Below are 51,805 nucleotides of genomic sequence, written 5' to 3' on the forward strand. Positions count from 1 at the left end.
CGGTTCAACGTTATCCCCACGTCGTTGTTTAAGTTCCAACTTCAGGTTACCTTGCATAGTATCTCGGCAAATCAAATTTAATCCCTGTTCCGTCGGAGCTAGTAGAGGTGTACCAGGATAGTCAGTTGTACCAGTTAACTCTACTTCATACTCACCATTGCGCCCTTGCATCTGCCAATTTCCCCAAGGCTCAATCTGCCAGCTTACTTCTGAATTCCAGGGCACGAATTCAGAAAATTTACCTTCGTAGTGAATGCCAATCAAAGCAGCAGCTTCTGCCAACCCCACTACTTCCCGTCTACCACCACCAGCAGTCAGAGCCAGGTCTGGTTGATCGGTAAAACTGTTGCAATTGAGCCAAAACCACTTCTTAGGAAAAGCACGACCCCAATTTTTTTCCCCATAGGCCGGGACATTGGTAAAGTCATATAGCCTACCATTCCAATCAATCCAGCCAGTGGCTAAACCGTGGGCCATCAAGATTTGCCATCCTGGTTCAAATATCTGTAAAAACGAAAGCCAGCCAGCGGTTGATTGCTGGGGTTTTCCCAGATCTCCCCAGCCATAAATCGGTTTAATTTCATAGCGCCAATCACAATAGCGTCCGTTGGCTGGGTCCCGAATAAACCCTTGATTCAAGGTAGCTGTAGCCTGATATCCTTCCTTGATTTGATACTCAAATTTATCAGGATCAAGGTATTGAGGAGTAATTTGTAATTTCGTTTTACCCCAATGTCCTAGACCTAAGGATTCCGATGACCCCCAAAACTGTTCCGGATGGGGAAAGGTACGACACAGATACTGATCATCAGGGCCTAGAATTTGGGCTGAACCACCACTATAGGGTTGACCACCAATGGGGTCTTCAATGGAATACATAAACGCAAACGTCTGACCACAACTGGGTAAGGTCACCCGATAGTACCAACCTTCAAAAAAGCGACCGCTCTTACCGTCCCAGTGATATCCGCTGTGGGGTGTTTGAAAAGGATGTGTCATAGACTAGGGTTTTGGTAGCTTGGGGGATTTTGCCATTAATTATTATAAATTCCAGCATCAACTCTTACCCTAGAAGGGTTGAAAGTTAGCAGGTTACATGTTCCATCTTGGGCAAATAACCTACCCCACGGGAACGCCAAAGGCGAACAACCACATAACCTTCTATGGTGGGCAGATGGTGGGCAGTGCCGAGTAACCCTATAACCAGCTTGGTGAATCTGTTTGATGCACTGCCCACCCTACATCAACTACATCAACTCTGTTCCCTGTTCCCTGTTCCCTGTTCCCTGTTCCCTCTTACCCCTACTCCCTACTTCCTAATGCCCGATAAAAAGGTATTCACACCGGAAATGACTGCTGATGGCTCATTCACCTTCTTTTGTTCAGAAATTGGTGAATCCTATCACAGCCGACAAGGTGCGATAGAAGAAGCCCAGCTGAAGTTTGTTAAACCTTGCCAACTAGCCCAAAAAGCCCAACAGCCAGTGCTACGGTTATTGGATATCTGTTATGGTTTAGGTTACAACACAGCTGCTGCCCTAGCGGAAATTTGGACACACAATCCCCACTGCCATGTCCAACTAGTTGCCCTAGAATTAGACTCTACCGTACCACAAGCTGCGATCGCTCAGGGTTGGCTGAATCTCTTTCCCAATCCTATCCCCCAACTATTGGAGGATCTGGCAACTACTGGACTGCTTGAAACCCAGCAATTGCAAGCTCAACTCTATCTCGGTGATGCCAGAGAGACTATCCAACAGGTGCAACAAGCTAACTTCCAAGCCGATGCTATCTTTCTTGACCCCTTTTCCCCACCTAACTGTCCCCAATTATGGACTCTAGAATTTATTCAACACTTAGCCCAATGTTGCTCAGACACCGGTAGACTAGCCACCTACTCTTGTGCTGCAGCCGTTAGAATTGCCCTGATCACAGCTGGGTTTACGATTGGCTCTACCATTGAAGTGGGAAATCGGCAACCCGGTACTGTTGCTAGCTTTACTGAAACTGATTTACCTAGCTTATCAATCCGAGAGCAAGAACATTTGCAAACTCGTGCCGCTGTACCTTACCGAGACCCGAATTTATCAGACTCAGCCTCGGACATTTTACACCGACGTCGCCTAGAGCAGCAAAACTCTTTACTTGAACCAACCTCCCATTGGAAAAAGCGTTGGTTGAGAGAGCAAAGGGAATAGGGAATAGGGAACAGGGAGTAGGGAGTAGGGAGTAGGGAGTAGGGAGTAGGGAGTAGGGAGTAGGGAGTAGGGTGCGTTAGGGGCGCGCCTTGCCATCATATTCAACTTCGTAGCCAGTAGCCCCGTAACGCACCACTTTTTAAGACAAAAGGCAAAAGGCAAAAGGCAAAAGGCAAAAGGCAAGACAGGTTTAAGCGATGCAGTCCCAATTCCCGATTCCCGATTCCCTACTCCCCTCCTATAGTTCAGAATACGGTAATTTTTTACTTAATTAGGAATTAATAACAGTTTAATCCGGAATAATACTATTTATCCTTAGGAGCAATTCATCTCCCGCTAACCCTACGGGTATAACGGGAGACGGGGCGTATAAAGTGCGGACGCAGGTTCCGCACACAGCCCCTCATGAATTGCTAGGTGCGCTTTCCGTTCTCCTACGGAGACGCGGGGCGCGTTTCTCCTACGGAGACGCGGGGCGCGTTCGGCGAATTAAATTCGCCACGGGTCGCACCTCCCCTTGACATCTTACACATAACATCTTAAAATGTAAATATATGTCAAAGAGTTAATATGGTCGAAAAAGCTTACCGTTACCGTTTCTATCCAACCCCTGAACAGGAAACTCTGTTGAGGAGGACTTTAGGCTGTGTAAGACTTGTTTACAACAAGGCTTTAGATGCTAGAACAAAAGGTTGGTATGAACGTCAAGAACGTATAAGCTACAAGGAAACTTCTTTGATGTTGACAGGATGGAAAAAACAGGATGACTTATTCTTTTTGGGCGACGTCAGTTCTGTGCCCCTTCAACAAGGATTAAGACATCTCCAAACTGCCTTCACTAATTTCTTTGCAGGTCGGGCTAAGTATCCCAACTTCAAAAAGAAGCGTAATGGTGGTAGCGCAGAGTTCACTAAATCAGCATTTAAATGGAAAGATGATCAAATCTATCTTGCCAAATGCAAAGAACCTTTAGCAATTCGTTGGAGTCGTCATTTACCTGAAAGCTGTAATCCAAGTACCGTTACGATCAGCTTAGATCCATCCGATCGGTGGCATATCTCAATTAGGTTTAATGACCACAGAGATTTAAGTTTGCCCTCAACGGATCAACAGGTTGGCTTTGACCTAGGAATTTCGAGTTTGATGACAACTAGTAATGGAGATAAAATCCCTAATCCTAAACACTTTAAAAAACTCAAGAAAATATTAGCTAAATATCAAAAAGCTTTATCGCGAAAACAAAAAGGATCTAACAATCGTTACAAGGCAAGATTGAAAGTTGCCAGGATACACGCAAAGATCAAGGACGCTAGACGAGATTTTACTCACAAGCTAACTACTCAACTGGTCAGAGAAAACCAATTGATTGCGTTTGAGGATTTAGCTGTGAAAAACATGGTCAAAAATCACAAACTAGCTCAAGTAATCAGTGATGCTAATTGGGCAGAAATAATTCGTCAGATTAAGTACAAGTCAGATTGGTACAATCGGAAAGCTGTTTCCATTGATAGATGGTTTCCTAGTAGCAAGTTATGCTCTGTTTGTCTAAATCGTGTTGCTTCCTTGCCCTTAAAGATTCGGGAATGGGATTGTCCATCCTGTAATACTCACCACGATCGCGATATCAACGCATCAATTAACATTTTGGCGGCAGGGCTTGCCGTGTCAGTCTGTGGAGCGACCGTAAGACCCGAAGAGAGTAAGTCTCGGAAGGCTGGTGCGAAAAACTCCCCTAAGGGGAGAAAGAAACAGAAACCTAAGTCGTGAGTCTTAGGAATCCCCCGCTAGAATTTATAATTTAGCGGTGGGAGGATGTCAATCTCCCAATAGATTCATCATTCTTATCCTGAATTCTGAATTCTCTCTCCTGCATCTTTAACAAAACTGCCAATTTATGACATTGAACTCAGCTCAAGTCTTAGTATGATAGGGATGCAAAGATGGAAGCAAAAAGCTAATCTATGGTTGCAGTAGCAATTCTAGCGGCAGGACGGGGAACTCGCATGAAATCTGACCTGCCCAAAGTCTGTCATCGTTTGGGTTCACAAACTCTAGTGGAGCGAGTGATCAACAGTTGTGTTTCTATTAACCCCTCCAGAGTGATAGTGATTTGTGGCTATCAGAGTGAACGGGTAAAAGAAAGTCTGAGCGCCTACACCGATGTAGAATTCGTTGAACAGAAAGAGCAATTGGGTACTGGTCATGCCGTCCAGCAACTCTTGCCCTACTTGGCAGACGATACCGGAGACTTACTGGTCTTAAATGGTGATGTTCCCTTGTTGCGTCCCGATACCATTAAACGACTATTAGAAAGCCATCAAGCCCATAACAATGGCGCTACGATCCTAACTGCCCATTTGCCCAATCCCACCGGCTATGGACGGGTTTTCTGTGATAGTAACAATCAGCTGCAACAGATTGTGGAACACCGGGATTGTACTGATGCTCAAAAGCAAAATAACCGCATCAATGCTGGTGTCTATTGCTTCAACTGGTCTCAATTGGCTTTGGTCCTACCAAAACTGTCTGCGGATAATGACCAAAATGAGTATTACCTAACGGATGCGGTTACCATGGTTAATCCAGTAATGGCAGTGGATGTGGAAGTAACCCACGAAATTCTCGGGATTAATGACCGTAAACAGCTGGCCATGGCTGAGCAGATTTTGCAAGAGCGGGTTAAGGATAGCTGGATGAAGGCAGGGGTGACATTAATTAACCCAAACAGTATCACCATTGATGACACTGTCCAATTGCAACCTGATGTCATCATTGAGCCCCAAACTCATTTGCGGGGTAAGACGGTGATTGGTGCTGGTAGCAGGATTGGCCCAGGGAGTCTGATTGAAAATAGCCAGTTGGGTGACAAGGTGACCGTGCTATATTCAGTGGTAAGTGATTCTGTGGTTCAAGATGGCACCCGTATTGGTCCGTATTCCCATCTTCGGGGTAATGCCCAAGTAGGAGAATCCTGCCGTATCGGAAATTTTGTGGAACTGAAAAATACTCAGATAGGCGATCGCACTAATGCCTCTCATCTATCTTATTTGGGAGATGCTACCCTAGGGTCAAGAGTGAATATTGGCGCAGGTACCATTACAGCCAATTACGATGGTGTTAAAAAGCATAAAACCCAGATAGGCGATCGCACTAAGACTGGTTCCAATAGTGTGCTGGTGGCACCACTAACTTTAGGAGAGGATGTCACTGTGGCAGCTGGTTCTGTGGTTACCAAGGATGTGCCAAACGATAGCTTGGTGATTGCTCGTAGTAGAAATCAGGTCGTTAAACCCGGTTGGCGATTAAAGACCACTGAAGATGCCAACAGCTGAGCAAGGATAAGGGATGGCCGTGAGTTGATCAGGTTGTTCGCAAATGACCTAAATTGGGTGTTTCAAGAGGGGCAATAGGGGTAACAGAAGTAAGAAGGAGAAGCAAATGACTAAAGACTGCGATAATAATTGTTGAGGGAAAATTGAGCTTGCCCTATGACCTGGGAAATTGCTTCTGTTGTTGCTAAATCTGTTGCCCCTATTTTAGGGATAAAAATTCAAACTAGGCTAACTCCTGCCGACATTAACAAAGCAGTAGAGCAAGGACTCAAAGCTGCCCTAATGCGAGAAGAACCTTTGGCACCAGAGCAGCGCCTTTTCTATTACTCTGCTCCTGATGCGATCGCGTTTTTTCTGGAAGACTTTTTCCAAGATAGGGAAGTACAGGAGGAATTACACAAACCCCTCCAAGAGGAGCACAAAGCACCATTAACCTCTTTGCTTGTGGAGAAATTTAAGCAGGTAGCCTCAAACTATGCCCCCACTCAACCACAAGATAGTTTTATCCTTCCCTGGATGGAAACCTTTGTCAAGACTTATACTGATAAAACCAGCACTTATTTACAATTTCAACTAACTAAGGAAAACTATTTCCAGCAAATTTCCCACAGGATTGATCATGTTAAGTTTGCTGGGATGTTGGTAGCGACCCAGCATGGAAACCATTCCCTTAAGCTTGACCAAATTTTTGTCATGCCTGAGGTGGAAGTGTTACATCCTCCCAGTAGTCAGCGACCGGTAGAGTCGCGGGTTTTTCACCCTCAGGTAGCATTACCCGGTAAGCAATGGCAACCATTGCCCATGCAAACGGTTAAAAAAACTCTTGCCCAATATTTATCAGCCGTAAAAACCTGGCAGGTTACCTCTGCTAAATCCCGAAACGTCATGTTACTGGGTGCGCCTGGTTCAGGTAAAACCACCTTAATGAATTATGTTGCTGTCATGTTAGCCCAGAAGCAACCAGAAGCAATGGGGTTAGCGCCAGATCTTGACTGGCTGCCGATTTTAATTGATATTCGGGATTGGGTCGAGTATTCAGATATCAGTATTCTAGACTATGCACGGCAGTTTGCTGAAAAAACCCTATTGGTGAAATCCCTGCCTAAAGGTTTCTTTGAACATTGGCTGGAGGATGGACGAACATTGATTTTGCTCGATGGGCTTGATCAAGTCACAGAACCAGCCAAAGGTGAGCAAGTCGTAGGTAAAATTAAGGATTTTATCCAGCAATTTCCTAACAATTGGGTAATTATAACCTGCGATAATTCCAGTTACCATAACTCAAATTTTATCTGGGAGTTTTACAGGAACGAAGAATTTTATCGCTATCAAATTAAGTCCTTTGATGACAGTCAAATAGAGGAATTTATTCAGCGCTGGTACTATAGTCAGATTCAAGACAAAGCAGAAGCACAACGACTTAAAGAAAGCCTGAGCAAAGTGCTATATGAGCATCAGCAGATTAGACGCCTGGCACGAAACCCCCTATTGTTGACAATTATTACCCTAATTCACCGCTATCATTTCCGATTGCCTTTGGAGCGCTATCAGCTTTATGACCAGGCAGTAGACCTGTTATTAACCTCCTGGGATAATAAACCAGATATTAGTCCAGATATTAGTAATAATCAGAAGCTGAAATATCTGGGATTGAATGATTGCAGACGATTGATGGAACGTCTCGGGTATTGGATGAATATCCAGGAGAGTAAAACGGAGAAAGAAGGTAGGATAGTAATTAATCGAGATGAACTGATTGCTTGGTTTGGTAGAGAAATTAAAAACCTGAAACAGATTCAGTTATACGAGGCCAAGGCAGAGGCAAAACGGTTGGTTAATTTGATTAGCGTTCGCGTAGCGGCTCGTACCGAGCATCGCGTAGCGGCTCCAAAGGAGCATCGCACTGGCATTTTAACACAACAAGGGTTGGATGGTTACGCCTTTATCCATAAAATCTTTCAAGATTATCTGTGTGCTCAAGAAATTAACTATCAAGCCGATAATGAAGAAAATTTTGAGATTATCCTTAATCATATCCAAGACTATCTCCATGACTCCCACTGGCAAGACGTGTTGCTGCTACTAATTGCTCAGCTTAAACCAAAAAAAGCCGCGAAAGCAATTCAGTAAATTTTAAATCACGACAGTGAGTATGAGTCTTGGTTACATCGGGATTTATTATTTGCTGCCACTTGCATTAGCGAAAATCCTCAACCCTTGAAGATAGCAGATAATTCCCTACTGCAAGAAATTTTAGCAGCATTAGTTACCCTAGCAGCCAGTGATTCACGGCGAGTTGGTTACCAAATTCATCAGCAGGTCTTTCAAATCCTATCCGACTTGAATCAGACTGAGATTAAACTTGACCTTTTACAACTATTGAAAGATAGAGCAAACTCTCAGAAAGATACACAATCCCAGGAAAGCCAAGTGGAATTAGGGCAAAACCAATTAGGGCAAAACCAATTAGGGCAAAACCCGACAGTCATTAAAACCTTTTTGGCAGGGCTAGAGGATAATAATAATACCGTGCGTCACCAGGCCAGTGAGATATTAACTAGTGATAGATTAACTAGTGATAGTTTAAATAAATTAGACTCTCCTGACTATTATCTCACTACTTTCGATTACACTAGTCTTCCAAAAAATCCTCAAAACTCATCACTAAGTACTATTCTCAGATTAGACAATACTTCAGAAAGCTTAGTAAATAAACTGCTGAGCTGGCTAAAAGATGACGATGCTACCGTTCGTTCTGAAGCAGCTTTAGCATTAGGTGAATTGGGTCAGGTTTCTGAGCCAGTCGTGAATAGCTTGTTGATGCGGTTAAACGATAAAAATTCTCGTGTTCGTTACTCCAGTATCTGGGCATTGGGCAAATTGAAGCAGCGTGGTAAAACCGTTGTGAGTGCGTTATTGACAAGGCTAAACGATCAAAATTCTCGTGTTCGTTGCTTGAGTGCTTCAGTGTTGGGTAAATTAGACCAGCCTACTCAAGCTGTAGTCAGTGCTTTAGTCACATCCCTCAAAGATCAAGATTCTGATCTCCGTTGTGCCGCTGCTACTGCTTTAGGTCAGTTAGTTGACACTCCCCGGTCTAAAGACGCGGGGATTCTTTGTTCACAGACTCGACTTGCTCAACCAGGCCAGAGCCAGGAAGAGTAGAGGCCAAATCTCCCAAAGCGTTCGGATCTAGGATCCAAGTTCCTGTGTGCCCCACAGTACTTAAGGCTCTTTTTAGGATGTTGATTGCAGCATTATAATCTCTATCAAGCCTGCAACCACACTTACATACATGGGTTCTAGTCGATAAAGACTTTTTCACTACTTCACCGCACCTAGAACAATTTTGGCTAGTATAAGCAGGATTAACTGCAACAGTTACCTTCCCGAACTTAATACCAAACTGTTCCATCCATTTCCGAAACTGATACCAACCTGCATCATTAATTGACTTGGCAAGACAATGGTTTTTGACCAGATTTTTGACCCTCAAATCTTCATAAGCGACCAGATCGTTAGACCGGATTACGCAACGTGCCAGTCTCTTGGCATGTTCCTCACGCTGCCTACTTATTTTGAGGTGTGTTCTACCTAGTTTATTAATAGCTTTCTTACGGTTAGCAGAGCCTTTCTTTTTTCGGGAAACCCGACGTTGATAAAATTTTAGACGCTTTTCTCCAGTCCGATAAAACCGGGGGTTAGGTTCAGCGTTCCCAACGGAATCAGTATAGAAGTCCTTTAGTCCGACGTCTAATCCAATAGCGCTCCCAGTTGGCTCCAGTTCTTCCGCTATGTCAACTGAAACACAGAACTGGACATAGTATCCATCGGCTCGACGGACTATCCTAACCCTCTTGATTTGCTTCGCGGTCTCGCGCCACAAGTCCCATGTACCTTTGAGCTTGAGTTTCCCAATTCCTTTCTTGTCAGTGAAGGTGATTGACTTTTTATCAGGGGATAATTTCCAGCCTGATTGTTTGTATTCGACTGACCTGCCACGTTTTTGGAATTTAGGAAAACCCTTTTTACCAGGTACCTTCTTCTTGCAGTTGTCATAGAAACGGCCAATCGATGACCATGCTCTTTCAGCAGCAGCTTGTCGAGCGGTAGAGTTTAATTCATTAGCAAATGGGAACTGTTTAGCTAATATTTTGCAATATTTGCTAAGGTCGTATTTTCCCGTCCCTTTATTATCCATCCATAGACGAATGCAAGAGTTTCGGATAAATCTAACTGTCCGGATAGCTTCATCAATGGCTTGATACTGGGACTTTTTGCCTTTAGCTTTAAACTCTAATATGATCATCGGATATCGACCCTTTCCGTTACTCTTTTAGAGTACCACATTTAGCGAAAACTATCAGGACATATCTCAGAAAAGCCGTCCTAGAAGGACGGGGCTTTAAACCCATACATAATTTTTGGTAATGGTCAGTTAGGGAACCTTTCTGAAACAGTTGTCAGTGCCCTACTACCCCAGCTAGAGGATCAAGATTCTGATGTACGTTGTGCCACTATTAATGCCTTAAGCCAGTTGGGTAATTCTTCTCAAGTTGTGATCACTGCTTTGCTGGGGTGCCTCAAAGATGAAGAGTCTGGTGTACGGGCCTCAGCAGCTGAGACCTTAGCTGAGTTAGGTAAACCATCTAGTTATGTGTCCAGTGCTCTTGCACAATGGATTGAGCTGCACCAATCCTCAGACTATGTGGGTAGTGGGATTGATGCTCTATGGAATTTGGAAATCCCACAAGGGAGTAGGGAGTAGGGAGTAGGGAGTAGGGAGTAGGGAGTAGGGAGTAGGAGCTGAGGGGTTGACCACAAGGCTAATTCTCAGAAAAAATGGCTCAAAGTATTGCTAGGCAACGCTTTTAGCCATTGAGATACTATTTAGTATAAAAAATCAATTATCAAAATATCAAAGCTATACACAATAGCAGTTTGAGGCCACTAAAGTTAACAGCTTAGTCTAACAGGTACCGAAAAGCCATTACTAATGACTATCAAGATTTCAGCATCCTGTATGCGTAATTGTTCAGATACATTTAAATCGACTTAAATCGACAAAAATTCCACATCCTTAGTCATATTCAACGTATCCACAATCTTTTCCCCAGTATGATAAGCTGCTAGCAGCACTTCGCTAGTTTTGCCCCATGCGATCGCACCATTAGCATCTAGAGCGATAGCGGCAAAATCTCGCTGATTCTTCCGAGCTTCCTTAAATGAACGCTCCATGGCATTCACCAGGGATAAACCATCAGTGACTCGCACCACAATCCGTGCTGCTAGACACTCTTCCATAATGTCTTCCCCGATACCGGTGCAGCTCACTGCTGCATCACCAGTAGCGTAATTTCCTGCTGGCATTGCCGAGTCACTGACGCGACCAATCCGTTCAAAACCCTTACCACCAGTAGAGGTCCCTGCTGCCAGATGACCCCGGCTATCTAGTACAACCACACCAATGGTTCCCCTTCGAGCTTCAGAGCTGGTCACCAATTCGTCCTCAGCAATCACTCCCGCCATCTTATGGCTAAAATTGGCCTGCCTTTCTTGAAGCCACTCTTGTAACCGCAGCTTCGTCATAGGATTGTAAACCGGGAGTTGCAGGTCTCGTAACAATTCTGCAGCTCCATAGTCCGACAGCACGCGGTCATCGGAGCCTTGCAACGCTTCTGCCAGCTGAATCGGATGCTGCACTCGCGACACATTAATCACACCGCTGAAGCGCTGAGATTGACCTTCCATCAGGGACGCACTCATCCGGATTTGCCCATCTGATTGCAACACTGAACCGGTTCCAGCATTAAAGCGCGGGTCATCTTCTAACAGTTGGCAGCCTCGGACCACAGCATCAGTCGCACTACTACCGTTCGCTAACAAGGCATAAATCTCCTCAATAATTGAGTGGAGGGACTTGCGAATCGCATCAGCCCCTCCTTTGCCTTTTATAGAACTACCAGCACCACCGTGGATAATGACTTTGGGACACACCGTCTTCATAAACATACACAATACTGAAGAAAATATTAAGGATTAGAACACATAGTGTGAATTATGAGAGTCTGGTGTGTCAAGTATGAAAATATACAAAACACAAAAAGTTCACTGACGAAACCTTTGGAACTAGCCCTGGTTATCCTTGATACCTCATCTCTGCTTCACGCCAGATTTCCGTCTGCGACAGCGCTCTGAGCAATATTTGACTTCCTCCCAACAATCTTGCCATTTTTTGCGCCATGTAAAGGAACGTTGACAAACAGGGCAAATTTTTGTTGGCAGGTTCGATTTCAATTGCTGGCGTGTCATATTAGTTCTAATATAGACTATAAATACCTAAAATTGTAACAAATTATTAATTTATATCAAGTTTAATTAAAACAATTTACAAAAGTTAATTATATAGCGGTTTGTTAATCGTTAATTGGTAAGCATTCAGCTATCAGCTAATGCGCTACGCGCACGCTACTTGAGGTGCTATCAGCGTAAGTATTCAGCTATCAGTTATCAGCTATCAGTTATCAGCTATCAGTTATCAGCTATCAGCTATCAGTTATTAGCTTTCAGCTATCAGTTATTAGCTTTCAGTCAACAGCTGAAGGCTGACGGCTGAAGGCTGAAGGCTGAAGGCTGACGGCTGACGGCTGACGGCTGACGGCTGACGGCTGACGGCTGAAGGCTGACGGCTGAAGGCTGACGGCTGAAGGCTGACGGCTGACGGCTGAAGGCTGACGGCTGACGGCTGAAGGCTTGTGGCCACGCTACGGGAAAAGTTTATGCCCATAGCGTGGCCAACGGCCAACGGCTGACCGCTGACCGCTGACCGCTGAATGCTTAGGTTAATTGTTAATCGTTAATTGACCACTTTTGAGTTTTGATTGTCTATAGCAATTCTAAATAGGTTGTGAAATTTCACGGGGGCAGGATACCCGTACTCACAAGGATTTTGGGTTTCGGAATTTTCACAACTCGTTTATAAAACCTATAATTTTTCATACTTATCAAGTACTTTGTCCTAGGTTTTAGGCAATAGGGAGTAGGCAATAGGGAGTAGGCATAAGCCAATTGACTGTACATCATTACTAGGATAAATGCTATAGTAAAGGGAAGAAGAACCCTTATTATCAAGTCAGGTTGAATACCCATAATTAGAGGGAGGTTGGGAAGTGTGGGAAGTGTGGGGAGATAGGGAGATAGGGAGATGGGGACCCACCCCTAACCCCCTCCCAGGAGGGGAATATGGGGAGATGGGGGAGATTTTTATTAAGGGTAATTATCCCGACATGATATATGACCTTTCCCAACTAATCGATAACTAGATAACAATTAATCAAACTAACAACTAATCAAACTCACAACTAATCAAAAAATAACCTATGCAACCTATTCGACAAGGGGACGTTATTTTACTTCCTGTAGAGCAAATTAATGGACAACAGTTACCTCACCTAACCCTAGCAGAAGGGGAAGTAACTGGACATTCTCATCGCATCAGTGACGGTGTTGCTCAGTTATACGAAAAAAATGGCATCCTTTATTTACAAGTTCTCTCAGAAACAGCAACCTTAACTCACGAAGAGCATCAGCGAATTGAGCTTCCCCAAGGTAGCTGGATGGTGCGAATTCAACGGGAATATGAACCTCAAGGATGGCGATATGTTGCTGACTAATATCATTTCCGGTTGACTACTTATATAGCAAAGGGAACAGGGAGTAGGGAGTAGGGAGTAGGGAGTAGGGAGTAGGGAGTAGGGAGTAGGGCGTAGGGAGTAGGGAGTAGGGAGTAGTGAGTAGGGAGTAGGGAGTAGGGAGTAGGGAGTAGGGAGTAGGGAGTAGGGAACAACAATTATTACAATTCCTACACGGATCCCTATTCAAACTTGTAACGTGAAACTTGATCAAGTGAAACTTGATAACGTGAAACTTGTAACGTTAAACTTGTAACTTGATAACTTGTAACTTGATAACTTGCAACTTGGTAACTTGTAACTTACCAATTACTAATTACTAAGCATTCAGCTGTTCGCGTAGCGTGAGCTTTTAGCTCACGGCTGACAGCTGACGGCTGTATGCTTACCTCGATACTATCTCCTTAAATCTTCTCCAGTCGAACCAAAGCATTGTAGTCTGGAATATCCACTTCAGGCGATCGCTTACCTTTATCCAATAGCACATTTCCCTCAGGCCAATGTACCTGTAAATTTCCTGGTGTAATCGGTGCGATATGGATGTGTCCTTGGAATTGACCCTGTTGATTCCTCAGAATTACGGCATCGCCATGGTTTAATCCCAGTTTTTTAGCATCCACCCGACTCATCAGCACGGCCTTTCGCTTTGCCCCAGTAATGGCATCTTTCTGTTCTTGCACCATGCTGTTAAATTGTTTACCTCGTCTGGTGGCTACTAGGAAATGACCGTCTGGCAGTTCTCGCTTCGGTGGAGATAAAGGGGAAAAATGGGCTAAACCATCCGGTGTGGGGAAATTCCAGCCAAAGCAAAGATGGGAACCGCCATACTGGAATTGATCACCGGCTTCCTTCAGATGTTGGATACCAGCATACTGGGGGATAACCTGGGCAATTTCTGCCCGAATCGCGGCTGTGCTATCAAAGTGTAATTTATCTGCTAAATCGGGACGCACTCGCTGTGCTAGTTCCATAAACACTTCCCACTCGGGACGGGCTTCCCCAATCCGAGGGCCAGGAATTTCTGGACTGAAAATCACCCGTCTCTCGGTACTGGTTTCAGTTACTCCCCCTGGGATTTCGTAGCGAGTCGTGGCTGGTAACAAGACTACGGTTTCCCCAGGTTCTACTAACATTTGACTGGAGAGGACAATATCCATATGGACTCTCAGAGGGATTCGCTGTAGTGCCTCTTTGATATAATCTGGTTCTGGCAACACCTCCAGGAAATTGCCTCCGACGGAAAACAGTGTATCCAACTCCCCTGAATGGGCAGCATCAATCATTTCCGCTGCTGTTAATCCTTTGGTGGTGGGAACCTCAAACTGCCATTGTTGGCTGAGCTTGGCAGCATTTTCTGGAGTAATGGGCTTACCACCAGGAAAAACCGTGGCATAGCATCCCATTTCTGCTCCTCCTTGCACCCCAGAGTGACCCCGAATCGGCATTAACCCACAGCCTTCTCGACCAACAAACCCTTTGGCTAAGGCTAGGTTAATGATGGCTCGCACATTATCTTCGCCACACTGATGCTGGGTAATACCCATGCTCCAGACAAACACAGCTTTATCAGCTTCAGCTAGCATCTTGGCAAAGGCATACATATATTCACGGGAAGTACCAGAAAGCTGTTCTAGTTCTTCCCAGGATTGGTTAGCCAGGGTTGCTTTTAATTGCTCAAAATTACTCGTATGATTTTTGATGAAGGATAAGTCTACCCAATGGTTGGCAATCATTTCTTTAAGGGTGCCATTGAGGAATGCCATATCCCCACCCATGTTGATTAAAAAGAAGTCTTCGGCAAATTTAGTACCAAATAAGGCACTTTCTGGTATCGAAGGCACCCAATAGCGTTCCATACCTGGTTCTTGGTAAGTGTTAATTACCACGATTTTGGTACCAGCCTTCTTAGCCCAGTGGAGATACTTAACTGTAACTGGCTGATTGTTGGCAACGTTAGAGCCAATGAATACTAATAAATCTGTGCCAATCCAATCTTTATAAGAACAGGTAGTAGCTGCTACCCCTAATCCGCCTTTAAGTCCAGCGGTACTGGGAGAATGGCAGATGCGAGCAGCATTATCTATATTATTAGTCCCGATTGCCCGCACTGCTTTTTGGGCAGCGTAGTAGGTTTCATTTACTGTACCTCTACTGGTTAGATAAACGCTGAATCGGTTAGTGGTGGTATCGATGGGTGAAGGGAAACTATTCCGTAGGGAATCGCTGATTAATTCAAGTGCTTTATCCCAGCTAATTCGACGGAATCCTTTCTGCCCTCGTTGCCGCATCATGGGGTAAGGAAGCCGTCCCAAATCCCGCAGTTGGATACTTTTTTTCCTCTGAAGCTGGGAGACATCTGCTAAGATTTGGGGGTCAAATGCTGGCATGGTATTCATCCGCAACAACCGCAGCCGGACATTACAGACATGGACCCCATCAACAGTCCAGTCTTTCATACCAGTAGTGCCAAGGGCGCAACCGTCGCACACTCCCTGATTTAAAATATCCCAAGCATAGGATAACTGGTCTCGGTTTTCCCAAGCTGCTCTGAAGACTTCCCAATAATTGTTCGGGTATTGTTCACCAATACCGAATGGTTTCCAGTTTGCCCAGTGGGAAGGAGTCCAGCGTTTTTTTGGTTGACGCAGCATGAGTTTGGAGTAACGTTAAAATCTGGGGACTTGATTACGTTACCATAAACTTATAGCAATTATCATAGCTATGAGGTAAACAATTTCTGGATTTTAGGGAGCAGGGAGCAGGGAGCAGGGAATAGGGAATAGGGAATAGGGAATAGGGAATAGGGAACAGGGAACAGGGAACAGGGAACAAAAATTATCACAATTACTCTACGGATTACTATCTAATAAATTACTTAATTTAAGGAAATGCTGAGGATGAAATGTTGGAGTAAATATAACGGTTTATTGGTGTCAATAAACTGAGGGTTAAAGGGTTGGTTGCTAGAAATTTTTGTGTTTGTTGATAGCATAGCGATCGCTTAGTTTAGGAATGCCATAAAAAGTTATATAAATCTATAGTATTTCTCAAATCGGTGAGGTATATTTTTAATTTTAAGGAATAGTAATCCAGTTATACTCCCTACTCCCTACTCCCTGTTCCCTGTTCCCTGTTCCCTACCTTTACAGATAAATTCTAAACTTGGTGCAAGCTCTGAGTATAAACTATGAATCAGCACCGTAGCAAAACTAAATCCCAAGTCTGGGTAGTGGAAAACAGCCAAGTGCGATCGCGTTTAGATCAACTGGCAACAGAGGAACCCTTGGAAATTCGCCTGACCTCTCCCCAGAAAACCGTTGCGGTGACGATGCGCACCCCAGGGGCAGATTTTGAACTAGCAGCAGGGTTCCTCTATAGTGAAGGAATTGTCAAGCATCGGGATGATATTCAACGGATTAGCTACTGTGTGGATTCTAATCGAGATGGTGAGCAGCACTATAACATTGTCAATGTGGCCCTGAGGCAGGAACTTACTCCAGATTTACAGCCCCTGGAACGCCACTTTTTTACCACCAGCGCCTGTGGAATTTGTGGAAAAGCCAGTCTTGAGGCACTACGGTTGCGAGGGTGTCCAGTGATGTCTGATGCGATGGAAGTCAGCACTGAAGTGATTTACAGCCTCTCGGAACAGCTGCGTTCAGCTCAATCAGTGTTTTCCACAACTGGGGGAATCCATGCTGCTGGGTTGTTTAATTCCCAAGGAGAATTACTCTCGTTACAAGAAGATGTAGGACGTCACAATGCTGTGGATAAATTGGTGGGTTCAGCGTTATTAACTAATCAACTGCCTTTAAGCGATCGCATTGTGATGGTAAGTGGGCGCTCTAGTTTTGAGATTCTACAAAAATGTCTGATGGCTAGGGTACCTATTGTTTGCGCAGTATCTGCTCCCAGCAGTCTAGCGGTAACCCTAGCCAGAGAGTTTGGGATTACTCTAGTCGGATTTCTGCGGGGAAAACGGTTTAATGTTTATTCTGGGAAAGAGCGTATTTGCAGTTTTTTTGATCATGGTTGATATGTCAGCATTCAGCGGTCAGCGGTCAGCGGTCAGCATTCCGTAACTCAGATTAAACTTTTGCTTACCTGTTGTCTTGATGCAGTCGCTTATTCAAAAGCTGTTTGGTGTAGCTTATCCTATGCCCATAAGCACATCAAGTAGCGTGGCACAGGCTTCTAGCCTGTGCCACCCATTAGCTGATAGCACCTCAAGTAGCGTGCCCGTAGCGCATTAGCTGATAGCTTACGCTAGATTACACAACAACAAAATCCTCAGCCGTAATCAGATTGACGTCCACACCAGTCAAGAAAGCTAACGGTTGATTATTTTGAGTTGTGATCCAAGTGTCACCATTTTGCTCAAAGATAGAAAGTGACCCAAAGGTTAGACCTCCCTCTAATTGCAACAAATCTAGACCATCTTCAAAGTCAACAATAGTGTTCTTGCCTGCTGTGGACAAGACAAAGGTATCTTTTCCAGCGCCACCAGTCAGGATGTTATCTCCTTGACCACCATTGAGTAGGTCCTCACCGCTACCGCCGAAGAGTTTATCTTGACCTTGACCGCCTAAGAGGGTGTCATTACCCTCGTCTCCAAACAATTGATCATCACCATCGCCACCGTCAAGGAGGTCGTCACCAGCCAGTCCTTGGAGGGTATCTTGACTGTTAAGACCCTTGAGGGTGTCGTTCCGTGAAGTACCAGTGAGTTTATCATTGTTTGGGGTGCCAATTTCCGTGATACCCACAAGAAGTATAGAACTCGCATCTGAGAGAGTCCATGCCCCACGCCCCAGAGTGCCAGCTACCAGTAGGTCATCGCTGGGATCGTAGTCAAGATCCCAAACAGGAACATTAGGTAAATCGGTTCCTAGTTTTAACCAATCGGTGAAATTACTGCTGCTAGTTGCTGAAAAGATGCCTATATTGCTGCCCACTACAATCCCATCTACCGTAGGACCGGAAATAAACTCAATTGATCGCAAATTCAAATCCGCCGCTTCTAAATTTAAGCTGGTGGCGAATGTTTGCAGGTTGCCCGTGATATCCATCCAGTTATTTGCATCGGTGGTTTGAAATACTTGGTCATCATCAATGGCAAAGGCAGTCATCCAGTCGTCGCTATCGAGTACGATGTCTCGAACTGTTTCACCGAAATAGTTGGTGTTCGCTAATATCCCGCCTGATGTGGTGCGGGCAAATATGCTAGATTTAGATCCGACATAAAGTACGTCTGGATTATCTTGCCCATTCCGACGACCACCATAGACAATTGGATCGCCATCACTGCTGTTAACTCCCACACTACCGCCGCCAGCCGTGTTCACAATACTGACGTTATCACCCTGGTCAAACGATTCGTAGACGCGAGTGCGTCCACCAATAGCAATACGGTTGGGATCAACTTCATTGACTACTACTGGTGTGAGAAATTGTGTATCTTCTTGAATGAAACCATTGCGATTAGGAAAAGTCTCGCTGATTAGGTTGTTATTTGCATCATAGACCCGACGTCTGAAAAAAAACAGACTTTGATTGCTTGAGTATCGCACCGATTGCTGATCGTTATTAGGATCAATCGAAACTGCGACATCGCCGCCATCAGCCTTAGACACGCTGTCCCAGACCACTGAATCAGGGTTATTTTGTTGTGTTGTGCCTGTATCCTGGTTTCCGCTGATGATAATGTTGGAAACGGTATCGTAAGCAATATCGTGGATCTCAGTAACTTGCAAATTGCCATTGAGGGAAAACCAATCCCCAGTGTTGTCTTGTGGATTGGTGCGGCGGTAGATTCCTCCATCATCCACTTCAATGATGTCGCCATTGGCATCGAAGGTCATTTCGCGGGAATCGGCATGGGGCGCGCTACTACTTTTCGTTCCGCCATTGGGAATGGCTGTAATAAGGTTGCTGTGGGTCAAATGTTCCCACTGAGGGGAAGGAGACTCATTGGTTGGATCAACTGTCGTATCACCACGGAACAGTCGCCCAGAAGCAGTTCGTGCCCCTACAAAGGTTGGGAAAGTTGTGTTCTGCCCTCGAGGTGCTCCTTGCCGATCACCACCGATATAGACAACATTCTGATTGTCAGGATCGGCAAGAATCGAGAAATGTAGAAATCCTTGACCTCCTGGTTTTTGTGTGGGGTTGAGACCCACATTTGTCGGGTTTCCTCCAACTAGTTCTGGGGTCCGTGGCAAGTCCATTTGAGTCCAAGTTGGGTTGGGTGCCGTTGGATTGTCTGTAAATCCGATATAAGAGGGTTGCCCATTGGTGAGAACAGCAGTGTATAGGCGACCATTGCTTGCGACCGCCATCTCTGTGTTATTATTACCTACCCCAGTGATGACCCGATCTAGATTTGCATCCTGATCAGACAGGTTAATCCAATTAGCTCCACCATCATCTGAGCGAAAAATACCGTTGCCCTGAACCGATACGTAGAAACGCTGGTTGTTAGTTGGGTCACCCACTAGATCAAAGGCAGCTCCGGCATCAAGTCCATTGGTGCCTGATCTGAATTCCCAGCTTGCACCATTGTCAGTGCTGCGGTAAACACCCCCTTGAGTACCACCAAACAAATTATTAGCACTGACTAAGAGGGTGTTCCCGCGAGAGGCCACACCTGAAATATTTCGTCCTGACAGCAGAGTTTCATCGGCTTCATCAACCATACCGTCACGATCGTTATCCAGGTTATCAGCCGTTCCTAGTTGAATCCAGGTATTTCCTCCGTCAGTGGTCTTTAACAAACCAGTTAAAGGCCCCCCACGTCCGAAAGAACTGAAACGACCTATGCCAGCAATAATGGTTTGATTGGTTGGATCACTCGGATCAAATTCCATTGCGCCAATGGAATTCCCTGGCAAGTCATCCGTCAGCAGTGTCCAGTTAGGGCTGCTGTCCGTTGCATTCGTTGTTTTCCAAATCCCGCCATTTACGGCTCCGATATAAAGGATATTGGCATCATCAGGGTGAGCAAGCACCGTATGAATTGCCCCAGCCACCTCATTATTAGGCTGAACATTCTCAACTTGCCCATTCTCTGCCGGACTCGGTCCCTGGGCGATCCACTGTCCTTTAGCTAAAACTGAGCCATAAGCTGCTCGTGCTGCTGCCTGAAATGCCAACGGGACTTCAACATTACTGGTGGTTATTTCTAGTTCCCAGTCTCCTCCCAGTGCCCCAGAACCAGTGGGCTTTGTAGAAGCAGCAATTTCCGCCCCAGTTAGGTAGTGTAGCTTTTCCACAAACTCAATACCCGCATCCCCAGCAGCAACATTGCAACCGTAGAGAAGGATAGGAATAGAAGTGAACTTGCCTTCCTGAGTAAGAGAAGTTGAAGCAATCCAGGTCTTTAGTTGTCCACCATAGTGATTTAGAGTATCTAGACTAAGTTGGCTATTTCCTAAATACAAACACCCTGGTGAACCATGAGAAACGATGTGAATAGCAGTAATATCAGTGCGTCGTTGCAGAGCCTTGGTAATTTCTTCAACGCCATCCTGTGTAGAGTCCAGGACAATCACCTCAGCTTCCGGTACCGTACCATTAACTAAACTCTGATAATCATCAACCCCTGAGTCAATAAAGACAATAGTGCTAGAGGTTTTGGAGTGACTTCCCAAAGCTTTGTGTACCTCAGTCTCCCCAAAGTTCAACGACTTAAGCTGTTATGCATTTAAGCTGTGATAACAGCATTACCTTTATTTTTTATTTTTCGATCCCATTTAATAACTAGTTCTCCTTCATTTAAAAGATGATTTAGCAAAATTTCTAACTCTTCGATGGATTCAAAAAGACGATTAGCAATATATTCTTTAGCTGAATGCCAAACTAATTCAATTAAGTTATAGTCTGGGCTATATTTTGGCAAATACTCTAAATGTAGATTAGGCATTTCGGTTTCTATTTTCTCGATATACTCGGCTTTATTATGAAAACTAGCATTATCCAAAATAATTACTATTTTTGGTCCCTTTTTCACAAAGTCTTCTTTTTTATTACCTGCTTTTACCCATTCATTAATTAGCTCTTCATAAAAAAGCTTTAAGACTTCATAAAAACTTTGACTATTACTTTTTTTGAGAAAATCTACAAATCTTTTCTTATCTGAATATCGTAAAGCGCCCATTACATTTACCCTGCCTTTTCTTCTGTCTCCTCTGACTTTTTTCCTCGTCCCCTTTTTACACCAGTTTTTCCTCCTTATTACTCTTAAACTGAAACCACTCTCGTCCCAAAACCATACCTGTAAAAGTTCTGGGGTTTCTTTTTCTATTTTTAAATATTCGGATAACTTTTCTTTAAATGCTTTCCTTTTTTCAGAATCTCTCTTCGATTCTAAGCTATATTTTGACCAGACGTATACTTTTTTTTTCTAATATTATTCGCACTTGTGAGCCACTTAATTTAATTCCTGTTACTTTTTCTAAATAGGTGGCTAATCTTTGGGCTGACCATCGCCCAAATTCATATCCTAATTCTTGTGGTTCTTTTTCGACCGTCTCTACTAAAATTTCTATGTACTTATCTGTAGCTTTTTGATGATTACCTTTCATTCTTTGATCTTTAAGAGTTTCTAAGTTATCTGGGTCTCCGTGGACACACCAGTAACAAACTTTATTTTTTGAGCAGCCAATAAAATTAGCAATTTCTTGCTGTGTTTTGCCATCATTCAATAATAGCAAGATCAGAAGTCTCTCTCTAATATCTCCATTTTCTTCTATTTTTAGAGCTTTTTGAATTTTTTGTTTTTGCTCTGATGTGAGATAATTTTTAGCTGGCATCTTTTTTTTAGTGAATGACTGTTAACTCTATTATACCCAATTTAAATGCGCAACAGCTTATCGAGATCGTTAAAACTTGCATATTTGATATCAAACATGCTAAAATGCCCCTTTATGATGTGTTGGTTTGTAACAGTAGCCACTGGTGAAATGGCTACTAGTCTCAGCAGTCCTCTAAAATCCCGTTGATTACTGTTAGCATCCTGCACATTCTTATTAGTAGGTGGCTGCCATCCACCTACTAATAGTGACAATTTGCCAACAGAACCAAGCATTCGATAATCAGGGTTTGAGTAATTACAATCTCAACCCAAATTACCAATCAGATATTTAGGATAATATTTGCGACATAAACTATCCTAACTACACATCCGGCAACTATAGGCGAAGCTTTGATGAAGTATCACTCAAGTTTTATTAAATTTAAGTTAAGCAAAGCTTTCACATTTAATCAGATGATATAGATTTTTTATTTGAGTTGTAAACATACTCCCAAAGGGCAAGAGGCACAAGGCAAGAGGTAAGAGGCAAGAGGGGCAATAGATACGGATTTTTATTGCACAATAAAAAAATACCTCCTAGGTTTACATCTCATTTATATAGCAATTATCATAGCTATGAGGTACACAATTTCTGAGGTGCGACCCGTGGCGAATTTAATTCGCCACGGGTCGCACCTGAATGTAGGTATTGGCTTTTTGACGCAAAGCAAAATCTACATGCTTTGATTGGAGCCATTTAGCTAGTTCAACACGCTAGATATTCTCTATATCCGATAACCACAAAATCGTCACCTTTTAACATTTCAATTACCGGAAGCAGTAAAGCTTGTTGTTCTGACAGGTTACTGCACCCACGTTTATCTAAAAAAGTCCAATAAATCGGCCAAGCTCGTTTCGAGCAAATTACGCTGACCATAAATAAGTTGTATTGCTTCCATTGAGTTCTATCAAGAGCAATAAATAGACGTTTAGATTGAGGGCAATGAGTCTGAATTAGATGTTTAATAATTGGAAACCATAGTAAAGTTACACTCAGTTGAGGGAGTTTGAGGAATCTTTGTAAGTAACGGCGACGACTCTCAAATAATATCGGTTGAGGAAACAAAGCTGCTAAGGGTTCAATCCTGACTTGCGTGGTGATTTTGTAACAGCCCTACCAATAACTCAACAGTTATAAATTGAGTTGAGTTTAATCGGCTTTGAAGATGAGTCTGGTAAAATTGAGGTAGCATTTTCAATCTTATTGGTCTTGTTGACAATTGAGACCATTATTTTTTGACCACAAGTCGCTATAATTGCCAATTCATAAGGCTTCTGGCTTGGTTGTCACCCCGTCATAAACGAATTCGCTATCCTGTGGTCAAAAAAGGAAAAACGGTTGCTAAAAAAGGTAAAAATAAGAAGACGTAACTAAAATTTTGAAGACATTTGTTAACATATTAGCTTCAAAATAACACTGGGTTATTTTATCATATTATAAACTCAAGTTAATCTAAATAATTATGAATAGTTGTATAAAATTTAAAAAATAAATAACCATTATAGGGACGTTTAATTATGTCTATATTTATCAATAAATAGCATCAATTTAAGCATGGTTATACCTAGATAAAGGAGGCTAAATAATTCCTTTGTTAGCCTCCCGTTTTGGGTCATCGTCAACTACCAATTACGAATTGCAAATTACCGATTACCATTATTCCAAATTCAAAGTAGACCAAGTTATAGAACCTACAATCCCATCAGCATATAATCCTTTAGCTTTCTGATAAGCAATCACAGCAGATTTTGTCTGAGAGCCAAAATCCCCATCCGTTGAACCAGAATAAAATCCTTGGGTTTGGAGCAGCTGCTGTAGTTCCTCTACTTCTGATCCAACTGCTCCTTTAATTAAAGGAAGATAGGCCGATGAGGGTTGAACGTTACGCCATCTTTCTGAAAACTCTTCCAAGACTTCTTTTGGTAGTTGTTTTTCTAGCCACTCAATCGCTTGTTTTTGGTGAGGTAAGCCACGATAATACTTGTAGGTGTTAAGGAGCAGCACAGGCTCCCGCTTCTTGTTACCTGGTTCCGAAGGAGATTCCTCTGATGGTTTAGAAGAACTTTTCAGTGCTTCCCAGGTCTTTGAACCCACTAATCCATTGGCATCTAGTCCTTCAAACTTCTGAAAGGAAATCACTGCTTTGGTAGTAGCAGGACCAAAAATGCCATCAACTGGACCGGGACTAAACCCTTGAGTTTGGAGGGATTGCTGTAGCTCTTTGACTTTCAGACCAGTGTCTCCTTCTCTGAGATAGTCTTCAACTGATGAGTCAAGGCGCTGACGAACTTCTCGGCGCAACCGAGGCAATTGACTGTATAACCAGTCTCCAGGGCATTGGGTTGGTGAAAAGTCTCGATGCCCTTTAATATTGTCTGGGCTAATCTTGGTAGTATTGCAAATCGAAACACATAAATCTACCAAACTTTTCCATTGTTTGGCATTCATCCGGTAGCTGATAAAGGTGCCTTCATTTTCAATTCCAGGTGACTGGTTACCTAGAGTACTACCAGCATGAGCAGAGCTGACAGAACGTCCTTTTTTAATCGCTGATAAGGAACCCTGTCTACCTTCGAGTAAATGTCCACCCGTGGTATTCAAAAAGTTGTGACCTGAGTCATCCCAGCCAAACCCATCCATGTGGGATTTTTGAATACTCCTAGCCAAACTTCTGGAGCCCCATAAGGTTCCTTTGGATAGATCATTCGGGGCATTGGGAGTAGCAGTATGGTGAATAATAATATATCTTGGTCGAGTGGTATCTGGCCATTTTTTTGGGGGTTTAGCTCCCCATTCTTTTGCTGAAATGACACTAGCAGTGAAAGACATATTGACTTGCGGTCTCCAGTTATAGTAATTTACTAGTGGTATCCTTGGAATAGGATGCGATCAGGTAACCAAACTATGGATTTGGCTGAGGTGGATTGGCAACTATTCCTGACTGGATTCTAGCCTTGAATTGCAATTATCCTCTATAGGAGTGCTCAATTGGGTGAAGTACTTTCGTCCTGGGTTTTAGGGAGTAGGGAGTAAAGAGTAGGGAGTGGCGTCTTTGAAAATTGAATCTACCTCATCAGTATGATCAACGCTATATACTATTTAGGTAAGTAGCAACAAACGTGACAAGCAACCAGGCTTTTGAAGGTTACAGTTTACGGTCAACGATCAATAAACACCATTTGCACTTCAATGGTGTTAAGCTAGTCAAGTTAGAAATAAGATTAAATTAAGTAAGTCAACTACAAGTAAGTCAACTACAAGTAAGTCAACCATGCCAAAAGCAATCTGGAACGAAGCGTTACTAGCCGAGAGCGACGAATGTGTCGTGGTGGAAGGCAATCAATACTTTCCTCCCGACTCCATCAGCAAGCAGTATTTCAAGGAAAGTAGTACCCACACAACCTGTTATTGGAAAGGTCAAGCTAGCTACTATACCATAGTTGTGGATGGTAAGGAAAATAAGGATGCAGCCTGGTATTACCCGAGCACCAAGGAGAAGGCGAAACCCATTGAAGGGTATATTGCTTTCCGGGGCGGGGTGAGAGTTGAGCTGTAGGTGATAAAGGGACTTTTTAAGGGGGATTTGGGAAAATTTTCCCCAGCAGTTGCCATAAAAGCTATAATATGTGCTATGATCTAAATCGCACGGTACGCGGACGTGGCGGAATTGGTAGACGCGCTAGATTTAGGTTCTAGTGTCGCAAGACGTGAAGGTTCAAGTCCTTTCGTCCGCATCTAAAGGTGCGACCCAAGGGCGATTTACTCGCCCTTGGAGGCGCGCACCTAAGCCAATCAGGGTTATAGGTTTACAGAAACCTATAACCCTTAAGCAATTATTAGGGATTAGCTGTATTAGTGACTATCGTCTTTATGGGATAAGTAGTGCAACCTTACCTGTCATGGAACCAGCTTCGATAGCGTTGTGAGCAGCACCAGCGTCTTTGAGGGGAAACCGTTGGCTGAGGTGAATTTTCAGTTTACCTTCATCAATCCAATTAGCACACTGCTGGAGAATCTCGGTTTGGTGCTGTTGAGCTGTAGTGAGTCCTTTCAAGGCTGGGGTGAGCATGAGTTCTAGACTGATGCGCAAATTATGCGATCGCGCTGTCTTCAAATTACCTTCGGCTGGGTCTAGTTGGAGGATAGTCACAATATCCCCATATACTCGCACTACTTCACAGGTGTCATAAAAGGTTTTACCGCCTACAGTATCGAACGCCAAATCTACTCCCTCTCCCCCAGTCCAATCCAAGGCAGCTTTGACAAAGCTAGTTTGTTTGTAAAGGATAGGATAGTCAGCACCTAAGTGACGCACTAATCTAGCTTTTTCTTGAGAACCGACAGTAGTACAAACTTCAGCACCTTTGAGCTTAGCTAGCTGAATAGCAACGTGACCAACACCACCAGCACCTGCCTGAATCAGCACCTTTTGTCCTGCTTCCAACCGTCCTCGGTCATACAATGATTCCCAGGCAGTGATCAGTACTAGAGGAGCAGCAGCGGCTTCAGGGAAGGAGAGGGATTTAGGCTTGTGGGCAACTAAGGACTGATCAACAACGGCTAGTTCGGCATAGTTACCCGTACCAGATAATCCTAATCCCCCAGCACAGAAATACACCTGATCACCAACCTGGAATTTATCGACACCAGCACCAACAGCTTCTACCACACCAGCACCATCGCAGCCTAGGATAGCTGGCATTTGGTCACGGTAAACGGTGCCTCTACGCCTCAGTTTGGTGTCAATGGGATTAACACCAGCAGCGTGAAGACGCACCAGGATTTCTGTGTCGTTTTTAATTGTGGGAGCTGGTACATCCTGAAGTTCGAGCACTTCAGGTGTACCAGGAGCGGTCATTACAATGGCTTTCATTGGTCATTTGTTAATTGTTAATTGTTAATTGTCAATGATCAATGGTCAATTTTCAATTAACTTTAGACAAATAACTTTGGACAAAACCGCCATTGATGATTTGCCTTGATGATTTGCCTTTTACAGTGATCATGCTGTACATAGTTCTGCTGTAGTTTGACTATAGCGACAGGGATGGCTGAAGGGTGCTGTAGGCTGGGATTGGTGTTCTACTCGAAAGACATTCCCATAGAGATTAGCCAGGATTTGTTTACCAGAAAGGCTTCGCTCTAGGTAGGGCAATGCGGGTTTGATATAAGGATAGACAACATTCCAGTAAAAGTTTGGGTAGTTCCGGCGCAAATCACCAGGATTACGATAGCCTAAAATCTGATTTTTCCCGATTTCTTCAAACTCGTAGAACAAGGCACTAATTTTTTGTAAGTAGCGGGGATCAGCCAGCTGACCAATCAAATCTGCTGCTCTGACTAAACCAGGATAGTTAACCGTGTCTTGATGATCCTGATCAGCAGGTACTGGGAAACGGGTTAATTCAATATTGTGTTTAATCTGCTCAGTATCAATCAGCAGGTGATTACCAAAGTGTTCCTCAATAAACTGCTTACCCCGGTCTACATGATAGGGAGTAAGGCTAGCATCAGTGGCACCTGTAGGCAGAATAATCATACCATTGTCTATTCCTGTGGCATACAATCCTTGGTCTGGTTGGTCTTGGCGACAGATGCCTTTGATATAGCCAATGTCATGGCACAACAAGGAGATAATCACGTGCAACCAGTCTTCACAGGAGACACTCCCTTCGCAGATGTGCTTACCCCACAAAATTTCCTGTCCGACTAGGGTGACTAGGACGGTGTGTTCAATGTTGTGATAAAGAGCGTCACTATTAGCAATATTTTCCAGAGCCATGTGAGTAGCCCAAGTAATCAGCTCACAGTAGTCTGATTTAAGGTTGCCATAAGTGCTGTGGAAACCTGTCTCTAGATTTTTAACACAGGTATCAATGATTATCTCGGTAGGATTAAACATCATGCTAGACATATAGGAAAAAGCGGATCTCGGAATAGGGAAAAGAGAATAGCGATGCAGCAAGAGAACAGGGGAGCCAGTGAGCCCAAAGGGGGTTCCCCCCATGAGCAACTGAGGTGGTTTACCCCATTTGCGACTGCATCAAGACAGGAACTTCGGAATTGGGAAAAAACCCTCTGTACCTCATAAGTATGGAAAACGCTATAGCTAAATCGATGGTAGATAGGTCTTGCATTTTTGATCTTCTAATTTCATAAAATTCTCTTTGAACCTCATATATTCATCAAACCCCACTTGTATACTGACTTACCGCCTGAGATGATCTGACTTATCACTGACTTGTGACTAACTTTTAGTGTGTCAATGGTATATCAGCAACTCCTCATTTAGATTTCAGCTGATCCTGACGGTCAAATCCGGGGGATTTCAGGTTAGGGGTTAGGGGTTAGTAGTTAGTTAATTGGTCTGGCATTGCTCAATCATGCAATGATTTTAATAGTTTTTTGGAATGGGCAAGATGCTGTAGAACGAGCATCTTGCCCGTTTCATTTCCCAGGCAGGATGCCCACCCCACTGATATTAATTCCGCACCTCAGGAATGCCATTGGTCTGACTAACTACTAACGACGTTTTGTTTGGCAGCTCTCAATCCCTATATATAGATCAACGCTAGATCAAAGTCCTCAGCATTCGCCCTGAGGCACTTAGCTTTGTTAGGTTCGGCACAAGGGGCGAGGTATTAACCTTACGTTTGTCAAGTTTTCACCCACTTCGGATCAGGTATCTACCAAGCTGATAGCTGATAGCTAAAAGTTGATCGCTTTATCAACACAACCCATCAAGCTCCCAATTTTGGGTAATACAAGTGCAACAGGGAGTGATATGATCTGACCAGTACTCAGTGCCATCAGACGCAGCGTTTTAGCTTGAGGGAAAAGGCAAAAGAGTACTGAGACATCTATAACCTCGTATAGGTTTGATTGCCATTAATCAAACTTTATACTGCGTTGAAGACATCAGGGTAATTTGTGGAAAAAGGCTCACAAGCCACGTCTAATCCATAATTTGTGTGAAAATCTTCACAAACCCATGGCTAGCTCAGCTTTTCGATAAGCTAGTTAGGATTGGTTTAAAATTAGCAGAAATAGTATCTTTTTTGGGTGCATCTTGATAACCACCTAAACGCTATGTCTAGGGGACAAAACCAATTATTCAAAATCTCTATCGGCAAGACTGAGATGTTCTTAGAAAAATTGAATCAACTAGATTTGACTGTAGCATTTGATCAGCTAACACCTCGTAAACGAGAGGTCTTGAAGAAAATGTTAGCGGGCCAAAGCGATCAAGCGATCGCTAAGTCGCTACACATCACAGAAGCTACTGTCAGAAAACATGTGCAGCAGCTGTGTGAGAAATTTGAGCTGAGGAATGCACCAGGTGAACACTACTCACTTCGTAATCAGTTAATTGACCTATTTAGTGAATATCACCCTAATTTAGTAAATCCAGAGTTATTAAGTAAATATAGATCTTTTCTCGTCCCACCGATGCCAGAGTCAGAAGGGCAACAAAAGCCAGTTCCTCTCAATGCTGACTTTTATGTCAAGCGCATTCCTTATGAAGATCAGTTGTTAGAGGCAATTGTAAAGCCTGGTGCTCTAATTCGGATCAAAGCACCCCAGCAGATGGGCAAAACCTCCCTGATTGAACGAGTTCTGGTTGAGATCAGGAAGCAACGTTATCAAGCTGTGACCTTAAGCTTTGAGTTAGCAGATAGTACAGTCTATAGGGACCTCGGCAAATTCTCACGGTGGTTCTGTGCCAGAGTTGGTCAGACTCTAGGGCTATCAAATAAGTTGGATGAGTATTGGGATGATATTTTTGGATGTAATAGTAACACCACAGATTATTTTCAAGAGTATTTATTAGCAAAAACTGAAAGGCGGATCGTACTGGTTATAGATAAAGTTGATCGGGTGTTTGAACACCCCGTTATTGCTGATGATTTTTGTCGCCTTCTCCGTGGTTGGTATGACATCGCTAGGCGGGGCGATCGCAGTAGCGCTATCTGGAAAAAACTCCGGTTGGTTATAGTACATTCTACAGAAATTTATAGCTCCTTGGATATCAATCACTCACCACTTGCTAATGTGGGATTGGAAATTGAGTTGCCAGAGTTTAGCACAGAGCAGGTACAGGAGTTAGTTAGACGTTATGGACTCGATGGGAATCCCAGAGAAGTCGAGGAACTGATGGCGATGGTGGGAGGACATCCTTATCTGTTGCGCAAAGGTTTAGCTTATATTAAAGATCATAACATTACCCTAGCGCGACTGTTAGAGCTGGCACCCACAGAAGCCGGACCATTCAGTGACCATCTGCGACGCCACCTAGGAAATCTCAAACAGTCTCCAGAATTGGAAACTGCCTTGGAGAAGGTGGTTCAAGCAAACAGCTGGGTAACTATCCCATCGGAGCAAGCCTTTAAGTTATACAGCATGGGGTTAGTAAAGTTGCAAGGGAATAGCGTCATGCCTCGCTGTGATTTATATCATAAGTATTTTTGCGATCGCCTTTGCCAGCGGATTGAACCTGAATCCTGAGTGGGTCAGTTCATAATTTATACATAGTTTAAACATTCTTTATTCATATAACTTTAAATCTTAAACCTATGCTATACCGAATGCCAAAGGCGAATAACAGTCAACCTACCCTTCACCGAACGCCAAAGGCGAACAACCTTCAACCTTGGCCAATAGGCCACGCTACGCGAACAACAGTCAACCTTGGCCAATAGGCCACGCTACGCGAACAACAGTCAACCTTGGCCAATAGGCCACGCTACGCGAACAACAGTCAACCTTGGCCAATAGGCCACGCTACGCGAACAACAGTCAACCTTGGCCAATAGGCCACGCTACGCGAACAACAGTCAACCGTCAACAGTCAACCTTGGCCAATAGGCCACGCTACGCGAACAACAGTTAACAAATAAAATGACCTACGAATATATATACTCAGGGACTTTACCAGCCGATGCTCTTACCTATGTGAAGCGACAAGCAGATAATGATTTATATGAAGGATTGAAAGCTGGACAGTTTTGTTATGTATTGAACTCAAGACAGACTGGAAAATCTAGTTTACGAGTGCAAGTAATGCGTCGGCTTGAAGCAGATGGGGTTGCCTGTGCAGTAATTGATTTATCCATGGATGGTACTCAGCATGTCACTCTCGATCAATGGTATGCCAATATTGTCCGCTCTCTGGCTAGAGACTTCGAGCTAGATATTAATTTACGCACTTGGTGGCGCGAGCGATCAATGATATTTGCGGTGCGACGATTGAGAGAATTTCTTGAAGAGGTTTTGCTCCAGCAAGTTACTCAAAATATTGTAATTTTTATTGATGAAATTGATAGCGTTCTTAGCCTCGATTTTCCCACTGATGATTTTTTCGCGTTTATTCGCGCCTGCTATAACCAACGTGTGGATAAGTCAGAATACCAACGCCTTACGTTTGCGCTACTTGGAGTAGCAACACCATCAGATTTAATTCAAGATAAAAAACGCACACCCTTTAATATCGGTCAGGCGATTCAGCTATATGGCTTTCAGTTGCACGAAGCACAGGGATTAGCGGAGGGATTACAAGGAAAAATTAGTAATCCCCAGGATATTATGAAAAAGGTTTTGTACTGGAGTGGAGGTCAACCTTTCCTGACCCAAAAGCTTTGTAAACTGTTGTTGGATTCTGTATCTACTATCCCAACAGGTGGTGAGGCAGGGTGGCTTGATGAATTAGTGCGATCGCAAGTGATTGATGATTGGAAATCCCATGATAATCCGGAGCATCTTAAAACTATTCGCGATCGTCTTCTTAAGAATGAGCAACGGACTGGGCGATTACTGGGATTGTATCAACAAATTCTGCAACAGGGAGAAATTGCTTCTGATGACAGTTCTGAACAAATAGAATTGCGCCTATCGGGATTAGTGGTTGAGGAGCAAGGAAAATTAAGGATTTACAACCGTATTTATAAAGCTGTTTTTAACCATAATTGGGTAGATAAAGAGTTAGCAAATTTGCGACCGTATAGTAAGGCAATTGCTGCTTGGTTAGACTCCGATTGTCAGGATACATCCTATCTTCTGCGGGGACAACAGTTACAGGATGCATTAAGATGGGCGCTTGGTAAAAGCTTAAGCCATCAAGATTATCAGTTTTTGACCACTAGCCAAGAATGGGAAAAGCGAGAATTTAAAAAGGCGTTAGACGAAATTCAACGGTATTCAGAAGCCAGACGACAAGGGAAACTGAATCCAGCCCTAGCGGCTACCACTAAGCAAACTATCTATGAGTCTCTTGAACACCTGACCCCAGAAAGTTTCAAACATATTGTTTCCAACCTTGAATTAGACTTAGGAGTTTTTAATCAAACCTTATCCATGATGGATACTATGCTCGATAGAGAAGGGTTTGATTCCATTTTCAATGAAATGTTACGGTCTATCACCTTCAAAACTGGAGAGATACTACAGGCGGATCGCACCACTATTTTTTTATTAGATGAAGCCAAAAATGAACTGTGGTCAATTGTGGCTAAGGGTGAAGGAGGAGATTCAGAAGAGATTCGGGTTCCTGGGGATAAAGGGATTGCTGGTTATGTTGCTCAAACTAAAAAAACTGTCAATATTCCTTACGATTTATATGACGATACCCGTTCTAATACTGCTAAGCAATGGGATAACAAAACTGGATACCGTACTTATACCATGCTGGCTTTACCCTTAGTTAATGAACAAGGATATTTAGTGGCTGTTGTCCAATTACTAAATAAGTTAAAACAACCACTAGTTTTAGACGCGCCCTTAGCTAATAAAATTGATATAAAAGGCTTTACCCCAGAGGATGAAAAACTTTTTGCGCAATTCGCCCGCTCCATTCAAATGATTCTTAAATCCTCTCGGTTATTTTATAAAGCAGCTCAGAAACAACGAATAGCTTCAGCATTGATAAATGCGACACAATCTCTGGGTAAAAGTAGCTTGGATCTAGAAGAAACTTTGAATAAAGTGATGAATCAGGCTCAAGAGCTAATGTCTGCTGATCGCAGCACAGTCTGGATGTTAGATGAGGAACAGGATGAATTATGGACAAAAATTACGGTTGCTGATGGCACATTAAAAGAAATTCGGATTCCCAAAGGAGCTGGCTTTGCTGGTCAAGTTGTTACTACTAAACAGCCATTGATAATTCCCTTTGATCTCTATGACCATCCCGATTCAGAAACTGCTAAAAAAACTGATAGTCAAACCGGTTATCGCACCTGTAGTTTGTTAGGGATGCCTGTGTTTAACGCCGATAATCAATTAATTGCTGTTACCCAATTAGTCAATAAAAAGAAGCAGGGCAATTTTCCCCCATACAATCCCGCCGATTGGCCTAAGCCTCCCGATTGTTGGAAGGCAAGTTTTGATCGCAGGGATCAAGACTTGATGGAAGCATTTAATATTCAAGCGGGTGTAGCGCTCCAAAATGCCAAGCTGTTTAGTAAAGTCAAGCAACAACAGTTAGAGCAGCGAGATTTAGTCTTTAATGTATCTAGTGGTGTAATTTTTACCAATAAAACCGGTCAGATTATCCTAGCCAATGATCACGCTAAGGATTTTATTGGTTTAAAAGATATTGAGGAGAAGTCTTTACGGGACTTGCTCCACATTAAAGAAGGTAATTTTGCCGAATGGTTCGATCTAGCATTAGTGGCCAAGAATGAAGAAGAACGTCGGCAAGATTATTCAGCTCAAACCTTAGTATCCCATAATACTCAAGCAGAGCACAGTGTGAATTTATGTATTATCTCTTGTCCTGATGCTTCTGATGTTAATCAGATTTCTACTATCCTAGTAATTATTAATGATAGTGGCGATGAGAAACAAAAACAGGATCAACAAAAGCTCGTGCGTAGTGTGTCTAGGGTCGGCAATCTTTATGGTTGAAATTATTTCATAATTAGAGATGATGTGGCTTCAATTAAGTGATAAATTTGGATTAGAACCCAGTTATTTAATTAAATTATTTAATTCAGGGTCATGTTTGGGTATAAAACTGTAGATGCCAAATCCCTGAATCAAAAATGTCCGTATTTCTTGATTAAAATCTTGATTAAACTGTAGATGCAAAACTCCTGAAACGACAAATCATCACCAATTTAAAATCAAGACTATCAGAAACTTAAGCGTTTTTATTTTGTTTATCTAAATACTCCTTAACCCCTTTTAATGTATAAAATTCAGCGACTTTATTTTCGTCGTTATCAAGAACTTTATACCGATATAGATTTGGGGCTCCAATACAACCATCATTTTCAACAATTAACTCCTTATAGCCAAGTTTTTTAACTTTTTCATAACAGCTGTTATGCGCTTTGACATTAATGTTGTTTTCATCAACATTACACTTAAATTTTGGCTTTACTCCAGCCTCGACTTTATCAGCTATCTTATCGACTTTTTCACCTATATTTTTTAGGGTTGATTTAATCTCGTTTAACTTTTCTAGCACCTACTCATTCCTCCGGAATTTAATTTCATTCAATGTAAATACAATTTCAGTAATTTGCTGTGATCTGAATCAACTTATTGTCTGATTTTTATCACCGACATTCTATTCAAAAAAAACCTTGTTACTCTCAAGGTAAGCTATAGGATTTTTCTTTGAATAGTGAATATAATCTCTTAAAAAAAGGCAATAGGCAAGAGTTAATCAACTAGGGATGTATTACCACTGCCTACTGCCTACTGCCTACTGCCTACTCCCAGAATGAAAGTATCTTACCTAATTGAGAACTGCTATAATGACTTGTCACTAACTTGAAAAACCATCAAATGTTGGCTGGATAAATCATTATTAGTTTCTTGCGAAATTAAATTCACGGCTTCCATTTCTTTTTTTACCTACTTCTGAGTCATTTTAGGCAAACCTTTAATAGGAATAAGTGGGTTTTCTTTTCGATATTCCACCAGCACAACTCTTCCCTTTGGCTTGAGAGCTTTAACAATCGATTCCATCATTTATCGGGGATATTCAAGCTCATGGTAAACATCTACCATTAAGGCTAAATCAATACTATTTTCAGGAAGTGTAGGGTCAGTTAAACTTCCTAATATTGTCTCGACGTTATTAACATTATTATCTTCTGTGAAAAAGTCAATGACGTCGATAATTTCTGGCTGAATATCTACTGCTAATACTTTTCCTTCCGGTACCAAAGGAGCGATTCGGACGCTAAAATAACCAGTGCCTGCTCCAATATCTGCAACAGTATCTGTAGGTCGTAAATTAAGAGCATCAATAACTACAGAAGGTTGCTCTTGGGATTCCCTGCTAGGGCGTTCTAGTCATAACATTTCCTGATGTCCCATTACTTTAGCAATTTCTCGACCCATATAGAATTTGCCAATGCCATCTTTGCTATGAAAAGAGCGGATTGTATAAACGTCACTAGTATTGATGTTTGCTTTTAGTTCCCGAGTATAGGTATAATTCGTTAGTACTAAGTAGTCGGACAAAAGTAAAATTAACTCTTGAAATAGGGAGCAGGGAGCAGGGAGCAGGGAGCAGAGGGGCTTTTGGCAACTTTACACAAGTTAATACAGCGATGCAGCGCGGTCTTGGGGAGGCAGCGCGGTCTTGGGGGTTCCCCCCATGAGCGACTGCCGTTGGTTTCCCCCATGAGCGACTGCATCAAGAAGTGAGGTTTATTTTTGTCCAGGTACTTAGAACTGGGATGAGTAAGACAGCGATCGCAGCTGCCAAGATATATTTCCTGAAGTTTGCCATAAAAAATCGAACCACTGAAACTCCCCGGTATAACCCATGGATGCAGGTAGATTATAAATTAACTATTTACAATTAACCAATCACTAAGGACCAGCAATAGAAAACCCCCGGCGAGTTGGTGGATTTTCTGCTAACTGCACCTGAAAACTGACGCGATCGCTAATGTCACCGCTTTTTACCTCTAATGTCCAATCCCCAGGACCGAGAGGCCAAAAGAAGGAATTGGATGAGTTGGTAGTTAGCTTTTCGCCATTCAACCACCACTCCACGGACTCAGACTTTACNTGAGCGACTGCCGTGGTTTCCCCCATGAGCGACTGCATCAAGAAGTGAGGTTTATTTTTGTCCAGGTACTTAGAACTGGGATGAGTAAGACAGCGATCGCAGCTGCCAAGATATATTTCCTGAAGTTTGCCATAAAAAATCGAACCACTGAAACTCCCCGGTATAACCCATGGATGCAGGTAGATTATAAATTAACTATTTACAATTAACCAATCACTAAGGACCAGCAATAGAAAACCCCCGGCGAGTTGGTGGATTTTCTGCTAACTGCACCTGAAAACTGACGCGATCGCTAATGTCACCGCTTTTTACCTCTAATGTCCAATCCCCAGGACCGAGAGGCCAAAAGAAGGAATTGGATGAGTTGGTAGTTAGCTTTTCGCCATTCAACCACCACTCCACGGACTCAGACTTTACCCCAGCCACCTTGAACTCTAGCCGTTGAACAGCACTTTTGTTATCCCGATCGGATTCAGTAGGGTACAGCACATATAAATCCCCCTCCCGAGGAGACAAAATTTTCAGTTTTCCTGGCGCTAGATTTCCTTGGGGTTGTCTTGCTAACCACTCGTTGTATTCATCAGGTAAATTAACGATGTACTGGGGGGATTGCTGATTAGCTCCAACACTGGTCATCTGATAAAACGTATCGGATTGACCTTCGTAATCCTGGAGGTCGTCTGGATAGAAGTATTCCTGGACAACAGTTGGACAAGCAGGAGTGGGACGCAAACCGGAAAGGGCGCACACTGGACGTTGGACTAAACCGGGAGGAGCTTGAAACGGAGCAGGTTCTTGAGATTGATGCAGGTGTAACATAATCCGATGCCAGAGGGGAGCAGCACCAATCACCCCAGACACTTGTTCCATGGGCTCACCATTAAAATTGCCTACCCAAGTGGCAACGGTATAGTTTTTGGTGAATCCCACAGTCCAAGTATCTCGGAAATTAGAAGAGGTGCCAGTTTTAACAGCAGCCGGAAAAGGTAAATTCAGTACTGAATCGACACCAAACCCCTGAGCACGAGCTTGAGGGTCACTCAGTATATCTGTTATTAATGCCCAGGTTGAAAGGGTTGAAAGTTCAAGGTTGGAATGTTTAAGGTTGGAATGTTTAAGGTTATTTGGTTGTTCGCCTTTGGCGTTCCGGTAGGGTAGGTTGAATAGTGGGCTTTGCATACTTGGGGGATGATCTGACAATTGTTTACTTTTCTGTATTCCCTGTCTTCGTGCTCTTGCCCCTCTTCGATAAACCGACAAATCATCCCTATTTGGCGAGGGGCTAGATAGCGTAGTGACAACGGATGTGGGTTGTCCAAGTCGTGCTAGGGTGAGGTAGGCGCGAGCTAGTTCCCAAAGACTAACTTCGCCACTACCTAGGGTTAATCCTAATCCATAATGTTCTGGAGACTGGGTGAGGTGTTCAAAGCCTAGTTGATGTAAGTGCAACAGAAAGTTTGATACTCCAACTTTTTCCAATACCCTAACTGCTGGGATATTAAGGGAATTGGCTAGAGCAACGCGAATGCGAACTGGTCCGAGGAAAGTTTCGCTGTAATCGGTGGGACTGTAGAGTCTAGCTCCGGGAATCGGGTAATAGGTGGGGATGTCGGCTAAGACGGTGTTGGGACGAATAATGCGTTGCTCTAGGGCTAACTTATATAAAAAAGGTTTGAGGGTGGAACCGGGTTGACGTAGGGCTTGGACTCCGTCATTGCGTCCTAATTCAGCTTCGGAAAAGTAATCGGGAGAGCCGACATAGGCGTATACTTCACCGGATTGATTCTCAATGACAATAGCAGCAGCGTGATGGACATTTTTATGGGCAAGCTCGCGAACTACTTGCTGCACTTGGGCTTCAACAAATTCCTGTAGGGGACGGTCGATAGTAGTACGGATTTGGGAGGGATGTTCTGATGGTAATTGGTTGGCAACCAAGAATAAAAAGTGTGGGGCGGCAATTATTCCTTGCTGTCGAGGTAGTAGGGAAATAGCTTCCTCATAGGCTTGGTCTGCTTGAGTAGCGGTGATATAGCCATCCTCTACCATTCGGTTAAGCACATAGATTTGCCGCCGTTTGGCAGCATCCCAGTAATAATAAGGATTGAGATAATTAGGATTATTGGGTAGACCAGCTAATAGGCTGGCTTGAGCAACATTGAGTTCACTGGCGGGCATGCCAAAATAAATCCGAGCAGCAGCTTCTAAGCCATAGATATTGCCACCCATAGGGAGTCGGTTGATATAGGCTGCCAAGATTTCATCTTTACTCATCCCTGCTGCTAATCGCCAGGATAGCCAAATTTCTTGGAATTTGGCAGGTAGAGTGCGGGGGTTGGGTTCCAGCATCCGTGCCAGTTGCATGGTGATGGTGGAGGCACCACTGACAATGCGTTTCGCCTCAATGGCTTCAATTAGCGATCGCATAATTGCCCGCATCTCTAATGCCCCATGGTGATAAAACTCTCCATCTTCTGCGGCGAGAATAGCATGGATAAAGTGTGGGGAAATTTGATCGAGAGGGACAACCGCAGTATGGTCTTGGTCTCGACTGAGGATTGTGCCTAGAGATAAACCATTGCGGTCACGAAATTCTACCGCTAGGTCATCTTGAACTAAATCTTTAGCACGAATGGGAGCGAGATAGGGAAGCGATCGCACCGTGATGCTAAGCAGCGCCAAGCCAAGGGCTAATTTTACAGCGCGCCGATGTTTGGGATTTAGCCTCAACCACATTTTCTGTTTGATGATGTTAATCGAATTTCTCATCAGGGAAACAATCTTGTGTAGCTCATTACTATGAGAACCGTTATAACCGAATGGTTAGAGGAAGGCTGAGGTGGAAACCTGAGGTGATTAGAGTTTTGATCAAATAGTTAAATCTAACAAAGCATCGGAGCAATTTTGCTGTATTTTTAAAGAACTGTTAAGAAAACGTTGAATTAAACATGGATTTAAGAGTACAATTGGCGGAATCCTTGGATGAGACAACCTGGGACTTACTGATTCCTCATGTTAAACGAGATGCAGTACTGGTGGTGAATGAGGGACTGGATTTGTTGGATGTTGGGGTAGCGATCGCAAATGATGATGTGCTATCTGTCCAACATTGGATCAGTGAGCAGCTAATGCACAAGCCTTTGCTTGAGCAACTCTCTAATTGGAACAGCAACCAGAACAAGCGGTTTCAGGCTCTGATTGTACAACCCTACGTACTGGTGCAAGAACTCTCAACGGACTTCACTTGATTAACCTTTTCGAGGCTTGCCCTAATTCAGCCCCTGTATGACCTGTCGTCAACCACAACAAAGCCCTAGCCCCATCTCGCAAAGCTTTATCAAGGGGTTCAGTAGACTTTTCGGAAGGAACAGGTAAGGGCTTGAGAACAATTCCTCTACTGCCAAGAACGATATCACCAATCAAGCGAGCACGGCGCATATGATAGTCAGAAGTAATCAAATAGACACTATCGATGTCCTGAGCTTCTAACTGATCCACTAACGTGGTAAAGTTAGTCACCGTATCTACCGCTTTGTAGTCTAGGTGGAGGCGACTGACCTCAATTCCTTCCCGGGTAAATAACCGTTGAGCATATCCCTTCGGGCTGCCGGAAGATACCCAAATTTGGAGGTCTGGGTGCTTGATGGCAAATTTGGCAGCATATCTCTCCCGCGCTTCAGATCCCCCTAAAACTAAGGCAACTTTTGGTTGCACTAAATAGCTTTCAATCCTTTTGTAACCAAACATCAGAGTAAGTGCTAAAACGAGTGTCACCCATGGTATTAATTTAGCTTTATAGTTAGGGGCTGATGAGTGGGAGTGAATCCTGAAAATCATAACTCGAATAGATGTCGAATAGATAGATGGCGTTGTTTAACTCAAAGCGCAAGTTCGCAGCTTTGTTCAGGGATTAGTCATTACTTGTTAATTGTTGATTGTTACTTGCTACTTTTTACTTGCTACTTTTTACTTGCTACTTGTTACTTGCTACTTTTTACTTGCTACTTGTTACTTGTTGATTGTTAATTGCTACTTTTTACTTGTTACTTGTTAATCAACAAAAACCAAAAAATTGAGAAAGATTTAGCAATCAAGCTTAGTCTTGGTCCTTGACCGGAAAAACTGATGAAGGAATTGTCAAGGCTAGTTGATAGAGTTGACGTCGGGGGAGTTGAGTTAGCTGAGCTAACTGACGACTCGCTTGCGATCGCGATACTCCCTGAGCCATAATCTCTATCAATTGAGCTTCTAGTTCAGCTTTTGATAACATAGGCTTGTCTTGGGAAGCTCCACCAATTACTAGGGTAAACTCTCCCTTGGGTTCTAGCTTAGTAAAATGAGCGATCGCATCCCCAATAGTTCCCCGCCAAAACTCCTCATGGAGTTTAGTTAATTCCCTAGCCAATACAATCCTACGGTTTTCTCCCAAACAGCTTGCCAAATCTCGCAAGGTATTAAGCACGCGGTGAGGCCCTTCATATAAAATCAACGTTCTTGGTTCCCCCTTGAGAGAGTCTAAACGTTTTTTTCGACTTTGACCCTTGGTGGGTAAAAAGCCTTCAAACACAAATCGGTCTGTCGGTAGTCCCGCAGCACTTAATGCCGTAATTCCAGCAGTAGCACCTGGTATTGGCACTACCGATATCCCTTCCTCAATAACAGCCTTCACTAATTTATAGCCAGGGTCAGAAATGCCTGGCATCCCAGCATCCGTCACCAACGCAATCGTATTTCCTTGACCCAGCCGATTCAACAACTCGGGTAAACGCTGGTCGTGATTGTGTTTGTGGTAACTCACTTGCGGCGTTTTAATTTGAAAATGGTGCAATAGCTTACCGGTATGGCGCGTATCCTCCGCAGCAATCAAATCCACGGATTGCAGAATTTCCACTGCCCGAAACGTCATATCCTGCAAATTACCAATTGGTGTTCCCACCACATAAAGCATTCCCACTTGTCTTCTTCGTGTATCCTTACGTCTTTGCGGTTAATCAACAAATCACCGGTCCCTACCCCAACAGATCAAACAAGTCAGCCAGAATGGTATTGGAGAACAAAAACCCATCCGGGTCAGTTAATCTCAACCGTCCTGCCACTGGTAACCTTTGAGCATCGGATAAATTAACCCTTTCGCCATTATCTCCCACAACCTCTACCCAGTTACAACCGTAGTATTGCAGCAAAGCCGTCCAAATCTGTTCCAGAATGTTTTCCCCAAACCTCTCAGCTAGCATAGACAGACTCAACCCCTCTGCCAAGCGTAGACCTAGCATTAGGGTTTCTAACAACACATCCTCTGAAGTTGTGGGTGAGCCATCGGAAACCCCACCTGCTTGTACCAACTGTTCCACCCAAGCATAATACTCCCGCCTCGTCCGTGGTCTAGTGAACCGATATCCTTGAGTATAGCTAGCTGCACCCATGCCAAAACCGTAATAAGGGCGGTTTTCCCAATACACCCGATTGTGACGGCATTGATGACCAGGCAAGGCATAGTTAGAAATTTCATAATGTTCGTACCCCACGCTAGTAAACACCTGCTGTGCTAAGCGGTACATCACGGCAGTGGTTTCATCAGTCGGTAAAGGCTTAGTTCCAGAGGTGTACTGGCGGCCAAAGGCAGTGACAGGCTCAAGCACTAGGTCATAGCTGGAAATGTGGGTAGGGGCAATCTTGACCGTTATTTCCAGAGACTCCTGCCATTGTTCTAAGGTTTGATCCGGTAGACCAGAGATTAAATCAAGACTAAATTCGGGAACCTCTACTTGATGGATCAGTTCGATAGCAGTGACGATATCTTTAGAGTCATGGGTACGGCCACAATTGCTCAGTAATTTATCTTGAAATGCCTGAACCCCTAAGCTGACTCGATTGACCCCCAAATCTCGGTATCCCCTTAACTGATCTTTGGTGAAGGTTCCTGGATCCATCTCCATGGAAATCTCGGCATCAGCCGCAATTCCAAAGCGCCTGTCTAAGGTATCTAGGATTTTTGCTAGTTGTTCAACTGTCAGCAGGGAGGGGGTTCCACCCCCAAAGAAAACTGTGTCTAAACTCCTTGTGGTGGGTAGAGTGATATTAATTTCCTGACATAACACCTCGACATACTGATCAATCATGCTAGAGGTACCCTGTGTGGCCTTATCCCCTACCACAGAGACTGGAAAATCACAGTAATAGCATCGACGTCGGCAAAAGGGAATATGAACATAGGCAGCACTGACTCTTAAAGAATCGCAAACTTTCTCATAATTTCTCATAATTTCTCATAATTATGTAATAAATTGACCACTGGCTTTTTACGGTAATACTTCAATCAGGTAAGCCAATCCGATACCTGGGATGAACAGTTATTAATTAAATAAATTTTTTATTAGTTTTATGATCATCTTTTGGCTAACCTCAATCTCCTCCGGAGCGAGATTACCCGCTTAAGAAGAGTCAACAGTAGGGACCCTGTAACTCCCTTGAGCAGATAACTCCAGCCCAGAGAATTGCCCAAGCTATTCCTCGGTTAGCCTAGGTAATTCAACGGTTTACTGAAGCTAAGTCGTATCAGAAAATACAGCGATGTAAACGATATACTAAATATAGTTGTTGACTATCATGTTGACGACAGTTTATGCAATCGTTTTAAAAGTTTTCCTAAAAAACCAACTACAAAACCAATTGGAAAGGAAGAATGCTTGACTTCGTCATTATACTTTTATTTATCATAGCAGCAGCAAGCATAGGCTTCGACAGTGTGGAATTGCTACCCGGTCATGTGCAAGATCAAGTCAGCAATTTGACAGCGTTACGCTCGACTACTGCATGCTTTGGTGCCATTATCGGACTAGCGCTAGGGTTAATGGCCCAAGTAACTTACCGTCGGGTAGAAGCCCAAGTGCGAAAAATGCCGATTGAGGTAATTTTGACCAGGGCTATTGGTCTGATCCTGGGACTGCTGTTAGCTAATTTGATGCTAGCGCCAATTTTCTTACTCCCCATCCCTTCTGAATTTTCCTTCATCAAACCCCTGACTGCCATTTTAGGAAGTGTGATGTTTTCCTTCTTGGGCATTAGTCTAGCCGATACCCATGGTCGCACCTTCTTGCAGCTGATCAATCCTAATAGCTTGGAATCAGTTTTAGTGGCAGAAGGCACCCTCAAACCAGCCTCAAGTAAAGTTCTAGATACTAGCTGTATCATTGATGGTCGGATCGAAGCACTGCTTGAGACGGGTTTTATCGAAGGTCAAATTCTGGTTTCCCAGTTTGTATTACTAGAATTGCAGCAACTTGCCGATGCTGCCAATGATCAGAAGCGAACTCGGGGACGGCGGGGGCTAGATATCCTAAATCGGATGCAAGCCGTTTACCCAGAACGCTTGGTGATCCATTCCGCTGATTACGATGACCTACAAACTGTAGATACCAAATTGGTACGTTTTGCCCAGGAAATTAATGGCACTCTTTTAACTAATGATTACAACTTGAGTAAAGTGGCTAAGCTCCAAAAGGTGCCAGTGTTGAATGTCAATGATTTAGCCCAAGCGGTGCGTCCTCTGTATCTACCGGGTGACATCCTAGAGCTGAAAATCCTTAAGGGGGGTAAAGAACCTACCCAGGGAGTTGGTTATCTTGATGATGGCACAATGGTAGTGGTAGAAGAAGGCTATAAACACATGGGTGTTGAACTGCCAGTCATTGTTACCTCAGCCTTGCAGACCTCAGCAGGTAGGATGATTTTTGCTCGACCTCAAGCTTCGGTGACGGTTTGATATTGGTGTTTTATAGGTTGTTCGCGTAGCGTGGCCAATAGGCCAAGGTTGAATGTTGTTCGCGTAGCGTGGCCAATAGGCCAAGGTTGAAGGTTGCAGGTTGAAGGTTGCAGGTTGAAGGTTGAAGGTGGTTTAGTTGAAGGTTGTAGGTTGTTCGCGTAGCGTGGCCAATAGGCCAAGGTTGAAGGTTGGCAGGTTGGCAGGTGGCAGGTGGCAGGTTCTTCGCCCTTGGCTTCCCTTGTAGCTTAGGTTACAGGTTGAATATTATAAATCCAGGTTTGCTGTTGTTAAGGCTCTAATATTCAACCATCAACCTCCTAACCGTCAACCGGCCAACCATCAACCTCCTAACCTTCAACCTCCTAACCGTCAACCTCCTAACCTTGGCTTTTCGGCCACGCTACGCGAACAACCTCCTAATCTTCAACCTTCTAACCTTCAACCTCCTAACCTTGGCCAATAGGCCACGCTACGCGAACAACCTCTTAACCTTCTAACCCTCTAACCTTGGCTTTTCGGCCACGCTACGCGAACAACCTCCTAACCTTCAACCTCCTAACCTTCAACCTCCTAACCTTGGCTTTTCGGCCACGCTACGCGAACAACCTCCTAACCTTCAACCTCCTAACCTTCAACCTCCTAACCTTGGCTTTTCGGCCACGCTACGCGAACAACATTCAACCTCCTAACCTTCAACCTCCTAACCTTCAACCTCCTAACCTTCTAACCTAATGACTGATCCCATGCTTAGCCTATGCATGATTGTTAAAGATGAGGAAGAATTATTACCACAATGTTTGAGTAGTGTCAAGGATGTAGTGGATGAGATGGTAGTCCTAGATACAGGTTCAACGGATCGGACGATTGAGGTTGCCAAAAACTATGGCGCTAAAGTTGAACAGTTTGAATGGTGTAATGATTTTGCAGCTGCTCGCAATCAGGCGTTGAAGTATGTGGAAGGGGAATGGGTGCTGGTGTTGGATGCTGATGAAGTGTTGAAACCGGAAGTTGTACCGGAAATCAAGCAGGCTATCCAAAATAGTTCCTATCTAGTTATTAATCTAGTCCGGCAAGAAGTGGGTGCTACTCAATCTCCCTATTCTCTTGTGTCCCGTTTGTTTCGCTATCACCCAGATATTCGCTTTTCTCGCCCCTATCATGCTATGGTGGATGATACTGTAGCGCAAGTTTTACAACGAGAACCCCAATGGCAGGTGGTGTCTCTATCCCAGGTGGCAATCTTACACTACGGTTATAGCTATGATGCGATCGCATCACGGAATAAGTTGACTAGAGCCCTTACGGCGATGGAAGGCTATCTGGCTAGTCATCCGTTTGATGCTTATGTGTGTAGTAAACTCGGGGCGCTTTATATTCAAAATAATCAAGTAGACCAGGGTGTGGAGTTACTCAAGCGTGGTTTAACTGGCACTGAGCTAGAGCCAGCGGTATTATTTGAACTACACTACCATCTGGGGAATGCTTATACTCGCCAAGGAGAGCTCAATTCAGGAGCAATACATTACCAACAGGCGATTCAACAACCGATTTTGCCCCAGTTGAAATTAGGAGCTTACAATAACTTGGGCAGTTTGTTGTTACAAGCAAGGGAGTTGAATCACGCCAAAACGGCTTATGAAATGGCAGTTAAGATAGACCCCAGTTTTGCCCTTGGACATAATAATCTGGGCATGACTTGGAAGGCTTTGGGTCAGATGGAAAATGCGATCGCATCCTATCAGCAAGCGATTCAACTCAACCCAGAGTATGGAGAGGCTTATCAAAACTTGGGAGTGGTTTGGCTTAAATTGGGCAAGGTTGATCAGAGTTTATCGGCATTTAAAAAAGCGATCGCACTTCACGAAACCCATAACCCAGCTGAAGCTCAGCGTCTTCGTCAGGGACTTCAGGCTATGGGATTTCAGGTTTAATCTTATTAATTATAAGATCAGTCCTCAATTGGGTTAAGGGCTTTTATCGTTTCAAGCTTTCCCTTAACATACTAGGTAATTAAGACCCGTTAATCTTTGATTTAAGTTTTCAGGCATCCCTTACAAAGACACTAGATAAACTTTCAATATTTAGAGAGTTTTCATGAATACTACCACTATCTCCTTACCCCCTACTCTAGAATTAAAACTGGACTTAACCGACGAACAATTCTGGCAACTTTGTCACGACAACAGCGACTTAAGATTTGAGCGCACTGCTACTGGAAAATTAATTATTATGTCCCCTACAGGTAGCACCACAGGTGAACGAAATGCTGATTTAATCTATCAACTAAAAGCCTGGAGTCGCCAGAACAATCTGGGTAAAGTGTTTGACTCTAACACTGGATTTACACTTCCCAATGGTGCAGACCGCTCTCCTGATGCGTCTTGGGTTCAGCAAGAGCGCTGGGATGCTTTAACCCCCGTTGAACAAGAAAGATTTGCCCCGATATGTCCCGATTTCGTAGTAGAGTTAATGTCTCCTAGCGATTCTCTCGAAAAAACTCGTTCTAAAATGCGAGAATACATGGAAAACGGGGCAAGACTTGGCTGGTTGATTAACCGAAAACAGCGAAAGACTGAAATTTATCGTCCCCATCAAGCTGTAGAAATTATCAACAATCCTGATACTATGTCTGGGGAAGATGTCTTGCCAGGATTTGTGTTAGATCTTTCAACAATTTGGTAATTTTTAAATGGTATTTTGGGGTTTGTGTCTTCAGTAAATCATAAGCATATGCTGAATGCTTACCTTTAGCTAATTACCTGACATCTTCAGCCAACCAAAAATACGATCTACTGTTAACTCTAGGTTAATATCCTCTAATACAGAAGGGTGATTGCTACCTAGTAACAATTCTGGTTCTTGACCCGGTCGAAACACTAAAATAGACCTATCAGCAGCATCAATTAACCAAGATAGCTGACAACCATGTTGTAAGCAATAGAGAATATTGCCAATTACCCGATTTGAACTCTGTTCTGGAGAAAGGATTTCAATTATCCAATCTGGGTACAATAAAAAATCATTGGGAACTTCCCCATGGGCATCAAACGGAATTCGTGACCATTTGAAAACCGCTATATCAGGTACAATAGAGCGTATGCCAAAACTACAGCGCAACTCTGGGAAGGCATAAGCAATTTTCTGGCTTTCTGTGTTTTCGTTGATACTATTGCATAGCCTGAGCTGCAATCGACTATGCTTTCCTTTCGGCATTGGCTTCTGGACAATATCGCCGTTGATGTATTCCCTGGCTGGCTTTGTTTCTGGGAGCTTCAGAAATTCTTCCAGGCTATGTGCTGCGGTAATTGTGACAGTCATCGCTCGTGACAGCTCCTACACTGACTCTTTGAGTTCAGTGTAGGCTTCCCAGCCAATCCGGGCATCCCTTAGGAGGCGCTGGGCTTTAAGAACGGACTGCCCTGCCGCTCTGTTTTTTATATTTATTGCTGCATTATGGTCACGATTGGCCGTAGGCCACGCTACGCGAACGAGACTACACCCACAATGAGGACAATCGTGCCATCGTACATGCAACTTTTTAGGAACTTTTTTACCGCAATTGGAACAATTCTGTGAAGTATTTTTGGGACTTACTGGAACCGCCAACAAGCCAGCATTCAAGGCCGTAGGCCACGCTACGCGAACGGCTTTGCTTGTCAGGATTGTCAGAAAGCTTGACCACCCAGCATCTAACACAGATTTAGCCAATCGGGATCTTGAAAGTCCTTTGACGTTTAGCTTTTCGTGAGCAACCACATCATATTTTGACAGCAAGTAATTGGCGGTTTTAAAGTGGAAGTCTTTCCGCTTGTCCGCTACCTTTTTATGCTGTAAACCGAGCTGTTTGATAGCTTTAAGTCTGTTACTTCCTCCTTTCTTCCGTCTAGAGACCCGCTTTTGAATAACCCTTAATCTTTTCTGAGCCTTTCGGTAATATTGGGGAATTTCAACAGACTCCCCGTCAGAAGTGGTCAAAAACTCCTTAAGACCAACATCAATGCCAACTATTAAGTCAAGATTAATATCAGGCTTAATTTCGGGGATTGTCTTGTCTTCTAGGGATAATATCAGGTAATAACCATCACATTTTTTAGTAACAGAAGCAGTCTTTATCTTGAATCCATCAGGGATAGGGCGATGTAGTACAACCTTTACTTTACCTATTTTAGGTAGGTTAATTACATTGCCTTCCAAGCACCATTCCTTCATTTGAGGATAGGTAAACGTACGGTAGCGGTGTTGTTTTTTAAATCTAGGTTTTCCACTTCGCTTTCCGTTACTATCTCCCTTAATAAATCGATCAAAAGCTAATTTTACTCTTTTTACTACATCCTGGAGTACTTGGGAGTATTAAACTAAGCCGGTGAGTCGCCTCACCGACTCGTCTCCAAAACCGTACGTGACACTTTCATATCATACGGCTCCTCATTACAGTACAATCCTTGACAGTGGCTCCTCTAGAACGGGTTTTCATCTAACTCATTGGAGTTGATTCTCTTTCCGTGTTTGGCATCGTGACAATGTAGGTGTAATAATTCGAGATTTTTGTCTGAATTATTTCCCCCTAGTGCGCGTGGTATTATGTGATGTTTTTCCATTAAATCTCCATCCCTAAAGGTAAGACCACAATGAGTGCATTTCCCTTCTTGCCGTTCTAAAAGTTTTCCCTTCTGAGTGGTCATCTCAGGATGCTTTCTCATTCTGGTATTCCAATATATTAGGTCTCCATCATAGGGACTTCTGGTATCCTGGATTTTTGTGTGCCTTACAATTTTTGTTTTGGCATGTTTGGGGAGATAATTATCTTTCCCTGTCATAAATGTCCAGTTATCACCTTCGATGGTTCCCCAGTATTTATCGTTTACCCAGGTTTTTGATTTCTTTGGATGTCTCCTGTATCCCCATCTTTGGAGTTTATTCCAAAGCATGTTTCCTAATTCGTCGAAAGTTTCTTGACTACAAACACTCTTGTAGTAATTACACCATCCACGTATAATTGGTTTTAGGTGGCGTATTAGTGCCTCCTGAGGGGCAGCTCTGTGTTTGTCGATAGATTTTGAGAGCTGCCTATAATGCTCTTGAACTTTTTCCTTAGATGGTTTGATGATGGTTTTAAAACCTTGTTTTGACTGGTGTTTACCTACTTGGTATTGACGGATAGTAAATCCTAAGAAATCAAATCCGTCAAGAGTGTGGGTAATTTTGGTCTTACTTGGTTTTAATTCCAATCCCATGTCATTCAACCATTCGTTGATGATTCTTTGACATTCTTCTACCACAGTTTGTTCTTTATGCAGGATGACAAAGTCATCAGCATATCGAATCAAATTTAATGCCTTTTTGTTTCTTTTTTTATCTCCTTTCATAGATTTGGCATATTGTTTGATTCGTTCCTCCATTCCGTGAAGGGCTATATTTGCCAAGAGTGGGGATATAACTCCACCTTGGGGAGTACCCTCTTTTATAGATGAGAATGTTCCGTTATCTATCACACCGGCTTTTAACCATGATTTGATTAATCGTCTTAGTGACGGATATGTATTTAATTTTGTCAGAAGTGCATCANCCATCCACGTATAATTGGTTTTAGGTGGCGTATTAGTGCCTCCTGAGGGGCAGCTCTGTGTTTGTCGATAGATTTTGAGAGCTGCCTATAATGCTCTTGAACTTTTTCCTTAGATGGTTTGATGATGGTTTTAAAACCTTGTTTTGACTGGTGTTTACCTACTTGGTATTGACGGATAGTAAATCCTAAGAAATCAAATCCGTCAAGAGTGTGGGTAATTTTGGTCTTACTTGGTTTTAATTCCAATCCCATGTCATTCAACCATTCGTTGATGATTCTTTGACATTCTTCTACCACAGTTTGTTCTTTATGCAGGATGACAAAGTCATCAGCATATCGAATCAAATTTAATGTCTTTTTGTTTCTTTTTTTATCTCCTTTCATAGATTTGGCATATTGTTTGATTCGTTCCTCCATTCCGTGAAGGGCTATATTTGCCAAGAGTGGGGATATAACTCCACCTTGGGGAGTACCCTCTTTTATAGATGAGAATGTTCCGTTATCTATCACACCGGCTTTTAACCATGATTTGATTAATCGTCTTAGTGACGGATATGTATTTAATTTTGTCAGAAGTGCATCATGGTTGATTTTGTCGAAACATTTGGCTATATCGGCATCTAGTACCCATTTGGGTTTTTGCTTGATACTTTTAAATATTGCTTCGATTGCATCGTGACATGAGCGTCCTGGTCTAAATCCGTAGGAATTGGGTTCAAATTTTGCTTCCCATTCCGGTTCTAGAGCCGCGCACGCAAGTGCTTGTAAGGCGCGGTCATACATGGTGGGAATCCCCAATGGGCGNTGACGGATAGTAAATCCTAAGAAATCAAATCCGTCAAGAGTGTGGGTAATTTTGGTCTTACTTGGTTTTAATTCCAATCCCATGTCATTCAACCATTCGTTGATGATTCTTTGACATTCTTCTACCACAGTTTGTTCTTTATGCAGGATGACAAAGTCATCAGCATATCGAATCAAATTTAATGCCTTTTTGTTTCTTTTTTTATCTCCTTTCATAGATTTGGCATATTGTTTGATTCGTTCCTCCATTCCGTGAAGGGCTATATTTGCCAAGAGTGGGGATATAACTCCACCTTGGGGAGTACCCTCTTTTATAGATGAGAATGTTCCGTTATCTATCACACCGGCTTTTAACCATGATTTGATTAATCGTCTTAGTGACGGATATGTATTTAATTTTGTCAGAAGTGCATCATGGTTGATTTTGTCGAAACATTTGGCTATATCGGCATCTAGTACCCATTTGGGTTTTTGCTTGATACTTTTAAATATTGCTTCGATTGCATCGTGACATGAGCGTCCTGGTCTAAATCCGTAGGAATTGGGTTCAAATTTTGCTTCCCATTCCGGTTCTAGAGCCGCGCACGCAAGTGCTTGTAAGGCGCGGTCATACATGGTGGGAATCCCCAATGGGCGTTTTTCCGTTCGTCCAGGTTTGGGAATCCATACCCTTCTGGTTGGTTTGGCCTTTCTTTGAACTTTAAGGCTGGCTACTAAGGCGAGGCGTTGTTTTGGTGTTAGGGATTTAACCCCGTCTATTCCGGCAGTCTTTTTGCCTTTGTTCTGTTGGGTTACCCTTCTAACCGCAATCATTTTAGCTGACCAGGATTTCATCAGGGTTTTTTGCAGCTTTCGCACCACGCGGACATCACCACGGCTTGAGGCTCGATATATTCGTTTTTGTAACTTAAAGACAGTCATTTCTAGCTTCCGCCAGTTGACTTTCTTCCATTCCGACTGTGGGGCGAACCCCCGAGTTTTAGACATATTCATTACTACTGGCAACTATATCTCTTCCTGTAACGTGAGTCTGTCAGCATATCCTAGGCATTACCCTAGACGTTAGCTTTTGACTCTATCTTTCCTACACATGACTTGCGGCTAACTACCTACTCAGTAATCGACCTTACTGAGAGTGCATGTGAGGTTACTTCGTTCCTGATAACCATTCTGTGAACTTTTAGGGTGGTACTATTCACCGGGAGTTATGTGGGAAATCGTTACAAGGACATCCAACTTTGTAATCCTAACTCCGTTGACTTTTTTGTCTGTAGCGTATCAAACCTTCTTTCGCTACACTACAATGACGATGATTCAAACATACCTTTCTCTCGTACCCATGAGTTCTCTGCCTGCTACTAACATCGGTCAGGTTAAGGATGCTTCGCTGTTCAACCCTTGCATCAATCCATGGGTTTGTTATGTCCATAAATCAGGGTAGGGCTTTCACTCGGATTTCGCGAGGGATGGATTTACACCATCATGGTTATCAAGTTGTCATGGTTCAGTAGACCAAGCGGCTAATCCCCCAAACCTTATTTAGGTATGATTTCTAGCCAACGAATCGCACG

The 51,805-nt window shown here is 43.3% G+C and carries 42 protein-coding genes, 1 tRNA gene and 4 pseudogenes (1 of these 47 only partly in view); 19 read left to right on the forward strand and 28 right to left on the reverse strand.

What is annotated here, in order from left to right; genetic code table 11:
• Window positions 1-999, reverse strand: partial view of a tocopherol cyclase family protein gene (locus tag BJP37_RS29060; RefSeq protein ID WP_075904060.1) — the 5' portion only. 99 nt of this gene lie to the left of the window's left edge; only the first 999 of its 1,098 coding nucleotides appear in the window; its start codon is at window positions 997-999; its stop codon lies off the left edge, out of view.
• A 185-nt stretch (window positions 1,000-1,184) separates the two neighbouring features.
• Here BJP37_RS29060 and BJP37_RS29065 point away from each other — a divergent pair, with 185 nt between their 5' ends.
• Window positions 1,185-2,198 carry a tRNA (5-methylaminomethyl-2-thiouridine)(34)-methyltransferase MnmD gene (locus BJP37_RS29065; RefSeq protein WP_438941518.1) on the forward strand — a complete coding sequence of 338 codons (1,014 nt, stop codon included), beginning with the start codon at window positions 1,185-1,187 and terminating at the stop codon, window positions 2,196-2,198.
• On the opposite strand, the gene BJP37_RS37725 is transcribed toward BJP37_RS29065, so the two are convergent.
• Window positions 2,142-2,381: a hypothetical protein gene (locus tag BJP37_RS37725; RefSeq protein ID WP_143727852.1), complete on the reverse strand. Its 240-nt coding sequence runs from the start codon at window positions 2,379-2,381 to the stop codon at window positions 2,142-2,144. The genes BJP37_RS29065 and BJP37_RS37725 overlap by 57 nt on opposite strands.
• Window positions 2,382-2,768: 387 nt before the next feature.
• On the opposite strand from BJP37_RS37725, the gene BJP37_RS29070 reads away from it, so the two are divergent.
• The 4 genes from BJP37_RS29070 to BJP37_RS29085 all read left to right on the forward strand — a co-directional run bounded on the left by BJP37_RS29070 (window position 2,769) and on the right by BJP37_RS29085 (window position 8,695).
• Window positions 2,769-3,965, forward strand: coding sequence for an RNA-guided endonuclease InsQ/TnpB family protein (locus BJP37_RS29070; protein WP_075904062.1), 1,197 nt, complete (start codon window positions 2,769-2,771; stop codon window positions 3,963-3,965).
• A 194-nt stretch (window positions 3,966-4,159) separates the two neighbouring features.
• Window positions 4,160-5,530, forward strand: coding sequence for a bifunctional UDP-N-acetylglucosamine diphosphorylase/glucosamine-1-phosphate N-acetyltransferase GlmU (gene glmU, locus BJP37_RS29075; protein WP_075904064.1), 1,371 nt, complete (start codon window positions 4,160-4,162; stop codon window positions 5,528-5,530).
• A 156-nt stretch (window positions 5,531-5,686) separates the two neighbouring features.
• A complete protein-coding gene (locus BJP37_RS29080; RefSeq protein ID WP_075904066.1) occupies window positions 5,687-7,660 on the forward strand; it encodes an NACHT domain-containing protein in 1,974 nt (657 codons plus the stop codon).
• A gap of 87 nt (window positions 7,661-7,747) precedes the next feature.
• Complete coding sequence (locus BJP37_RS29085; protein ID WP_075904068.1) at window positions 7,748-8,695, forward strand: HEAT repeat domain-containing protein; 948 nt, start codon at window positions 7,748-7,750, stop codon at window positions 8,693-8,695.
• Here BJP37_RS29085 and BJP37_RS29090 read toward each other — a convergent pair.
• Window positions 8,628-9,839, reverse strand: coding sequence for an RNA-guided endonuclease InsQ/TnpB family protein (locus tag BJP37_RS29090; protein ID WP_075904071.1), 1,212 nt, complete (start codon window positions 9,837-9,839; stop codon window positions 8,628-8,630). The two genes, BJP37_RS29085 and BJP37_RS29090, sit on opposite strands and share 68 nt — an antisense overlap.
• 111 nt (window positions 9,840-9,950) lie before the next feature.
• Here BJP37_RS29090 and BJP37_RS44735 point away from each other — a divergent pair, with 111 nt between their 5' ends.
• Window positions 9,951-10,298: a HEAT repeat domain-containing protein gene (locus tag BJP37_RS44735; protein WP_293054801.1), complete on the forward strand. Its 348-nt coding sequence runs from the start codon at window positions 9,951-9,953 to the stop codon at window positions 10,296-10,298.
• Between the two features lie 287 nt (window positions 10,299-10,585).
• Here BJP37_RS44735 and BJP37_RS29100 read toward each other — a convergent pair whose 3' ends face one another.
• From BJP37_RS29100 to BJP37_RS37730, 3 genes are all read right to left on the reverse strand, one after another.
• Window positions 10,586-11,536 (reverse strand): isoaspartyl peptidase/L-asparaginase, encoded by a 951-nt coding sequence (locus tag BJP37_RS29100; protein WP_075904075.1) that lies wholly within the window; start codon window positions 11,534-11,536, stop codon window positions 10,586-10,588.
• A 147-nt stretch (window positions 11,537-11,683) separates the two neighbouring features.
• Window positions 11,684-11,842, reverse strand: coding sequence for a DUF2256 domain-containing protein (locus tag BJP37_RS29105; RefSeq protein WP_075904077.1), 159 nt, complete (start codon window positions 11,840-11,842; stop codon window positions 11,684-11,686).
• A 268-nt stretch (window positions 11,843-12,110) separates the two neighbouring features.
• The gene (locus BJP37_RS37730; protein WP_158069816.1) at window positions 12,111-12,335 is read right to left on the reverse strand and encodes a hypothetical protein; all 225 of its coding nucleotides are present in this window, start codon (window positions 12,333-12,335) and stop codon (window positions 12,111-12,113) included.
• Window positions 12,336-12,909: 574 nt separating this feature from the next.
• On the opposite strand from BJP37_RS37730, the gene BJP37_RS29115 reads away from it, so the two are divergent.
• Window positions 12,910-13,203, forward strand: a complete 294-nt coding sequence (locus BJP37_RS29115; RefSeq protein ID WP_075904082.1) for a DUF8820 family protein — start codon at window positions 12,910-12,912, stop codon at window positions 13,201-13,203.
• A 20-nt stretch (window positions 13,204-13,223) separates the two neighbouring features.
• Here the strand turns inward: BJP37_RS29115 and BJP37_RS40245 are convergent, their stop codons facing one another.
• From BJP37_RS40245 to BJP37_RS44025, 3 genes are all read right to left on the reverse strand, one after another.
• A complete protein-coding gene (locus BJP37_RS40245) occupies window positions 13,224-13,379 on the reverse strand; it encodes a hypothetical protein (protein WP_158069817.1) in 156 nt (51 codons plus the stop codon).
• Between the two features lie 246 nt (window positions 13,380-13,625).
• Complete coding sequence (locus tag BJP37_RS29120; protein ID WP_075904084.1) at window positions 13,626-15,872, reverse strand: FdhF/YdeP family oxidoreductase; 2,247 nt, start codon at window positions 15,870-15,872, stop codon at window positions 13,626-13,628.
• A gap of 68 nt (window positions 15,873-15,940) precedes the next feature.
• Window positions 15,941-16,063, reverse strand: coding sequence for a hypothetical protein (locus BJP37_RS44025; protein ID WP_269087083.1), 123 nt, complete (start codon window positions 16,061-16,063; stop codon window positions 15,941-15,943).
• Window positions 16,064-16,408: 345 nt separating this feature from the next.
• Between BJP37_RS44025 and fdhD the strand changes: the two genes are divergently transcribed.
• On the forward strand, window positions 16,409-17,257 hold the full coding sequence (fdhD, locus tag BJP37_RS29125) for a formate dehydrogenase accessory sulfurtransferase FdhD (RefSeq protein WP_075904086.1): 849 nt from the start codon (window positions 16,409-16,411) through the stop codon (window positions 17,255-17,257).
• Window positions 17,258-17,492: 235 nt separating this feature from the next.
• On the opposite strand, the gene BJP37_RS29130 is transcribed toward fdhD, so the two are convergent.
• The 4 genes and pseudogenes from BJP37_RS29130 to BJP37_RS29145 all read right to left on the reverse strand — a co-directional run bounded on the left by BJP37_RS29130 (window position 17,493) and on the right by BJP37_RS29145 (window position 24,902).
• Window positions 17,493-20,870 carry a DUF4347 domain-containing protein gene (locus BJP37_RS29130; RefSeq protein ID WP_269087084.1) on the reverse strand — a complete coding sequence of 1,126 codons (3,378 nt, stop codon included), beginning with the start codon at window positions 20,868-20,870 and terminating at the stop codon, window positions 17,493-17,495.
• Window positions 20,871-20,923: 53 nt separating this feature from the next.
• Window positions 20,924-22,031, reverse strand: a pseudogene (locus tag BJP37_RS29135) (IS630 family transposase).
• A gap of 747 nt (window positions 22,032-22,778) precedes the next feature.
• Window positions 22,779-23,138, reverse strand: a complete 360-nt coding sequence (locus BJP37_RS40255; RefSeq protein WP_158069818.1) for a hypothetical protein — start codon at window positions 23,136-23,138, stop codon at window positions 22,779-22,781.
• Between the two features lie 591 nt (window positions 23,139-23,729).
• On the reverse strand, window positions 23,730-24,902 hold the full coding sequence (locus BJP37_RS29145) for a peptidoglycan recognition protein family protein (protein WP_075904092.1): 1,173 nt from the start codon (window positions 24,900-24,902) through the stop codon (window positions 23,730-23,732).
• Window positions 24,903-25,344: 442 nt separating this feature from the next.
• Between BJP37_RS29145 and BJP37_RS29150 the strand changes: the two genes are divergently transcribed.
• Together BJP37_RS29150 and BJP37_RS29155 are read left to right on the forward strand one after the other, a co-directional pair.
• Window positions 25,345-25,629: a DUF427 domain-containing protein gene (locus tag BJP37_RS29150; RefSeq protein WP_075904094.1), complete on the forward strand. Its 285-nt coding sequence runs from the start codon at window positions 25,345-25,347 to the stop codon at window positions 25,627-25,629.
• A 96-nt stretch (window positions 25,630-25,725) separates the two neighbouring features.
• A tRNA-Leu gene (locus BJP37_RS29155) sits at window positions 25,726-25,807 on the forward strand.
• A gap of 134 nt (window positions 25,808-25,941) precedes the next feature.
• Here BJP37_RS29155 and BJP37_RS29160 read toward each other — a convergent pair.
• Window positions 25,942-26,946: a zinc-dependent alcohol dehydrogenase family protein gene (locus BJP37_RS29160; RefSeq protein WP_075904096.1), complete on the reverse strand. Its 1,005-nt coding sequence runs from the start codon at window positions 26,944-26,946 to the stop codon at window positions 25,942-25,944.
• Window positions 26,947-27,075: 129 nt separating this feature from the next.
• Window positions 27,076-27,975: an Npun_R2479 family HD domain-containing metalloprotein gene (locus tag BJP37_RS29165; protein ID WP_229415608.1), complete on the reverse strand. Its 900-nt coding sequence runs from the start codon at window positions 27,973-27,975 to the stop codon at window positions 27,076-27,078.
• A 1,238-nt stretch (window positions 27,976-29,213) separates the two neighbouring features.
• On the opposite strand from BJP37_RS29165, the gene BJP37_RS29170 reads away from it, so the two are divergent.
• The 4 genes from BJP37_RS29170 (at window position 29,214) to BJP37_RS42965 (ending at window position 33,974) form a co-directional block, all read left to right on the forward strand.
• Window positions 29,214-30,578: an AAA-like domain-containing protein gene (locus BJP37_RS29170; RefSeq protein WP_229415481.1), complete on the forward strand. Its 1,365-nt coding sequence runs from the start codon at window positions 29,214-29,216 to the stop codon at window positions 30,576-30,578.
• Between the two features lie 68 nt (window positions 30,579-30,646).
• A complete protein-coding gene (locus tag BJP37_RS44030; protein WP_269087085.1) occupies window positions 30,647-30,772 on the forward strand; it encodes a hypothetical protein in 126 nt (41 codons plus the stop codon).
• A gap of 65 nt (window positions 30,773-30,837) precedes the next feature.
• Window positions 30,838-30,963, forward strand: a complete 126-nt coding sequence (locus BJP37_RS44035) for a hypothetical protein (protein ID WP_269087086.1) — start codon at window positions 30,838-30,840, stop codon at window positions 30,961-30,963.
• Window positions 30,964-30,971: 8 nt separating this feature from the next.
• A complete protein-coding gene (locus BJP37_RS42965; protein WP_075904099.1) occupies window positions 30,972-33,974 on the forward strand; it encodes an AAA-like domain-containing protein in 3,003 nt (1,000 codons plus the stop codon).
• 235 nt (window positions 33,975-34,209) lie between these two features.
• Here BJP37_RS42965 and BJP37_RS29180 read toward each other — a convergent pair whose 3' ends face one another.
• The 4 genes and pseudogenes from BJP37_RS29180 to BJP37_RS42975 form a co-directional block, all read right to left on the reverse strand.
• Window positions 34,210-34,539 carry a hypothetical protein gene (locus tag BJP37_RS29180; protein ID WP_075904101.1) on the reverse strand — a complete coding sequence of 110 codons (330 nt, stop codon included), beginning with the start codon at window positions 34,537-34,539 and terminating at the stop codon, window positions 34,210-34,212.
• Between the two features lie 287 nt (window positions 34,540-34,826).
• Window positions 34,827-35,546, reverse strand: a pseudogene (locus BJP37_RS45215) (class I SAM-dependent methyltransferase).
• 354 nt (window positions 35,547-35,900) lie between these two features.
• Window positions 35,901-36,140 (reverse strand): hypothetical protein, encoded by a 240-nt coding sequence (locus BJP37_RS42970; protein WP_143727854.1) that lies wholly within the window; start codon window positions 36,138-36,140, stop codon window positions 35,901-35,903.
• Between the two features lie 178 nt (window positions 36,141-36,318).
• Window positions 36,319-38,871: a penicillin-binding protein 1C gene (locus BJP37_RS42975; protein ID WP_081431374.1), complete on the reverse strand. Its 2,553-nt coding sequence runs from the start codon at window positions 38,869-38,871 to the stop codon at window positions 36,319-36,321.
• Window positions 38,872-39,050: 179 nt separating this feature from the next.
• Here BJP37_RS42975 and BJP37_RS29200 point away from each other — a divergent pair, with 179 nt between their 5' ends.
• Window positions 39,051-39,350 carry a DUF2288 domain-containing protein gene (locus BJP37_RS29200; RefSeq protein ID WP_075904108.1) on the forward strand — a complete coding sequence of 100 codons (300 nt, stop codon included), beginning with the start codon at window positions 39,051-39,053 and terminating at the stop codon, window positions 39,348-39,350.
• On the opposite strand, the gene BJP37_RS29205 is transcribed toward BJP37_RS29200, so the two are convergent.
• From BJP37_RS29205 to hemW, 3 genes are all read right to left on the reverse strand, one after another.
• On the reverse strand, window positions 39,343-39,939 hold the full coding sequence (locus BJP37_RS29205; protein ID WP_075904110.1) for a YdcF family protein: 597 nt from the start codon (window positions 39,937-39,939) through the stop codon (window positions 39,343-39,345). The genes BJP37_RS29200 and BJP37_RS29205 overlap by 8 nt on opposite strands.
• A gap of 259 nt (window positions 39,940-40,198) precedes the next feature.
• The gene (gene rsmI / locus BJP37_RS29215) at window positions 40,199-41,050 is read right to left on the reverse strand and encodes a 16S rRNA (cytidine(1402)-2'-O)-methyltransferase (protein WP_075904114.1); all 852 of its coding nucleotides are present in this window, start codon (window positions 41,048-41,050) and stop codon (window positions 40,199-40,201) included.
• A 61-nt stretch (window positions 41,051-41,111) separates the two neighbouring features.
• Complete coding sequence (hemW, locus tag BJP37_RS29220; protein WP_075904116.1) at window positions 41,112-42,362, reverse strand: radical SAM family heme chaperone HemW; 1,251 nt, start codon at window positions 42,360-42,362, stop codon at window positions 41,112-41,114.
• 422 nt (window positions 42,363-42,784) lie between these two features.
• On the opposite strand from hemW, the gene BJP37_RS29225 reads away from it, so the two are divergent.
• Window positions 42,785-43,864, forward strand: a complete 1,080-nt coding sequence (locus BJP37_RS29225; protein ID WP_075904118.1) for a PIN/TRAM domain-containing protein — start codon at window positions 42,785-42,787, stop codon at window positions 43,862-43,864.
• Here BJP37_RS29225 and BJP37_RS37745 read toward each other — a convergent pair.
• Window positions 43,843-44,043 (reverse strand): hypothetical protein, encoded by a 201-nt coding sequence (locus BJP37_RS37745; protein WP_143727855.1) that lies wholly within the window; start codon window positions 44,041-44,043, stop codon window positions 43,843-43,845. The two genes, BJP37_RS29225 and BJP37_RS37745, sit on opposite strands and share 22 nt — an antisense overlap.
• 328 nt (window positions 44,044-44,371) lie before the next feature.
• Between BJP37_RS37745 and BJP37_RS37750 the strand changes: the two genes are divergently transcribed.
• From BJP37_RS37750 to BJP37_RS29235, 3 genes are all read left to right on the forward strand, one after another.
• Entirely contained in the window at window positions 44,372-44,596 is a 225-nt protein-coding gene (locus tag BJP37_RS37750; RefSeq protein WP_143727856.1) for a hypothetical protein, read from the forward strand.
• Between the two features lie 26 nt (window positions 44,597-44,622).
• Entirely contained in the window at window positions 44,623-45,795 is a 1,173-nt protein-coding gene (locus BJP37_RS29230; protein WP_075904120.1) for a tetratricopeptide repeat protein, read from the forward strand.
• 163 nt (window positions 45,796-45,958) lie between these two features.
• The gene (locus BJP37_RS29235; protein ID WP_070395553.1) at window positions 45,959-46,546 is read left to right on the forward strand and encodes a Uma2 family endonuclease; all 588 of its coding nucleotides are present in this window, start codon (window positions 45,959-45,961) and stop codon (window positions 46,544-46,546) included.
• A gap of 69 nt (window positions 46,547-46,615) precedes the next feature.
• Here BJP37_RS29235 and BJP37_RS29240 read toward each other — a convergent pair whose 3' ends face one another.
• The 5 genes and pseudogenes from BJP37_RS29240 to BJP37_RS45225 all read right to left on the reverse strand — a co-directional run.
• Window positions 46,616-47,182, reverse strand: coding sequence for a Uma2 family endonuclease (locus BJP37_RS29240; protein WP_075904122.1), 567 nt, complete (start codon window positions 47,180-47,182; stop codon window positions 46,616-46,618).
• Between the two features lie 15 nt (window positions 47,183-47,197).
• A pseudogene (locus tag BJP37_RS29245) lies at window positions 47,198-48,214 on the reverse strand (RNA-guided endonuclease InsQ/TnpB family protein); the annotation flags it as partial.
• A gap of 107 nt (window positions 48,215-48,321) precedes the next feature.
• Window positions 48,322-49,434, reverse strand: coding sequence for a group II intron reverse transcriptase (locus BJP37_RS29250; protein ID WP_075904124.1), 1,113 nt, complete (start codon window positions 49,432-49,434; stop codon window positions 48,322-48,324).
• Entirely contained in the window at window positions 49,416-50,213 is a 798-nt protein-coding gene (locus tag BJP37_RS45220; protein WP_438941545.1) for a reverse transcriptase domain-containing protein, read from the reverse strand. Before BJP37_RS45220 ends, BJP37_RS29250 begins: the two co-directional genes overlap by 19 nt.
• A gap of 9 nt (window positions 50,214-50,222) precedes the next feature.
• Window positions 50,223-51,221: pseudogene (locus BJP37_RS45225) on the reverse strand (reverse transcriptase domain-containing protein); the annotation flags it as partial.
• Window positions 51,222-51,805 lie beyond the last annotated feature (584 nt).

It is taken from the genome of Moorena bouillonii PNG, assembly GCF_001942495.1.
Classification (GTDB): Bacteria; Cyanobacteriota; Cyanobacteriia; order Cyanobacteriales; family Coleofasciculaceae; genus Moorena; species Moorena bouillonii.

Bases quoted from the DNA above. Each gene is read 5' to 3' on its own strand.
- BJP37_RS29070 (WP_075904062.1), top strand. From the start codon at position 2,769: ATGGTCGAAAAAGCTTACCGTTACCGTTTCTATCCAACCCCTGAACAG.
- glmU (WP_075904064.1), top strand. From the start codon at position 4,160: ATGGTTGCAGTAGCAATTCTAGCGGCAGGACGGGGAACTCGCATGAAA.
- BJP37_RS29080 (WP_075904066.1), top strand. From the start codon at position 5,687: ATGACCTGGGAAATTGCTTCTGTTGTTGCTAAATCTGTTGCCCCTATT.
- BJP37_RS29090 (WP_075904071.1), bottom strand. From the start codon at position 9,839: ATGATCATATTAGAGTTTAAAGCTAAAGGCAAAAAGTCCCAGTATCAA.
- BJP37_RS29100 (WP_075904075.1), bottom strand. From the start codon at position 11,536: ATGAAGACGGTGTGTCCCAAAGTCATTATCCACGGTGGTGCTGGTAGT.
- BJP37_RS29105 (WP_075904077.1), bottom strand. From the start codon at position 11,842: ATGACACGCCAGCAATTGAAATCGAACCTGCCAACAAAAATTTGCCCT.
- BJP37_RS29115 (WP_075904082.1), top strand. From the start codon at position 12,910: ATGCAACCTATTCGACAAGGGGACGTTATTTTACTTCCTGTAGAGCAA.
- BJP37_RS29120 (WP_075904084.1), bottom strand. From the start codon at position 15,872: ATGCTGCGTCAACCAAAAAAACGCTGGACTCCTTCCCACTGGGCAAAC.
- fdhD (WP_075904086.1), top strand. From the start codon at position 16,409: ATGAATCAGCACCGTAGCAAAACTAAATCCCAAGTCTGGGTAGTGGAA.
- BJP37_RS29145 (WP_075904092.1), bottom strand. From the start codon at position 24,902: ATGTCTTTCACTGCTAGTGTCATTTCAGCAAAAGAATGGGGAGCTAAA.
- BJP37_RS29150 (WP_075904094.1), top strand. From the start codon at position 25,345: ATGCCAAAAGCAATCTGGAACGAAGCGTTACTAGCCGAGAGCGACGAA.
- BJP37_RS29160 (WP_075904096.1), bottom strand. From the start codon at position 26,946: ATGAAAGCCATTGTAATGACCGCTCCTGGTACACCTGAAGTGCTCGAA.
- BJP37_RS29165 (WP_229415608.1), bottom strand. From the start codon at position 27,975: ATGTTTAATCCTACCGAGATAATCATTGATACCTGTGTTAAAAATCTA.
- BJP37_RS29170 (WP_229415481.1), top strand. From the start codon at position 29,214: ATGTTCTTAGAAAAATTGAATCAACTAGATTTGACTGTAGCATTTGAT.
- BJP37_RS44030 (WP_269087085.1), top strand. From the start codon at position 30,647: ATGCTATACCGAATGCCAAAGGCGAATAACAGTCAACCTACCCTTCAC.
- BJP37_RS42965 (WP_075904099.1), top strand. From the start codon at position 30,972: ATGACCTACGAATATATATACTCAGGGACTTTACCAGCCGATGCTCTT.
- BJP37_RS42975 (WP_081431374.1), bottom strand. From the start codon at position 38,871: ATGAGAAATTCGATTAACATCATCAAACAGAAAATGTGGTTGAGGCTA.
- BJP37_RS29200 (WP_075904108.1), top strand. From the start codon at position 39,051: ATGGATTTAAGAGTACAATTGGCGGAATCCTTGGATGAGACAACCTGG.
- BJP37_RS29205 (WP_075904110.1), bottom strand. From the start codon at position 39,939: ATGATTTTCAGGATTCACTCCCACTCATCAGCCCCTAACTATAAAGCT.
- rsmI (WP_075904114.1), bottom strand. From the start codon at position 41,050: ATGCTTTATGTGGTGGGAACACCAATTGGTAATTTGCAGGATATGACG.
- hemW (WP_075904116.1), bottom strand. From the start codon at position 42,362: ATGAGAAATTATGAGAAAGTTTGCGATTCTTTAAGAGTCAGTGCTGCC.
- BJP37_RS29225 (WP_075904118.1), top strand. From the start codon at position 42,785: ATGCTTGACTTCGTCATTATACTTTTATTTATCATAGCAGCAGCAAGC.
- BJP37_RS29230 (WP_075904120.1), top strand. From the start codon at position 44,623: ATGATTGTTAAAGATGAGGAAGAATTATTACCACAATGTTTGAGTAGT.
- BJP37_RS29235 (WP_070395553.1), top strand. From the start codon at position 45,959: ATGAATACTACCACTATCTCCTTACCCCCTACTCTAGAATTAAAACTG.
- BJP37_RS29240 (WP_075904122.1), bottom strand. From the start codon at position 47,182: ATGACTGTCACAATTACCGCAGCACATAGCCTGGAAGAATTTCTGAAG.